59 protein-coding genes (1 of these 59 cut by a window edge) are annotated in these 53,080 nt (G+C 43.1%); 51 read left to right on the forward strand and 8 right to left on the reverse strand.

The window, feature by feature from the left end:
* The 5 genes from meaB to ACIFPW_RS14375 all read left to right on the forward strand — a co-directional run.
* On the forward strand, nt 1-736 hold the 3' portion of the coding sequence (gene meaB, locus ACIFPW_RS14355) for a methylmalonyl Co-A mutase-associated GTPase MeaB (RefSeq protein WP_430245253.1). The gene continues 224 nt to the left of window position 1, outside the view; the window shows 736 of its 960 coding nt (coding positions 225-960); its start codon lies off the left edge, out of view; the stop codon is at nt 734-736.
* A 17-nt stretch (nt 737-753) separates the two neighbouring features.
* Nucleotides 754-1,368: a TetR/AcrR family transcriptional regulator gene (locus ACIFPW_RS14360; RefSeq protein ID WP_430245337.1), complete on the forward strand. Its 615-nt coding sequence runs from the start codon at nt 754-756 to the stop codon at nt 1,366-1,368.
* Between the two features lie 13 nt (nt 1,369-1,381).
* Nucleotides 1,382-4,645 (forward strand): fused isobutyryl-CoA mutase/GTPase IcmF, encoded by a 3,264-nt coding sequence (icmF, locus tag ACIFPW_RS14365; RefSeq protein ID WP_430245256.1) that lies wholly within the window; start codon nt 1,382-1,384, stop codon nt 4,643-4,645.
* A gap of 296 nt (nt 4,646-4,941) precedes the next feature.
* A complete protein-coding gene (gene rpoE / locus ACIFPW_RS14370) occupies nt 4,942-5,433 on the forward strand; it encodes a DNA-directed RNA polymerase subunit delta (RefSeq protein WP_430245258.1) in 492 nt (163 codons plus the stop codon).
* 420 nt (nt 5,434-5,853) lie between these two features.
* Nucleotides 5,854-7,467 carry a CTP synthase gene (locus ACIFPW_RS14375; protein WP_194218360.1) on the forward strand — a complete coding sequence of 538 codons (1,614 nt, stop codon included), beginning with the start codon at nt 5,854-5,856 and terminating at the stop codon, nt 7,465-7,467.
* Nucleotides 7,468-7,522: 55 nt separating this feature from the next.
* On the opposite strand, the gene ACIFPW_RS14380 is transcribed toward ACIFPW_RS14375, so the two are convergent.
* Both ACIFPW_RS14380 and ACIFPW_RS14385 read right to left on the reverse strand, forming a co-directional pair.
* Complete coding sequence (locus ACIFPW_RS14380) at nt 7,523-7,885, reverse strand: DUF2529 family protein (RefSeq protein WP_430245261.1); 363 nt, start codon at nt 7,883-7,885, stop codon at nt 7,523-7,525.
* 25 nt (nt 7,886-7,910) lie between these two features.
* Nucleotides 7,911-8,054 carry a DUF2529 family protein gene (locus ACIFPW_RS14385; RefSeq protein WP_430245263.1) on the reverse strand — a complete coding sequence of 48 codons (144 nt, stop codon included), beginning with the start codon at nt 8,052-8,054 and terminating at the stop codon, nt 7,911-7,913.
* 251 nt (nt 8,055-8,305) lie between these two features.
* Between ACIFPW_RS14385 and ACIFPW_RS14390 the strand changes: the two genes are divergently transcribed.
* The 9 genes from ACIFPW_RS14390 to ACIFPW_RS14430 all read left to right on the forward strand — a co-directional run bounded on the left by ACIFPW_RS14390 (nt 8,306) and on the right by ACIFPW_RS14430 (nt 16,684).
* The gene (locus ACIFPW_RS14390; RefSeq protein ID WP_194218362.1) at nt 8,306-8,674 is read left to right on the forward strand and encodes a response regulator; all 369 of its coding nucleotides are present in this window, start codon (nt 8,306-8,308) and stop codon (nt 8,672-8,674) included.
* Nucleotides 8,675-8,964: 290 nt separating this feature from the next.
* Nucleotides 8,965-9,828 carry a class II fructose-1,6-bisphosphate aldolase gene (fba, locus tag ACIFPW_RS14395; protein WP_159786369.1) on the forward strand — a complete coding sequence of 288 codons (864 nt, stop codon included), beginning with the start codon at nt 8,965-8,967 and terminating at the stop codon, nt 9,826-9,828.
* A 188-nt stretch (nt 9,829-10,016) separates the two neighbouring features.
* On the forward strand, nt 10,017-10,670 hold the full coding sequence (fsa, locus tag ACIFPW_RS14400; RefSeq protein WP_194218363.1) for a fructose-6-phosphate aldolase: 654 nt from the start codon (nt 10,017-10,019) through the stop codon (nt 10,668-10,670).
* 113 nt (nt 10,671-10,783) lie between these two features.
* Nucleotides 10,784-12,073: a UDP-N-acetylglucosamine 1-carboxyvinyltransferase gene (locus ACIFPW_RS14405; RefSeq protein ID WP_194218364.1), complete on the forward strand. Its 1,290-nt coding sequence runs from the start codon at nt 10,784-10,786 to the stop codon at nt 12,071-12,073.
* A 93-nt stretch (nt 12,074-12,166) separates the two neighbouring features.
* Nucleotides 12,167-13,135, forward strand: coding sequence for a class II fructose-bisphosphatase (gene glpX / locus ACIFPW_RS14410; RefSeq protein WP_194218365.1), 969 nt, complete (start codon nt 12,167-12,169; stop codon nt 13,133-13,135).
* A gap of 504 nt (nt 13,136-13,639) precedes the next feature.
* The gene (rho, locus tag ACIFPW_RS14415) at nt 13,640-14,905 is read left to right on the forward strand and encodes a transcription termination factor Rho (protein ID WP_194218366.1); all 1,266 of its coding nucleotides are present in this window, start codon (nt 13,640-13,642) and stop codon (nt 14,903-14,905) included.
* Nucleotides 14,906-15,055: 150 nt separating this feature from the next.
* Complete coding sequence (rpmE, locus tag ACIFPW_RS14420) at nt 15,056-15,262, forward strand: 50S ribosomal protein L31 (protein ID WP_303532428.1); 207 nt, start codon at nt 15,056-15,058, stop codon at nt 15,260-15,262.
* Between the two features lie 309 nt (nt 15,263-15,571).
* Nucleotides 15,572-16,189 carry a thymidine kinase gene (locus tag ACIFPW_RS14425; RefSeq protein ID WP_194218368.1) on the forward strand — a complete coding sequence of 206 codons (618 nt, stop codon included), beginning with the start codon at nt 15,572-15,574 and terminating at the stop codon, nt 16,187-16,189.
* Between the two features lie 120 nt (nt 16,190-16,309).
* Complete coding sequence (locus ACIFPW_RS14430; RefSeq protein WP_430245267.1) at nt 16,310-16,684, forward strand: hypothetical protein; 375 nt, start codon at nt 16,310-16,312, stop codon at nt 16,682-16,684.
* 32 nt (nt 16,685-16,716) lie between these two features.
* On the opposite strand, the gene ACIFPW_RS14435 is transcribed toward ACIFPW_RS14430, so the two are convergent.
* Nucleotides 16,717-18,051: a CoA-disulfide reductase gene (locus tag ACIFPW_RS14435; RefSeq protein WP_194218370.1), complete on the reverse strand. Its 1,335-nt coding sequence runs from the start codon at nt 18,049-18,051 to the stop codon at nt 16,717-16,719.
* Nucleotides 18,052-18,199: 148 nt separating this feature from the next.
* Between ACIFPW_RS14435 and prfA the strand changes: the two genes are divergently transcribed.
* The 5 genes from prfA (at nt 18,200) to ACIFPW_RS14460 (ending at nt 22,567) form a co-directional block, all read left to right on the forward strand.
* Nucleotides 18,200-19,270 carry a peptide chain release factor 1 gene (gene prfA, locus ACIFPW_RS14440; protein ID WP_194218371.1) on the forward strand — a complete coding sequence of 357 codons (1,071 nt, stop codon included), beginning with the start codon at nt 18,200-18,202 and terminating at the stop codon, nt 19,268-19,270.
* Between the two features lie 4 nt (nt 19,271-19,274).
* Nucleotides 19,275-20,123, forward strand: a complete 849-nt coding sequence (prmC, locus tag ACIFPW_RS14445; RefSeq protein WP_430245270.1) for a peptide chain release factor N(5)-glutamine methyltransferase — start codon at nt 19,275-19,277, stop codon at nt 20,121-20,123.
* A 93-nt stretch (nt 20,124-20,216) separates the two neighbouring features.
* Entirely contained in the window at nt 20,217-20,822 is a 606-nt protein-coding gene (spoIIR, locus tag ACIFPW_RS14450; RefSeq protein ID WP_430245272.1) for a stage II sporulation protein R, read from the forward strand.
* A gap of 84 nt (nt 20,823-20,906) precedes the next feature.
* Nucleotides 20,907-21,338, forward strand: coding sequence for a GNAT family N-acetyltransferase (locus ACIFPW_RS14455; protein WP_430245274.1), 432 nt, complete (start codon nt 20,907-20,909; stop codon nt 21,336-21,338).
* 188 nt (nt 21,339-21,526) lie between these two features.
* Nucleotides 21,527-22,567 (forward strand): L-threonylcarbamoyladenylate synthase, encoded by a 1,041-nt coding sequence (locus ACIFPW_RS14460; RefSeq protein ID WP_430245339.1) that lies wholly within the window; start codon nt 21,527-21,529, stop codon nt 22,565-22,567.
* Nucleotides 22,568-22,605: 38 nt separating this feature from the next.
* On the opposite strand, the gene ACIFPW_RS14465 is transcribed toward ACIFPW_RS14460, so the two are convergent.
* On the reverse strand, nt 22,606-22,872 hold the full coding sequence (locus ACIFPW_RS14465) for a DUF2533 family protein (RefSeq protein WP_194218375.1): 267 nt from the start codon (nt 22,870-22,872) through the stop codon (nt 22,606-22,608).
* Between the two features lie 143 nt (nt 22,873-23,015).
* Here ACIFPW_RS14465 and ACIFPW_RS14470 point away from each other — a divergent pair, with 143 nt between their 5' ends.
* On the forward strand, nt 23,016-23,573 hold the full coding sequence (locus ACIFPW_RS14470; protein ID WP_430245277.1) for a manganese efflux pump MntP family protein: 558 nt from the start codon (nt 23,016-23,018) through the stop codon (nt 23,571-23,573).
* 111 nt (nt 23,574-23,684) lie between these two features.
* Here the strand turns inward: ACIFPW_RS14470 and hflC are convergent, their stop codons facing one another.
* Nucleotides 23,685-24,614: a protease modulator HflC gene (gene hflC, locus ACIFPW_RS14475; protein WP_430245279.1), complete on the reverse strand. Its 930-nt coding sequence runs from the start codon at nt 24,612-24,614 to the stop codon at nt 23,685-23,687.
* The gene (hflK, locus tag ACIFPW_RS14480) at nt 24,607-25,572 is read right to left on the reverse strand and encodes an FtsH protease activity modulator HflK (protein ID WP_194218378.1); all 966 of its coding nucleotides are present in this window, start codon (nt 25,570-25,572) and stop codon (nt 24,607-24,609) included. The genes hflC and hflK overlap by 8 nt, the downstream gene beginning before the upstream one ends.
* A gap of 154 nt (nt 25,573-25,726) precedes the next feature.
* Here hflK and ACIFPW_RS14485 point away from each other — a divergent pair, with 154 nt between their 5' ends.
* The 15 genes from ACIFPW_RS14485 (at nt 25,727) to ACIFPW_RS14555 (ending at nt 37,428) form a co-directional block, all read left to right on the forward strand.
* Complete coding sequence (locus ACIFPW_RS14485) at nt 25,727-26,356, forward strand: low molecular weight protein arginine phosphatase (protein ID WP_430245341.1); 630 nt, start codon at nt 25,727-25,729, stop codon at nt 26,354-26,356.
* A 2-nt stretch (nt 26,357-26,358) separates the two neighbouring features.
* Nucleotides 26,359-26,802, forward strand: coding sequence for a ribose 5-phosphate isomerase B (gene rpiB / locus ACIFPW_RS14490; protein ID WP_430245281.1), 444 nt, complete (start codon nt 26,359-26,361; stop codon nt 26,800-26,802).
* A gap of 14 nt (nt 26,803-26,816) precedes the next feature.
* The gene (locus ACIFPW_RS14495) at nt 26,817-27,389 is read left to right on the forward strand and encodes a TIGR01440 family protein (protein ID WP_430245283.1); all 573 of its coding nucleotides are present in this window, start codon (nt 26,817-26,819) and stop codon (nt 27,387-27,389) included.
* A 137-nt stretch (nt 27,390-27,526) separates the two neighbouring features.
* Nucleotides 27,527-28,774 carry a serine hydroxymethyltransferase gene (glyA, locus tag ACIFPW_RS14500; RefSeq protein ID WP_430245285.1) on the forward strand — a complete coding sequence of 416 codons (1,248 nt, stop codon included), beginning with the start codon at nt 27,527-27,529 and terminating at the stop codon, nt 28,772-28,774.
* A 209-nt stretch (nt 28,775-28,983) separates the two neighbouring features.
* Nucleotides 28,984-29,613 (forward strand): uracil phosphoribosyltransferase, encoded by a 630-nt coding sequence (upp, locus tag ACIFPW_RS14505; protein ID WP_430245287.1) that lies wholly within the window; start codon nt 28,984-28,986, stop codon nt 29,611-29,613.
* Between the two features lie 378 nt (nt 29,614-29,991).
* A complete protein-coding gene (locus ACIFPW_RS14510; RefSeq protein WP_303532825.1) occupies nt 29,992-30,222 on the forward strand; it encodes an AtpZ/AtpI family protein in 231 nt (76 codons plus the stop codon).
* Nucleotides 30,223-30,591: an ATP synthase subunit I gene (locus tag ACIFPW_RS14515; RefSeq protein ID WP_430245289.1), complete on the forward strand. Its 369-nt coding sequence runs from the start codon at nt 30,223-30,225 to the stop codon at nt 30,589-30,591.
* Nucleotides 30,592-30,610: 19 nt separating this feature from the next.
* Complete coding sequence (gene atpB, locus ACIFPW_RS14520; RefSeq protein ID WP_430245291.1) at nt 30,611-31,321, forward strand: F0F1 ATP synthase subunit A; 711 nt, start codon at nt 30,611-30,613, stop codon at nt 31,319-31,321.
* Between the two features lie 64 nt (nt 31,322-31,385).
* The gene (gene atpE, locus ACIFPW_RS14525) at nt 31,386-31,598 is read left to right on the forward strand and encodes a F0F1 ATP synthase subunit C (RefSeq protein WP_048311363.1); all 213 of its coding nucleotides are present in this window, start codon (nt 31,386-31,388) and stop codon (nt 31,596-31,598) included.
* A 103-nt stretch (nt 31,599-31,701) separates the two neighbouring features.
* A complete protein-coding gene (atpF, locus tag ACIFPW_RS14530; RefSeq protein WP_430245293.1) occupies nt 31,702-32,211 on the forward strand; it encodes a F0F1 ATP synthase subunit B in 510 nt (169 codons plus the stop codon).
* Nucleotides 32,208-32,762, forward strand: coding sequence for a F0F1 ATP synthase subunit delta (locus ACIFPW_RS14535; RefSeq protein WP_430245295.1), 555 nt, complete (start codon nt 32,208-32,210; stop codon nt 32,760-32,762). Before atpF ends, ACIFPW_RS14535 begins: the two co-directional genes overlap by 4 nt.
* Before the next feature lie 19 nt (nt 32,763-32,781).
* Complete coding sequence (gene atpA, locus ACIFPW_RS14540) at nt 32,782-34,290, forward strand: F0F1 ATP synthase subunit alpha (RefSeq protein ID WP_430245297.1); 1,509 nt, start codon at nt 32,782-32,784, stop codon at nt 34,288-34,290.
* Between the two features lie 49 nt (nt 34,291-34,339).
* Nucleotides 34,340-35,203, forward strand: coding sequence for a F0F1 ATP synthase subunit gamma (locus ACIFPW_RS14545; protein WP_430245299.1), 864 nt, complete (start codon nt 34,340-34,342; stop codon nt 35,201-35,203).
* 311 nt (nt 35,204-35,514) lie between these two features.
* A complete protein-coding gene (gene atpD / locus ACIFPW_RS14550; RefSeq protein WP_430245301.1) occupies nt 35,515-36,924 on the forward strand; it encodes a F0F1 ATP synthase subunit beta in 1,410 nt (469 codons plus the stop codon).
* A 102-nt stretch (nt 36,925-37,026) separates the two neighbouring features.
* Complete coding sequence (locus tag ACIFPW_RS14555) at nt 37,027-37,428, forward strand: F0F1 ATP synthase subunit epsilon (RefSeq protein WP_430245303.1); 402 nt, start codon at nt 37,027-37,029, stop codon at nt 37,426-37,428.
* Between the two features lie 57 nt (nt 37,429-37,485).
* Here the strand turns inward: ACIFPW_RS14555 and ACIFPW_RS14560 are convergent, their stop codons facing one another.
* Together ACIFPW_RS14560 and ACIFPW_RS14565 are read right to left on the reverse strand one after the other, a co-directional pair.
* Nucleotides 37,486-38,046 carry a DUF1697 domain-containing protein gene (locus ACIFPW_RS14560; RefSeq protein WP_430245305.1) on the reverse strand — a complete coding sequence of 187 codons (561 nt, stop codon included), beginning with the start codon at nt 38,044-38,046 and terminating at the stop codon, nt 37,486-37,488.
* A gap of 103 nt (nt 38,047-38,149) precedes the next feature.
* A complete protein-coding gene (locus ACIFPW_RS14565) occupies nt 38,150-38,623 on the reverse strand; it encodes a YbgA family protein (protein ID WP_430245307.1) in 474 nt (157 codons plus the stop codon).
* A 120-nt stretch (nt 38,624-38,743) separates the two neighbouring features.
* Between ACIFPW_RS14565 and ACIFPW_RS14570 the strand changes: the two genes are divergently transcribed.
* From ACIFPW_RS14570 to spoIID, 16 genes are all read left to right on the forward strand, one after another.
* The gene (locus ACIFPW_RS14570) at nt 38,744-39,121 is read left to right on the forward strand and encodes an NADH-quinone oxidoreductase subunit A (protein WP_226615730.1); all 378 of its coding nucleotides are present in this window, start codon (nt 38,744-38,746) and stop codon (nt 39,119-39,121) included.
* Nucleotides 39,112-39,630 carry a NuoB/complex I 20 kDa subunit family protein gene (locus ACIFPW_RS14575; RefSeq protein ID WP_194218394.1) on the forward strand — a complete coding sequence of 173 codons (519 nt, stop codon included), beginning with the start codon at nt 39,112-39,114 and terminating at the stop codon, nt 39,628-39,630. Before ACIFPW_RS14570 ends, ACIFPW_RS14575 begins: the two co-directional genes overlap by 10 nt.
* The gene (locus tag ACIFPW_RS14580; protein WP_430245310.1) at nt 39,627-39,839 is read left to right on the forward strand and encodes a hypothetical protein; all 213 of its coding nucleotides are present in this window, start codon (nt 39,627-39,629) and stop codon (nt 39,837-39,839) included. Before ACIFPW_RS14575 ends, ACIFPW_RS14580 begins: the two co-directional genes overlap by 4 nt.
* Complete coding sequence (locus tag ACIFPW_RS14585; protein ID WP_430245312.1) at nt 39,778-40,653, forward strand: NADH-quinone oxidoreductase subunit C; 876 nt, start codon at nt 39,778-39,780, stop codon at nt 40,651-40,653. The genes ACIFPW_RS14580 and ACIFPW_RS14585 overlap by 62 nt, the downstream gene beginning before the upstream one ends.
* Nucleotides 40,654-40,655: 2 nt before the next feature.
* Nucleotides 40,656-41,756 (forward strand): NADH-quinone oxidoreductase subunit D, encoded by a 1,101-nt coding sequence (locus ACIFPW_RS14590; RefSeq protein ID WP_430245314.1) that lies wholly within the window; start codon nt 40,656-40,658, stop codon nt 41,754-41,756.
* On the forward strand, nt 41,756-42,763 hold the full coding sequence (nuoH, locus tag ACIFPW_RS14595) for an NADH-quinone oxidoreductase subunit NuoH (RefSeq protein WP_430245316.1): 1,008 nt from the start codon (nt 41,756-41,758) through the stop codon (nt 42,761-42,763). The genes ACIFPW_RS14590 and nuoH overlap by 1 nt, the downstream gene beginning before the upstream one ends.
* Nucleotides 42,764-42,782: 19 nt before the next feature.
* Nucleotides 42,783-43,202 carry an NADH-quinone oxidoreductase subunit NuoI gene (gene nuoI / locus ACIFPW_RS14600; RefSeq protein ID WP_430245318.1) on the forward strand — a complete coding sequence of 140 codons (420 nt, stop codon included), beginning with the start codon at nt 42,783-42,785 and terminating at the stop codon, nt 43,200-43,202.
* Nucleotides 43,199-43,717: an NADH-quinone oxidoreductase subunit J gene (locus ACIFPW_RS14605; protein ID WP_430245320.1), complete on the forward strand. Its 519-nt coding sequence runs from the start codon at nt 43,199-43,201 to the stop codon at nt 43,715-43,717. Before nuoI ends, ACIFPW_RS14605 begins: the two co-directional genes overlap by 4 nt.
* Nucleotides 43,714-44,028 (forward strand): NADH-quinone oxidoreductase subunit NuoK, encoded by a 315-nt coding sequence (gene nuoK / locus ACIFPW_RS14610; protein WP_194218400.1) that lies wholly within the window; start codon nt 43,714-43,716, stop codon nt 44,026-44,028. The genes ACIFPW_RS14605 and nuoK overlap by 4 nt, the downstream gene beginning before the upstream one ends.
* Nucleotides 44,029-44,044: 16 nt before the next feature.
* The gene (gene nuoL, locus ACIFPW_RS14615; RefSeq protein ID WP_430245322.1) at nt 44,045-45,886 is read left to right on the forward strand and encodes an NADH-quinone oxidoreductase subunit L; all 1,842 of its coding nucleotides are present in this window, start codon (nt 44,045-44,047) and stop codon (nt 45,884-45,886) included.
* Nucleotides 45,886-47,385 (forward strand): complex I subunit 4 family protein, encoded by a 1,500-nt coding sequence (locus ACIFPW_RS14620; RefSeq protein ID WP_430245324.1) that lies wholly within the window; start codon nt 45,886-45,888, stop codon nt 47,383-47,385. The genes nuoL and ACIFPW_RS14620 overlap by 1 nt, the downstream gene beginning before the upstream one ends.
* Before the next feature lie 3 nt (nt 47,386-47,388).
* Entirely contained in the window at nt 47,389-48,915 is a 1,527-nt protein-coding gene (nuoN, locus tag ACIFPW_RS14625; RefSeq protein ID WP_430245326.1) for an NADH-quinone oxidoreductase subunit NuoN, read from the forward strand.
* Nucleotides 48,916-49,120: 205 nt separating this feature from the next.
* Nucleotides 49,121-49,354 carry a DUF1146 family protein gene (locus ACIFPW_RS14630; protein ID WP_098445370.1) on the forward strand — a complete coding sequence of 78 codons (234 nt, stop codon included), beginning with the start codon at nt 49,121-49,123 and terminating at the stop codon, nt 49,352-49,354.
* A gap of 423 nt (nt 49,355-49,777) precedes the next feature.
* Nucleotides 49,778-50,524, forward strand: coding sequence for a YwmB family TATA-box binding protein (locus ACIFPW_RS14635; RefSeq protein WP_430245329.1), 747 nt, complete (start codon nt 49,778-49,780; stop codon nt 50,522-50,524).
* A 29-nt stretch (nt 50,525-50,553) separates the two neighbouring features.
* The gene (gene murA / locus ACIFPW_RS14640) at nt 50,554-51,882 is read left to right on the forward strand and encodes a UDP-N-acetylglucosamine 1-carboxyvinyltransferase (protein ID WP_430245331.1); all 1,329 of its coding nucleotides are present in this window, start codon (nt 50,554-50,556) and stop codon (nt 51,880-51,882) included.
* A gap of 184 nt (nt 51,883-52,066) precedes the next feature.
* Nucleotides 52,067-53,071, forward strand: coding sequence for a stage II sporulation protein D (spoIID, locus tag ACIFPW_RS14645; RefSeq protein ID WP_430245333.1), 1,005 nt, complete (start codon nt 52,067-52,069; stop codon nt 53,069-53,071).
* Nucleotides 53,072-53,080 lie beyond the last annotated feature (9 nt).

Consider the following 53,080-nt stretch of genomic DNA (forward strand, 5'->3'; position numbering starts at 1 on the left):
TGGTGTTGTGGCCGTTGATCCAACGAGTCCGTTTAGCGGGGGTGCCCTTTTAGGAGATCGTGTCAGGATGGCGGAGCATTTTACCGACCCTGGTGTCTTTATCCGAAGCATGGGAACACGATGGAGCCTTGGGGGGCTTTCTCGAACGACGAAGGAAACGGTTCGCTTAATGGACGCTTTTGGATTCGATGTCATTTTAATTGAAACGGTTGGGGTTGGGCAATCAGAGCTCGATATTATGAGGATCGCGGATACGATTGCCGTAGTGTTGAACCCAGGTAGCGGGGACGTTGTGCAAGTCTTTAAAGCTGGCATTATGGAAATTGCGGATCTTTTTATCGTCAATAAAGCAGATTTACCAGGTGTCCCCAAGCTACTGGCTGAGCTTGAAAGCATGCTCGATCTGGTGAAGCATGATGCGCCTTGGCGTCCACCGATTGTGAAGGCGATCTCTGTTCAAAATCTAGGTCTTGAGAATGTTTGGAAACGAATGCAGGAGCATTTTGAATACAGTAAGGAGTCTGGTGAGCGCGATGCTAGACGCAAAACCTCACTTGAACGAGAAGTGATCGAAGTGGTGCATGATGAAATGATGAAGCAGCTTATGGAGCGCGAAGCAGAAGATAATGGCTGGATTGATGAAGTGAAAAGTGGCGCCATCGACCCTTACTCAGCCGCTGTGAAGCTGCTTCAGGATTATATGGGCAGCCTTGAGAGGAAGGGGATGGGAAGGTGAAGAAAAACGTTCCTTCGATGGTAAAGGATGAAAAACTCATTCAGAAACGACGTGAGCAAATGATCAAAGCAGCGGTCTCCCTTTTTAAGGAAAAAGGGTTCCATCGTACGACAACGCGAGAAATTGCGCGTGTTGCTGGCTTTAGCATTGGTACGCTGTATGAATACATTCGCAAAAAAGAAGATGTGTTATATCTCGTTTGTGACAGCATTTATGATGAAGTGAGAGAGCGTCTAGAAGATCAGCTTAAGCCTGACATAACAGGAATCGAGCGTTTAAGGCAGGCCCTTCATGCGTTTTATCATGTGATGGACGATATGCAGGATGAAGTGCTTGTTATGTACCAGGAAGCAAAGTCCCTTCCTCGGGAAACGCTCCCTTATGTATTGAAAAAAGAGCTAGGCATGGCAGAAATTTTTGAGCGATTGATTGAAGAATGTGTAGCAGAAGGAAAACTTCGGCTTACAGAAGAGGAAATTTACGGAGCTGCTCATAACATTCTCGTGCAGGGACAGATGTGGGTGTTCAGGCGCTGGGCGCTTCGGTCTCATTATTCCATTGAAGAGTATACAAGAATGCAGGAGGCTTTTTTGATTCAAGCTTTAAATCCTGTAGAAACTACGAACCGATAGAGGAGGAACAGCAGTGAGTGTTGTCGAAACGTATAAACCAGTGAACCATGTTCGTTTTGTAACCGCTTCAAGTTTGTTTGATGGTCATGATGCATCTATTAACATTATGCGCCGCATTCTACAGGCGAGCGGTGCAGAAGTTATTCATCTCGGACATAACCGCTCTGTTGAGGAAGTCGTGAACGCTGCCATACAGGAAGATGCGCAGGGAATTGCAATCTCGTCTTATCAAGGCGGTCATATGGAATACTTTAAATATATGTATGACCTTTTAAAAGAAAAAGGCGCTTCACACGTTAAGATTTATGGCGGTGGGGGCGGCGTTATTATTCCTAAGGAAATTAAAGAGCTTCATGCTTACGGAATTTCTCACATTTTTTCACCTGATGATGGAAGTGATCTCGGTCTTCAAGGCATGATCGATATGATGATCAAGGAATGTGATTTTCCGACGTTTAAACAAATTGATAACCAGATTGATCGCTTGCATGAGCGCGATCCGCAGGCTGTTTCAAGTCTCATTACCCTTGCTGAAAGCTATGGAGGAGAACGTACAGAAGAGACGGCGGCCGCTGCTGAGCAAGTGTTTGATAAGCTAAAGAATATGGCAACCGACTCTCCAGTTCTTGGGATTACTGGTACTGGTGGGGCTGGGAAAAGCTCCTTAACTGATGAGCTTGTACGTCGTTTCATTAATGAATTTGATGATAAGACGGTAGCGATCCTTTCCATTGATCCGACAAAACAAAAGACTGGTGGCGCTCTGCTCGGTGACAGAATCCGTATGAACGCTATTCACAATGACCGCGTGTTTATGAGAAGTCTCGCAACGCGAAAATCAAAAACTGAGCTTTCACTTTCAATACGTGAAGCGTTAACCGTTGTGAAAGCGGCTGGATATGACTTGATCATTATTGAAACAAGCGGAATTGGCCAGGGGGATGCCGAGATCGTTGAAATTTCCGATGTTTCGATGTACGTGATGACAAGTGAATTTGGTGCGCCTTCACAGCTTGAGAAAATTGATATGATCGATTTTGCGGATTTGATTGTGATTAATAAATACGAACGTAAAGGCTCTGAAGATGCTCTGCGTGACGTGAAGAAGCAATATCAGCGTAGTCACATGCTGTTTGAGCAAAATCTAGATAACATGCCTGTCTACGGCACAATCGCAAGTCAGTTTAATGATCCGGGCACGAATACGCTTTTTAAAGCATTGGTTGATACGATTCATCGTAAATGCCGAAATGACTGGGCAACAAACATTGAAACAAGTGACATCGTGGAAAAGCTGAATCTCATTATTCCACCGCAGCGTCAGCAATATTTACAGGACATCTCTAGTTCCGTTCGTCGTTACCATGAATATGTCGAAAAGCAGGTTCAGCTTGCAAGAAAAGCCTTCCAGCTTCAAGGGACGATTGAAATGCTAGAGAGTGCGGAAGGCAATGACGACACGATTGCGATGCTCTCTAAGATGAAAGATGAAAACATGGATGATATGCATGGGGAAACGCGTAAGATTATCGAAATCTGGCCTGAAGTGAAAGAGAAATATAGTGGGAAAGAATTCATTTCCGTTATCCGCGAGAAAGAAATTGTAACAGAACTAACGACGAAGAGTCTTTCAGGATTGGATATTCCAAAGGTATCTCTACCGAAGTATGAAGATTGGGGAGAAATTGTGCGCTGGGTATTGAAAGAGAACGTGCCGGGCTCATTCCCGTACACGGCAGGCGTCTTTCCATTTAAACGAAAAGGAGAGGACCCGAAGCGTCAATTTGCAGGCGAAGGAACGCCTGAGCGAACGAATCGACGATTCCATTACCTCTCTGAGAACGAAGATGCGAAGCGTTTAAGCACCGCTTTCGATTCTGTGACGCTTTACGGAGAAGATCCTGACTATCGTCCTGATATTTACGGAAAAGTTGGCGAGAGTGGCGTGAGTATTTGTACACTCGACGATATGAAAAAGCTTTATGCAGGCTTTGATTTATGTGCACCATCGACTTCAGTATCTATGACGATTAATGGCCCTGCGCCGATCATACTCGCAATGTTTATGAACACGGCGATTGAGCAGCAAATTCAAGGGTTTGAAGAAAAAGAAGGTCGTAAAGCAAACGAGCAGGAGCTTGCCGATATTAAGGCAAACACGCTTAGCACGGTTCGTGGTACCGTTCAGGCGGACATTTTAAAAGAAGATCAGGGTCAAAACACATGTATTTTCTCAACAGAATTTGCGCTTCGGATGATGGGGGATATTCAGGAATACTTCATCAATGAGAATGTGCGCAACTATTATTCAGTGTCAATTTCCGGCTACCATATTGCAGAAGCGGGTGCGAATCCTATTTCACAGCTGGCGTTCACGCTTGCGAATGGCTTTACGTATGTCGAGTATTATTTAAGTCGCGGTATGGATATCGATAAGTTTGCACCGAATCTTTCCTTCTTCTTTAGTAATGGACTTGACCCAGAATATACCGTTATTGGAAGAGTGGCGCGCAGAATTTGGGCGACGGTAATGAGAGAGAAGTACGGGGCAAATGCTCGTAGCCAGAAGTTAAAGTATCATGTGCAAACGTCAGGACGTTCATTGCATGCGCAAGAGATGGACTTTAATGATATACGCACAACATTGCAGGGCTTAATGGCGATTCATGACAACTGTAACTCGCTTCATACGAATGCTTACGATGAAGCTGTCACAACACCAACAGAGGAATCCGTTCGTCGAGCTATGGCAATTCAAATGATTATTACGAAAGAGCATGGACTGACGAAGAATGAAAACCCACTACAAGGTTCATTCATTATTGAAGAATTAACAGACCTTGTGGAGGAAGCTGTTCTTAGAGAATTTGAGAAAATTAACGCGCGTGGCGGTGTATTGGGTGCAATGGAGACACAGTACCAGCGCGGTAAAATTCAAGAAGAGTCTATGCATTATGAGATGCTAAAGCATAGCGGTGAGCTTCCGATCGTTGGAGTGAACACGTATAAGAATCCAAATCCACCTGCAGAAGAAGAGTGGAACATGGAGCTTGCAAGAGCGAGTAAGGAAGAAAAGGAACAGCAAATTACAAACTTAAAGCAGTTCCAAGAAACGCATTCGGATACGACAGAAGATGCGCTGAATCGCTTAAAGAAAGCAGCGTTAAGTAAAGGAAATATTTTCGAAGAATTAATGGAGACGGTGAAAGTAGCAAGTCTAGGACAAATTACAACCGCACTCTATGAAGTTGGTGGAAAATACCGTCGAAATATGTAGACCGTTAAGAACTTGTCAAATGCAAGCGTTCATATTATTGTAGGAGGAAGGAGTAGCCTTCCTCCTTTTCGTACGAAAAGGTACATCATTTGAAGGTGAAATCCTTCTATTTCAATAGATTTGTTTGAAAATCGTAGCATAGATTGCGTAATTTTGTTTATAATGAATGGTATGTTTTGTATTAGGATTTACAAGTAGCTTGAAATAAATGCTATCGTTTAAAAATAGTGATAAGCTAGTTTCTCAAATTAGCAGCTATTATTCATAGGAGATAATTGAAAGGGAGTGCCGATATCGTGAATAGCTTAAAGCAGCTGTCTGCTGAAGACATCCAAGAAACATCCATGATTGATATTATGTATTTCATCCTGCAGGACGAGAAAAAACCTGTTTCTTTCTATACGTTAATGGAACGAATTGGAAAGATGAAAGGTCTAACTTCTTCTCAGCTTCAGGACATGCTTGCAGAAGTTTATACAAACTTGAACACAGACGGTCGTTTCGTAACGCTTGGAGATAACCAGTGGGGCCTTAAGGGCTGGTATCCTGTTGAGCAATCTCAAGAAGAGCTTGCAACGACGATTAAACCAAAGAAACGCAAGAAATCAACCGACGATGAGCTTGGTTTCGACGAAGATGATGAAGACGATCTTGAAGATCTAGAAGTAGATGATCTTGACGACTTTGACGATGATGACTTCGATGATGATACAGAAGATTTGGACGATGAAGACATTGATGATGACGATGATGACGACGTGGAAGACGACGAAGAAGAAAAGAAATAATTTCTGTCGCTTCTTGACTTTCGGTAGTGAAATCGGTAGAATCATTTTTGGGCTTCACCAAAATACTAAACTAATTTATAGATACGATATGAAAACAAAAGTGCCCCCTCATTTATGGGACAGGTGCCACTTTTGTTTTTTTTGTTTTTTATACTTTAAGGATTTTAAGCTTTTTAAAGGGCTAAAGTATAAGAAGAACGATGGCTTCTGTTAGAACCTGAGGGCGAGTTCTTCTAATAAGCTCATTGATGAAATGCATTGAGAAGCTGGAATTTAGCCAGTACGAGTGGACCTTCCGATTAAGTTAAGAAAAATGTAACCATCTGCATTGATTTTATTAAAAAACATAAAATCTCTCGTTTCAGATGAATCCCCTTCCTTTCTTGAAGGGCAGAATACAAACCATGAGGGGGCAGAAAGATGACAGCAAAACATAAGAAGTACATCTTTGTAACAGGCGGTGTTGTTTCTTCGCTTGGTAAAGGAATTACAGCAGCTTCATTAGGACGACTTTTGAAAAATCGCGGCGTGAGCGTAACGATTCAAAAGTTCGACCCGTACATTAACGTTGACCCAGGGACAATGAGTCCTTATCAGCACGGTGAAGTATTCGTAACAGATGATGGCGCTGAGACGGATCTTGACCTTGGACACTACGAGCGCTTTATTGACATTAACCTTTCTAAGAATTCAAACGTAACAACAGGTAAAGTCTACTCTACGGTTCTTCGTAAAGAGCGTCGTGGCGACTATCTTGGAGGAACAGTACAGGTAATTCCTCACATTACGAATGAAATCAAAGAGCGCATCTTCCGCGCAGGTAACGAAACAAGCGCTGATGTAGTTATTACTGAAATCGGTGGAACGGTTGGAGACATCGAGAGTCTTCCATTCCTTGAAGCGATTCGTCAGATCAAGAGTGACATTGGCAAGGAGAACGTTATGTACATTCACTGTACGCTTCTTCCTTATCTTAAAGCAGCTGGTGAAATGAAAACAAAGCCAACACAGCATAGTGTGAAAGAGCTTCGAAGCCTTGGTATCCAGCCAAATGTTATTGTTGTTCGTGCGGAACAGCCAGTTCCACAAGAAATGAAAGACAAAATCGCTTTGTTCTGTGATATTGATGAGCATGCGGTCATTGAAGCGCAAGATGCTGATACGCTTTATAAAGTTCCTCTTGCTCTACAAGCACAAAAGCTTGATGAGATCACTTGTCAACATTTGAAATTGAACTGTCAAGAAGCGGATATGACTGAATGGAATGAGCTTGTTGAGAAAGTTCAAAACCTCTCAGGCAAAACAAAAATTGCGCTTGTTGGGAAATATGTCGCTCTTCAAGATGCTTATATTTCCGTTGTAGAGTCGCTTAAGCACGCAGGCTATGCATTTGATGCTGACATTGACATTAAGTGGATTAATTCTGAAACAGTTACGCAGGAAAACGTTGAGGAACTTCTTTCTGACGTAGATGGCATCCTCGTTCCAGGTGGATTCGGCGATCGCGGAATTGAAGGAAAAATTACTGCGATTCAGTATGCGCGTGAAAGCAAAGTACCTTTCTTAGGAATCTGTCTTGGTATGCAGCTTGCTTCTGTTGAATTTGCACGTAACGTTCTTAATCTAGAAGGTGCTCATTCAGCTGAAATTAAACCAACAACGAAATATCCAGTCATTGACCTTCTCCCTGAACAGAAGGATGTTGAAGATCTTGGTGGGACACTCCGTCTCGGTCTTTATCCATGTAAGCTGACGGAAGGTACGAAAGCATATGCGGCTTATAACGATGAAGTAATTTATGAGCGTCACCGTCATCGCTATGAGTTCAGCAATCAGTATCGTACTGAAATGGAAGAAGCAGGCTTCATCTTCTCCGGAACTAGCCCTGATGGCCGTCTTGTAGAAGTCGTAGAAGTGAAGGATCACCCGTGGTTTGTGGCATCACAATTCCACCCTGAATTCACATCACGTCCAACTCGTCCACAGCCGTTATTCAAAGAATTTATTGGCGCTTCTATCGCTAACAGCAAATAATTACAAAAAGCCTCTTCTCCGTTCGGAGAAGAGGCTTTTTTAGGAGAAAGTAGCATTAGAATTCGTAGCCATGCTCTTCTAATATTTCCCTCGTAGTTAAATAAAGAGCATGATAAATGTATAAAGAAGTGAGTAGAGAAGGGTAACCGATTCGTTTCCCATCATCATTTGGCACGAGACCGGAAGTAAGCCCGGTGTTAATGTGAAAATGAACGCTTTGCTCAAGCAGAGGATCAGTTTCTTTCTTTGTTGCTGATATGCCTACAACCTGAGCTCCTGTTGCTTTGAATTTCTCAGCATGCTCAGCCGCTAGTTTGTCATCGTTAAACCGTGAAAATAATATCACGCAGTCATTTTCAGTTAATGTGGCATGGTCATGGAGAATCGCACTTGAAGGAAGCTTCTCAGATCCGTACACTGCTTCAAGAGCAGCACCCTGGAGCTCATGCTCGCCAAAAAAAATAAACCGTCCCGCCTCCTGTTATCGTCTGTGCGAACAATCGGGATATATCTTCAATCACCATCTCATGCTGATCTTGAATAATCTTAAACTTCCCCATCAGCTGAGTCGTAAAAATCTTAAGCATCTTATCACTGCCTTTCAAAGTTTTTATAAAAAAGAGAACTGATTTTTGGTTGTATTTTGATATAAATATATGAATAAATCTCATTATATCTAAAGAGAAGATGAACAATTTTTTTGCTCATTGCAGGTTCCTATTATAACGAAACTACATGACACTTGCGAATTACAGCCCTCGATGTATAATCAGGAAGGGATTCAACAATTTGAAGCGAACATAAACAGTAAGACTAACTGAAAAGAAGGTGCTCTCACATGAATGAAAAAATTTTAATCGTAGATGATCAATATGGAATCCGAATTCTTCTAAATGAAATCTTCCAAAAAGAAGGATATCAAACATTCCAGGCAGCGAATGGCGTTCAAGCACTATCGATCGTAAAAAGTGAGGATCCCGACTTAGTCATTCTCGATATGAAGATACCAGGAATGGACGGACTTGAAATTCTAAAGAGAATCAAAAAAATGGAAGCAAGGGCGCTTGTCATTATTATGACTGCCTACGGTGAACTAGATATGATCCACGAAGCGATGGATCTAGGAGCAATTACCCATTTTGCGAAGCCTTTTGACATTGACGAGATACGAGCAGCAGTAAAAAAAGAATTAGCGTCGCTTTCATAAAGAAAGGTAACGCTTACATAAACAAATCCCATTAAATCAAGCTTTTCCCCTTCTTTTATGAAAGTGATATGCTATAATAGAACCGTGTTTTTGGAGAAATTGTAGAGCAAATGAATTCAGTTTAGCGGGAAGTTCTTGGACGACGGCATACATAAAAACATCGCGTTTGTGCCATCTTGAAGAAGACAGTTTTTCTGGATACATCTGCATGCTTCAATGACAAGTATTCGTTATTAAGATGTTCCAGGTATCATCCTGGCAATTTTAAATTATATTGAGGAGGATTTACCATGCCTTTAGTTTCTATGAAAGAAATGCTCGAAAAAGGTAAAGCAGAAGGCTACGCAGTTGGCCAATTTAACCTTAACAACCTTGAGTTTACTCAAGCTATCCTACAAGCTGCACAAGAAGAACAATCACCAGTTATCCTTGGTGTTTCTGAAGGTGCTGCTCGTTACATGGGCGGATTCAAAACAATTGTTACAATTGTAGAAGCGCTTATGGAAGAGTACAAGGTTACAGTACCAGTTGCTATTCACCTTGACCACGGTTCTAGCTTCGAGAAGTGTATGCAAGCGATCAACGCTGGATTCACTTCTGTTATGATCGACGGTTCTCATTACCCACTAGACGAAAACATCGCTCTAACTACAAAAGTAGTAGAAGCTGCACATGCAGTTGGTGTTTCTGTTGAAGCTGAGCTTGGACGCATTGGCGGACAAGAAGACGATCTTATCGTTGACGATGCTGAAGCTGCATACGCAATCCCTGAAGAGTGTGAGCGCCTTATCAACGAAACTGGTGTAGATTGCTTCGCACCTGCACTTGGTTCTGTTCACGGCCCTTACAAAGGCGAGCCTAACCTAGGATTCGACCGCATGGAAACAATCAGCAAAATGACTGGTGTTCCTCTAGTACTTCACGGTGGTACTGGTATTCCAACTGCTGACGTTAAAAAAGCGATCAAATTTGGACATGCTAAAATCAACGTGAACACTGAGAGCCAACTTTCTTCTGCTAAAGCAGTTCGTTCTGTACTTGAAGAAAAGCCAGATCTTTACGATCCTCGTAAATACATGGGACCAGCACGTGACGCGATTAAAGAAACAGTAATCGGCAAAATGCGTGAGTTTGGTTCTTCTAACAAAGCGTAATAACTTCTTAAAATCGGATCATCAAAACCGCTCTATTATGAGCGGTTTCTGATTTCCGTTTTTTAATCCCCTAACTACTACCTTGCGACTATTTTTCATTTATTTACAATCAAATCAGCTAACTTAAAACAAAATATGTTAAAATCTTTCTCGTAACCGCTTTCTAAAATCAAAGGAGGACGAACATAATGAAAATTTTCATAGATTCTGCAAACCTGAATGATATTAAAGAAGCACACGATATGGGAGTAGTAGCTGGAGTAACTACGAATCCATCTCTTGTTATGAAAGAAAAGGTGAATTTCCATGATCGTCTTCGTGAAATTACAAGCCTAGTATCTGGCTCTGTTAGTGCAGAGGTTGTTTCAACAACTGCTGAAGAAATGATTGAAGAAGGAAAACAACTAGCTGAAATCGCACCAAACATTACCGTAAAGGTTCCAATGAATCGTGAAGGGATGAAGGCGGTCAAAGCATTCTACGAAGCAGGAATTAAAACAAACGTAACGCTTGTTTTCTCTGCTAACCAGGCTTTGCTTGCAGCACGTGCTGGTGCGTCTTACGTTTCGCCATTCCTTGGACGTCTTGATGATATTGGTCAAAATGGTCTTGATCTCATCTCTGAAATCTCCGAACTGTTTGCGGTACATGGAATTGAGACTGAAATTATTGCTGCGTCCATTCGTCACCCAATGCATGTAACAGAAGCGGCTCTTCGTGGCGCTGACATTGGCACAATGCCACTTAAGGTCGTTCTTCAGATGCTAGAACACCCGCTAACTGATAAAGGAATTGATCAATTCCTTTCTGACTGGGAAGAAGCGAAGAAAGCTAATAAATAGTCTTATTAAATTGGCATGAACTTCCTGTTTTTGCCCATACTATTCTTAAGAAGTATCAAAATTCGACAGAAACATGAACAGGAATGAGATGCGGACGAAGAAGGGAGACCGTTATGGAAAAGTTGATGATCGCTGGAGGCCACCGATTAAGCGGTACAGTTCAAGTGAGCGGCGCCAAAAATAGTGCGGTTGCATTAATTCCGGCGGCTATTCTAGCAGATTCCACTGTCACAATTGATCATTTGCCGAACATTTCTGACGTGGGAATTCTCCGTGATTTACTAGAGGAAATCGGAGGACAAGCTGAGCTCGATGGAAATACATTAACTGTGAATCCACAGGACATGATTGCCATGCCACTGCCGAATGGAAAAGTAAAGAAGCTTCGTGCTTCTTATTACTTGATGGGTGCGATGTTGGGTCGTTTTAATAAAGCGGTTATCGGACTTCCAGGCGGTTGTAACCTTGGACCGCGTCCGATTGATCAGCATATTAAAGGCTTTGAAGCTCTTGGTGCAAAAGTAACCAATGAGCAAGGTGCGATTTACCTTCGTGCTGATGAACTGAGAGGGGCCCGTATTTACCTTGACGTTGTAAGTGTAGGAGCTACGATTAATATTATGCTTGCAGCCGTTCGTGCAAAAGGACGGACAGTCATTGAAAATGCAGCGAAAGAACCAGAAATTATTGATGTTGCCACACTGTTATCTAGTATGGGAGCGAAGATCAAAGGAGCAGGGACAGACGTCATTCGTATCGATGGTGTTGACGAGCTAAGTGGCTGTTACCACTCGATCATACCTGACCGCATTGAGGCGGGCACTTACATGATTATGGCAGCGGCGATGGGAGACGAAGTCGTCATCGATAATGTCATCTCGCAACATCTTGAGTCACTTATCGCAAAGTTGCGTGAGATGGGTGTAAAGGTAGAGACGAATGAAGACCAGGTTTATATTCGTTCACCACGCGAAGGCTGGAAAGGCGTTGACCTGAAGACGCTCGTCTATCCTGGTTTCCCAACAGACTTACAGCAGCCGTTTACATCGCTCTTAACAAACGCAGAGGGTAGTAGCATTGTGACCGATACAATTTATGGCGCAAGATTTAAGCACATTGATGAACTTCGCCGAATGGGTGCGAATGTGAAGGTGGAAGGACGTTCTGCCATCATTAATGGAGCTGTTAAGCTTCAAGGTGCGAAGGTACGTGCTTCTGATCTGAGAGCTGGTGCGGCCCTTGTCGTTGCTGGATTAATGGCAGAAGGCGTTACGGAAGTTTCAGGACTTGAGCACATCGATCGTGGGTATGAACGACTTGTAGAAAAGCTGAGCAATCTTGGCGCGAGAGTGTGGCGTGAGAAATTAGATCAAGAAGAGCTTAAAGAAGTGGAAAGCTCTTAAGAATGCAGAACAGGCGGTGAAAACCGCCATTCTGTCATCTTTTCGTGTAAGCGTTTTAAAAATAGAGATCGTGTGAACTTGGGGGGAAGCATGATGGAAAGAAGTTTATCGATGGAACTTGTTAGAGTGACCGAGGCAGCTGCACTTGCTTCAGCGCGTTGGATGGGAAGAGGCAAGAAAGAAGAAGCAGATGATGCTGCAACGACTGCTATGCGTGACGTTTTTGATACGGTTCCGATGAAAGGAACAGTTGTCATCGGGGAAGGCGAGATGGATGAAGCACCAATGCTTTATATCGGTGAAAAGCTTGGAACTGGATATGGTCCGCGTGTCGATGTAGCTGTCGATCCTTTAGAAGGAACAAATATTGTTGCGGCAGGAACATGGAATGCCCTCGCTGTTCTAGCGGTAGCCGATCACGGAAATCTTCTTCATGCTCCTGACATGTATATGGACAAAATCGCAGTTGGACCAAAAGCAGTAGGGAAAATCGATATTAATGCCTCCGTACACGAGAATCTAAAAGCAGTAGCTGAAGCAAAAGGAAAAAATATTGAAGACTGCGTGGCGGTCATATTAGACCGTAAGCGCCACGAAAAGATTATAGAAGAAGTGCGTTCTGCCGGAGCTAGAATTAAGCTTATTTCTGATGGAGATGTAGCAGCAGCAATTAACACAGCGTTTGATGATACGGGCGTCGATATTTTGTTTGGATCTGGTGGAGCACCAGAGGGTGTCCTTGCTGCAGTAGCACTGAAATGCCTTGGTGGAGAAATACAGGGTAAGCTGCTACCGCAAAATGAGGAAGAATTAAACAGGTGTAAAGAAATGGGAATTGAAGACGTCTCCCGCGTTCTTCATATGGAAGATCTTGTGAAGGGCGATGACGCCATTTTTGCAGCGACAGGTGTTACTGATGGTGAATTGTTAAAGGGAGTTAGGTTCCAGGGAACTTCTGGTACAACGCAATCCGTTGTCATGCGTGCAAAGTCAGGAACAGTTCGTTTCATCGACGGAAAACATAGTTTACAAAAGAAGCCTGATCTGGTCATTCGACCTTAAATCACTATAAAGGAAGCGAGATTTCATGCAACATTGGTTTTTACATGTTGAATATTCCTAAGGAATCTGGTAAAACTATAAGGTGCTGTATTATTGTTAGTACGTTTAGTTACCGAAACTATAATGTGAACGAAATAGATAGTAAACTAATCCTGGCTCATTCGATCTGTGGAGAAGAGGTACTTATACTCGCCGTGCTTTCTTTTGCAAGTTGATCATGAGCCAAAGATGACGCTCGAACAAGCCGAGAATTATCAGAGTAACGATTGCTAAGCAACACCTTCGTTGTGCACTTCCTCTACTCTCACTTAAGAGATGCCTGAATGGATAGCCTCTCACAGGATCTCAACAAACTCTTTCTCTCTTTATTTATTTTCTCAACCGTCAAATTGGTCAACTCTATACAACGTACTTACGTTGTGAAAGCAAACCTCTTTGCGCACTCATATCATTTTCCAGCCGTTAGGGTCAAACCTATTATTATATAAAAAGTGTGGTGTCAACATGGCAGTAAATATATCAGAATTAGAACAAATGACGTTAAAAGATCTATACGAACAGGCAAGACTATACAAAGTCTCATATTATAGCAAGTTGAATAAGCGAGAACTTGTATTTGCCATATTGAAAGCGCAGGCTGAACAATCAGGCCTTCTTTTCATGGAAGGTATTCTAGAGATTATTTCCTCTGAAGGATTTGGATTCCTACGACCGATTAACTACTCAGCTAGTGCAGAAGACATTTATATTTCCGCTTCACAAATTCGTCGATTCGATTTACGTAACGGTGATCGCGTATCGGGTAAAGTAAGACCCCCTAAAGAAAATGAGCGCTACTACGGTCTCTTACACGTAGCCGCAGTAAATGGAGAAGACCCTGATTCTTCTAAAGAACGCGTGCATTTCCCAGCGCTTACGCCGCTGTATCCTGAGAAGAGAATGAACTTTGAGAACAAATCAGGCAATCTTTCAACGCGTATCATTGATATGATCTCGCCTGTCGGGTTTGGACAGCGTGGTTTAATCGTAGCTCCCCCAAAAGCAGGGAAAACAATGTTGCTGAAAGAAATTGCTAACAGCATTACAACGAATCATCCTGACACAGAACTTATCGTGCTTCTCATTGATGAGCGTCCTGAGGAAGTAACGGATATCGAGCGTTCTGTTGATGGGGATGTTGTTCATTCAACTTTTGATGAAACACCGGATAATCACATAAAAGTAGCTGAGCTTGTGCTAGAGCGAGCTATGCGTCTTGTTGAGCATAAGAAAGACGTTGTGATTCTTCTTGATAGTATTACACGTCTTGCTCGTGCTTATAACCTTGTTATTCCTCCAAGTGGACGTACACTTTCAGGTGGTATTGATCCTGCTGCTTTCCATCGTCCAAAACGATTCTTTGGTGCGGCAAGAAACATCGAAGAAGGTGGAAGCTTGACGATCTTAGCGACAGCTCTTGTGGAAACAGGCTCTCGTATGGATGACGTTATTTATGAAGAATTCAAAGGAACAGGCAACATGGAATTGCATCTTGATCGACGTCTTGCAGAACGACGTGTTTTCCCAGCGATTGATATTCGTCGCTCTGGCACGCGTAAAGAAGAGCTACTTCTTCCAAAAGAACAGCTTGAAATGCTTTGGACAATCCGTAAGAGCATGGATGACTCATTTGAATTCGTTGATAATTTCTTGAAACGCCTTAAGAAAACAAAGGAAAACAAAGAATTTTTCGATCTATTTGAGAAAGAAAAAAGCGGTTCATCTCGCTAATTAGGGATTGTTTCGTCACAGGATGATCAATTGCATTGTCTCTACCTCCCTGCTATAATACTTCTATGTGTGCAGAAGCTAAAAGGTAATGCCTTTTAGCTTCATTTAACTCTGGTTCCTCAGGAATCAGGGCGGAAGGAGATGAAATTCATGAAACAAGCAATTCATCCTGGTTATGAAAACATCAAAGTTAGATGTGCTTGCGGTAACGAATTCGAAACTGGATCTACAAAACAGGACGGCGTCAGCGTAGAGGTTTGCTCTGAATGTCACCCGTTCTATACTGGACGTCAGAAGTTTAATGACGCTGGTGGACGCGTAGATAAGTTTAGAAGAAAATACAACCTAAAAGGTTAATGATAGAACAGGCAAGTTTTTACTCCTTGCCTGTTTTTTTTACTCAATATTCTTAGTGGAAACAACGCACTTTTTATAAGGTAGGGGAAGATTTTTGACTCACCTCCGCACTTGTAGGAAGAAACGGCTCGAGCAAATAAATTTGCTCACTCGTTTCTTCCTACAAGTGAGTAAGTCAATGAGTGAGATCATACCCGATGAAATTATAAACGTTTAAAATCAATAATTGGATGAAAGTATACGCAAAATAAAGACTGTGCTGATCAGTCATTTTTTAATGCTTATGCTGGAGAAAGGAGAAGCGGTTGAATGCATGTCATGAAGCACAGCGGCTGGATTGAGGTTGTTTGCGGAAGTATGTTTTCCGGAAAGTCGGAAGAATTGATTCGTCGAGTGAAGCGAGCGACTTATGCAAAGCAAAAAGTCCAGGTGTTCAAGCCTAAAATTGATGATAGATACAGCGAAGAATCTGTTGTGTCTCATAATGGAATGTCCGTTATCGCTGTCCCAGTTGATCATTCACAAGCGATCCTGGACCGCGTCTCAGAGGATACAGATATGGTTGCGGTAGATGAAGTACAGTTTTTTGATGAAGAAATCGTAGATGTGGCTCAGCAGCTTGCTGATGAAGGCGTTCGTGTAATCGTCGCAGGACTCGACCAGGATTTTCGCGGCGAAGCATTCGGGCAAGTTCCTAAGCTTCTTACGGTTGCTGAATCAGTTACGAAGCTACAAGCAATCTGTGTTGTATGTGGTTCTCCAGCAAGCCGTACCCAGCGTTTAATTGATGGGAAGCCCGCGCATTATGAGGATCCGATTATCCTTGTTGGTGCGTCAGAATCCTATGAACCACGCTGTCGTCATTGTCACAAAGTACCAGGGAAACCAACGGCGCGAGACAATAAAGAGCAGCAAATATCAAAATAAGTCCGGGAAACCGGGCTTTTTTTAATGCGCGAAAACATCTGGTTTCATTTCCATAGAAGAGGAGAACGAGAATCTAACCAGTCATCTTTGGGCACCTTAAAACGAGGAGGTGACTGACTGATGAGAAAGGTTTCAACTATGATGATTGCATTCCTTTTACTTGTAGCTGCTTGTTCGCCATTAAAGCCACCAGAGGCGGATGGACAAGCGGGAGAAGGCCAGAATTTAAACACAGATATTAACTTAAATCCTCAGTCCTATCGCAATATGAGTGTTGATAAGCCAACAATTAGTGACGATCAAGATAAGATTCGTGAAGTCGTCGAGACAGAAGGTTTCGATGCTGGAGTCGTTTCAATCACAGGAAATCACGCGTGGGTCAATGTGAAATTTAGCAATAAAAATGAAGCGAGTTTAAATGAACAGAAAAAAACCCTCGCTGCTAAAATTTATCAAGCCGTACCGAGGTACAAAATTCATGTACGAGCAAGATAAACCCTCTCATGCGAGAGGGTTGTTTTGTTTTATTAGTGCTGGGCGCGTCGCGCTGCCTGTTGCAATGGATCCCAAACGCTATTGTAAGGGGGAGCATATGCGAGATCAAGATCCTCAATGTCATGAAGCGTCATCTGGTGGTAAAGAGCCGTTGCAAGCACATCAACTCGCTTATCAACGCCGTACTTTCCAATAAACTGTCCACCGATAATTCGTTCGTTATCATCTCGGAAAATAATTTTTACGCAAAGTTCACGAGCTTCTGGGTAGTAACCCGCAATGTCAGTTGCCTCGGTTGAGCAGCTTGAGAATGGTAAATTTAATTCTTTTGCTTCGTTAGTAGAAAGGCCTGTGCGGCCAAGAGTTAATCCGAAAAATTTAATAACAGAAGTGCCGACAATCCCCTTAAATGTATTTGGTTGCCCAATCATGTTAAGGCCAGCAATGCGCCCCTGCTTATTTGCCGTTGTGCCAAGAGGAACAAAGTCATCTCGTTCTTTAATGCGATGATAATGGGTTGCACAGTCCCCGGCAGCATATACGTCCTCTTTACTTGTTTGCATGTAGCGGTTCACCTGAATAGCGCCGTTAGAAGTTGTATGAAGACCGCATTCTTTGAGGAAACCAGTATTCGGTTTGACGCCGACTGAGACGAGAACAAGGTCTGCATCATATTCTCCTTTGTCAGTCACGATTTTTTTGACGCGCTTATCCCCTTTGAAAGACTGAACGCCTTCATTTGTATGAACCGAAACATTGTTTTGCTCGGCTTCTTCGTGTATAAGCTTAGCCATATCGTCATCAAAAATACTGGCAAGGTGCGGTCCTAACTCAATGATGCGTACATTTTTACCGAGTTCACGGAACGTTTCGGCCATTTCGAGTCCAATATATCCACCGCCAATGACCGCCACATTTTGTACGGAATCATCAAGATCTTTTATCACTTTTTCAGCATCGGGAATGGTCTTTAATGTATGTATGCCGTTAAGGTCGATGCCTTCCCAGTTTGGTTTAACAGGACTTACTCCTGTAGCGATCAGGAGCTTATCGTAATTTTCTTCAAAGTGATCATTCGTTTTTAAATTGATTCCTTTTACAATTTTGTTTTCAGTATCAACGTTTGTAACCTCATGGTAGACACGTGCGTCAATTCCATACTTTTCTCGAAATGTATCGACGGATCTTGCAATCAGTTTATCCGTAGATTCAATTTTTCCGCTGATGACATAAGGTAGCCCGCATTGGCCATACGAATAAATATCTCCCTTTTCAAGCGTCACAACTTCCGCTTCCTCATCGTTTCGAATAATTTGCATTGCCGCACTCATACCAGCCGCATCTCCGCCAATAATAACAAACTTCATCTATAAGCAGCCCCTTTCCTAATCGTTCAGTCTAGCCTACTTTCAGTTTACCCTTAAAAAATGATGTTAAAGCTATTTTTGCTTTTGACTGGCGAAATGTCCTATACTATAATTAGAATGTTATGCAACGAAAACGAGGTGAAAGATCTTGTTAGACCGTTTAGAAATTGTAGAAGAACGTTATGATAAGTTAAATCAGTTGTTGAGTGATCCAGAAGTCATTAATGACACGACGAAACTCCGCGAATATTCCAAAGAGCAAGCTAGCCTTGAGGAAACCGTTCAGGTGTATCGTGAATATAAGGAAATTCTCGAAGGCATTCAAGACGCGAAGGCGATGCTTGAGGAAGAAAAAGATGCAGAAATGCGTGAAATGGTGAAGGCAGAGCTTTCAGAGCTTACACCACAAGAAGAAGAGTATGCAGAGCGCTTACGAGTGCTACTTCTTCCTAAAGATCCGAACGATGAGAAGAACGTAATTATCGAAGTTCGAGGAGCAGCGGGTGGAGACGAAGCCGCATTATTTGCTGGTGACTTGTACAAAATGTACAGCCGCTTTGCTGAAATGCAAGGTTGGAAGTCTGAAGTCATCGAATATAGTTCAACGGAGCTAGGTGGTTATAAAGAAATTATCTTTATGATCAACGGTGCCGGCGCATATTCCAAAATGAAGTATGAAAACGGCGCACACCGAGTGCAGCGTGTTCCTTCAACAGAATCAGGTGGACGTATTCACACGTCTACGGCCACAGTAGCCGTGCTTCCTGAAGCGGAAGAAGTGGAAGTTGAAATCCATGACAAAGACATTCGTGTTGATACATTTACTTCAAGTGGACCAGGTGGACAGAGTGTTAATACAACGATGTCAGCTGTTCGCTTAACCCATACGCCAACAGGTGTTGTGGTATCGTGTCAGGATGAGAAGTCACAAATTAAGAACAAAGAAAAAGCGATGAAGGTTCTTCGTGCTCGTGTGTATGATAAGTTCCAACAAGAAGCACAGAAAGAGTATGACGATAACCGTAAATCCGCTGTTGGAACGGGTGACCGTTCTGAACGAATCCGTACGTATAACTTCCCACAAAACCGCGTGACGGATCATAGAATTAACTTAACGATTCAGAAACTTGACCAGATTCTTCAAGGGAAGCTTGATGAGTTCATTGATGCGCTAATTACAGAAGAGCAAACGCGCTTAATGGCAGAAGCTGGAGAGTGACCTTATGAAGACTGTATTCGAAGCCCTTAAATGGGCTTCTTCTTTTTTAGAGAAGCATGGACGTGAAGCGTCAGCAGCTGAGTGGCTGATTAAGCATGAGTTAAATGTAACGAGAACGGAATTGCTCCTTCGAATGCAAGACGAAATGCATGATTATGAAAGTTTTGAAGCAAAAATCCAGGAGCATGCAAGCGGCATTCCTGTTCAGCACATTGTCGAAAAGGAAGAGTTCTATGGTAGAACGTATCGGGTCAACCATCATGTTCTCGTTCCAAGACCTGAAACAGAAGAGCTTGTGGAAGGCATCCTTACAAGAGTGAAGAAGCTATTTCTCGATCCGACAAAGGCAACGATTGCTGACATTGGAACGGGAAGTGGGGCAATTGCAATCAGTCTAGCGCTTGAACTTCAAAATCGAGAAGTCACTGCGGTCGATATTTCTGAAGATGCTCTAGAAGTTGCGAAGGAAAATGCGCGACAGCTTGAGGCGCCAATCTCGTTTCTTCATGGCGATTTACTTCAGCCGTTAGCAGGACGTAAGCTTGATATCGTTGTCTCAAATCCTCCGTATATTTCTGAAGAAGAATACGCAACTCTTGACCCGTTGGTTCGAGATCATGAACCTATTCAGGCACTCGTTGGAGGAGAAGATGGATATGAGCTTTATCGAAGACTTGCGGAAGGTCTCCCTAGTTTGATCTCGTCTCCAGGATTAATTGGATTTGAAGTAGGAGAAAAGCAGGCGAGAACCGTTGTTACAATGCTTGAATCCTCTTTTGGTGAGGACATTGAAGTGGAAGTTGTGAAAGATATTAGTGGGAAAGAACGGATGGTATTTGGTGTTGTAAAATAACCCTGTCGATTCTACTCGCATTCTGGTGAAGAGTTCTACGTTTAAAACGTTCGATTCTGGCCAGAATGAGAGCTAGAAGGGACGGGATACAAGATGAATCAAAGAGGACTTATTAATCTATTAATCTCATTTTTTATTCTTGCTTCAAGTCTCCAGAGTTCGGGAATAATAACAGCAAATCAACAGGTTATTCCAGACGAAGCGATTCGTCTTCGCATTTTAGCCAATAGCAATAGCAATGAAGATCAAACCGTGAAACGCAGCATTCGTGATGAAGTCAATGAATCGATTAATGAATGGGTTGCTGATCTAACTTCTATTGAAGAATCTCGTCATGTGATTAAAAGTCGTCTGGCCGAGATTGAAGCCATCGTAAGCAAGCAATTAGAAATGATCGGTAGTCGTGAATCTTTTTCCGTTACGTTCGGAGAAGTGGCTTTTCCAACGAAGCTTTATGGCGACTTCGTGTATCCAGCAGGTGATTACGAAGCTGTGCTCATTACGATTGGTGAAGGGCTTGGGGATAACTGGTGGTGCGTACTGTTTCCACCGCTTTGCTTTCTTGATTTCTCAAATGGTGATGCCGTCCAAGCTGAAAGTGATGTAGTGGAAGAACCATCTGAAGAAGTAGAAGTTGAATTCTTCCTCGTCAAAATAATTGATACGATTGTTGAATGGATTAAAGGGATTTTCAGTTAAAAGGTCTATTTTCCTCCTTCGAAGCATAAGACCATAACAGAACGGTATTGTGCTCAAAAAAGAATTTGAAGGAGGAAGATTCAATTGTTTCTAGTTAGAAAAGCAACTACTGAAGATGTCGCCGCCGTTTGGGATTTTGTGAAACGCTCTGGACTCGAAGTGGACGGGCTACCTAAGATTGAGTCCTTCCTTATCGCAGAATCAGAAGAGAAGGAGCTATTCGGTGTCATTGCCCTTGAAACGTTTGGTAATGCAGGTTTACTTAGAGCTCTCGTCTTAAACAGCTCCGAATCCACCTCAGAGCGTTTGCTACGTTTCTTTGATCAGGTGATTCAATTGGCGAAGAAAAACCAATTGGAGGAGTTATACCTTACGTCAAAAGAAGAATCCTTTTTCTTTCAAGTTTTCGGTTTCTCGACAATTCCTGTAGAAAATATCCCAACAACGTTGAAGACAAATGAGTTATTTACAAATCATTCAGATCAGCGAGTGATTATGAGAAAACGGTTAACGTAGGGGATCTCATCAACAAGGTTATACACAAAATAAGCATTCCTTATCCACACAATGTGGATATTAGCGTAATAAGACGAAGGAAGCGTTTTTACGAATCGTGTAGAATCCTGTGGAAAGATCACATATCTCCCCGAAATAACCGGGATTATTAGCATTTATGATATAAGAAGGTGTATAACATGGAAGGTATCCACACAAATGTTTGGTATGTGGATGAAAATGTGGATAGCGAAAAAAGTTATCCACAAATTGCGGAAGCAGCAGAATGTTTAAAACAAAATGAAGTCGTTGCTTTTCCTACTGAGACGGTCTATGGGCTTGGTGGGAATGCTTTATCTGAAGAAGCTGTCGCGAAAATTTTCCAAGCGAAGGGACGACCTGCAGATAATCCGCTTATTGTGCACGTTGCCTCTCGTCCACATGTGGAAAAGTTAGTAACGAGTATTCCGAAGCAAGCGGATGATCTGATGAATGCATTTTGGCCGGGACCTCTAACAATTGTTTTACCTGGTGGACAGAGTGTGGCTAGAAATGTAACAGCAGGACTCGATACGGTAGCCATTCGCATGCCAAATCACCCTGTAGCACTGGCCATATTAAAAGCTGCGAACTTACCTCTTGCAGCGCCAAGCGCGAATCTATCAGGCAAACCAAGTCCGACGTCAGCCGATCATGTCATTCATGATTTGAGCGGAAGGATCGCTGGCATTGTGGATGGAGGGTCAACTGGTGTTGGTCTTGAGTCTACTGTTGTGGACTGTTCTGGAGATGTCGTGACAATTCTCCGTCCAGGTGGTGTCACGAAGGAGCAGTTAGAAGAAGTGGTCGGCGAAGTGAAGGTTGATCCAGCATTAAGTGATGATGGCCAAAAGCCAAAGTCTCCTGGTGTAAAGTACAAACACTATGCACCGACAGCTCCTGTTACGCTTGTGGATGGCTCAGAAAAGCATTTGCAAACGATCGTGGACAAGCGTAGAGCAGAAGGATTGAAAATAGGCATCCTGGCAACAGAGGAATCAAAGTCATTATATCAAGCAGATATCATCATTCCATGTGGATCAAGAGATGACCTTATTTCTGTAGCGAATCGTCTTTATGATGTATTGAGGCGGTTCGATGAATCCGATGTGGATGAAATCTATAGCGAAATATTCACACATGAGGGAGTAGGAGCAGCGGTTATGAACCGGCTATCAAAAGCTGCAAACAATCGTGTGATGAAAGAATAGTAAAAACCCGCTCATTTGAGCGGGTTTTTTCATCGAGGCTAATTATTATTGCGTTTCTTTTCCACAAACTCTTCTACCATTTTCGTTGTTACGTAAGTTCGTGTAGGGATACTTCCTTGTTTAGCAAGTTCATTAATTTGAAGTGAAAGTTCATTGATCCGTTCAGTTGTATAAGATTTGTTCGCTTCACATTGTTCAACAGCATGAGCAATCGCTGCTTCTCGCTCTTTATCTAACTGAATAAACAATTTAATTTCACGATTTTTTTCATTAAGCTGATTTGAAATACCTTTGTGAACGCTCATCTAATTAGTTCCTCCATTTCGGCTCATTCCATACTAGAACATTACCCTTAACGAGCCCTTCTTAACCTATTATTCCTCCTTTCCCTTCTATTTTCAAGAGGACGTGCATAAAAGTTGAATAGCACGTCCCGGGAGGAGATGGAATGTTTTCCACTGTATTAATTGGTGAGCTCGCAACGTTAAGTATAATGGCATTTGCTCTCGGCATGGATGCTTTTTCAGTTGGACTAGGCATGGGTATGATCCCGCTCCGGCTTCGCCAAATTGCCAAAATCGGCGTTGTGATCGGACTATTTCATATGGGGATGCCACTTGCCGGTATGATCATCGGGCGCGTGCTTTCCGAGCATTTTGGCACGATTGCAACAATGATCGGCGGCGGTCTATTGCTTTTACTAGGCATTCAAATGGCACTATCATCACTTTCATCGAGCGATAAACCATTTGTCACTCCAGTGGGGTTTGGTTTACTTATTTTTTCTTTAAGCGTTAGTCTTGATAGCTTTTCCGTTGGACTAAGTCTTGGCATTTACGGTGCAAGAGTGGTTATCACGATCTTATTATTTGGGCTTATTAGCATGCTCTTAACGTGGTCAGGCTTAATGATGGGTCGGAAATTTCAGAGCTGGATCGGCTCGTACAGCGAACTTCTCGGCGGTTGCATACTATTTGGGTTTGGGCTGAAGCTTTTGATTTTGTAATGTGCAGTTAAGTGTGTTTGGCCAAATAAATCCAAATTTCGGCCAATAAAAAGCTCCAGGGAAGGCTAAGGTACTTGCGGACACCCTCACTGAAGCTTAAGATAAGCTGAATTACTCCGTTATCCCCTGTAAAAGCCTCGCATAAGGAGAGTTTGCTGGGAGCATGATCACTGTTTCGTCGTTCAAAGTCGTTTTATACGACTCAAGCGTGCGATAAAGCTCGTAGAATTCAGGATCTTTACTAAATGCTTTGTTGTAGATTTTAGCCGCTTCAGATTCTCCCTCTGCGCGAATTTCTTCCGCATCGGCATCTGCTTTAGCAATTATGGTATCGACCTCTTTATCTGTTTCCGCCTTGATTCTATCGGAATCCGCGTCACCTTGAGATAAATACTCCTGTGCTTTCGATTCACGCTCTGAAATCATTCGCTGGAAAACGGACTGTTCGTTTGCGTCAGGGAGGTCGGTGCGCTTCATGCGCACATCTGTTACCTGAATGCCGTACGCATCGCGATCGAGGAGTTCATTTACTCGCTCCCGAACGTTATCGTTGAAGCTACCCCGGTTAGATTTCTCTTCGTTTATGATTTCCTCATATTCAAGCTGACCGAGCTCAGATCGGATGACTGAGAAAATAAATTCACCCATTTTCGCTTCGGCATTTTCAATTGTTCGTGCATTAGTGATCATATCTTGTGGATCGCTGACAGACCAAACGGCGTAGTTATCCACAGTCATCCTCTTTTTATCTTTCGTTGTAATTTCCTCTGGATTGACATCGTAAAGCATTTGATACTTTGGAAGCGTCGTAACTGACTGAATGAACGGTACTTTAAATTTTAGTCCGGGTTCTGTTTCGATTTTAACGACGTCACCAAATTGACGAATGACCTTGTACTCGCCTTCCTTTACAACAAATAGTGTGCTGAAAAGCCCGCCAATCATAATGAGAAGGAGAACGATAAGTACTGCGGTTTTTACAATTTTTCTAGGACTCATCTTACGACGGTGTTCATCCATATTAAAAACGTTCTCACTCATTCTTTTCACTCTCCTTTGGCTTTGGGGTTTCAGCTGTTTTTTCTTTTGCTGGCTGAATCGGTAAGTATTTGACGGTGTCTCCACCTTCGTCGGTAATGTAAATTTTCGTATCAGGAAGAACTTCTTCTAACGTCTCTAACACAAGGCGCTGTCTTGTAATATCAGGATTGGTTTTATATTCATTATAAAGAGCATTGAAGGTAGCAACGTCACCACGGGCTTGCTCGATTCGCTGAGCCTTTTCACCCTCAGCTTTCGAAATACGAGCATCCTTTTGACCTTCTACAACATTGAGCTCCTGGTTTTTGTATTTCTTCGCACCGTAGATTGTCGTTTCTTTTTGTTCACGGGCATCGACGACGTTTGTGAACGCTTTACGTACTTCATCATTTGGCAGTTCAACGTCTTGAAGCTTCACATCAAGAATGGAAATTCCTATTTCGTAACGATCAATTAATTGGGTGAGAATATCGCGAACATTTCCTTCGATTTCCGCTTTACCTGACGTAAGGGCTTCGTCTATTTCTGAGCTACCGATCACACCTCTTAATGAAGCGGATGTAGCATTATAGAGAATTTCTTTCGGTTCATCAGAGTAGTACAAATATTGTTTAGGATTCGTAATTCGCCATTGCACAACCAGGTCGGCGAGTACGATGTTTTCATCTCCAGTTACCATTTTTGTTTCCTCTGGAAAATCCACAATTTCTCCATCTTCCTCATCATATCCAAACGTTAAGCTGAACGTCTCTCTTGGTAAAATATCCACCTGTTGGATCGGCCATGGCAGTTTAAAATGAAGACCAGCCTCGCTTATTTCTTCATCTACTTTCCCAAATGTCATAATGACAGCTTGCTCTGATTCATCCACTGTATACCAGCTTGTAACTAGAATGACCCCCAGGATAAGAAATAGAACAACCGCACCTGACAGGATGACAATTTTTCTTTGTGACATCTAACTTCCCCCCTCGATTTTCTTATAACAAGTATTACGTGCAGATAACAAAAAGGTTTCGTAATTCCCATATTTTTTCACAATAACTGTTGGGCGATAGAGGGTGGATTTATCCCCCTTCATCTCTCATAATAGGAGGAGAAGGGAAGTGGACATGGTGAGAGTTTTATTTGTATGCACAGGTAACACATGCCGCAGTCCAATGGCGGAAGTGATTCTAAAAAATAAAAGCAAAGAAGTTGAAGCGAAATCAGCAGGTATTTTTGCAGCGAACGGTGCTCCTGCGAGTCGTCAGGTTGAAATACTTCTAGAAGAGAAAAATGTTCCATTTGCCCATACGGCAAAAATGCTAGATCGACAGTTAGCAGAATGGAGCGATCTCCTTCTTACGATGACTAGTAGTCACAAAGCACTTGTACTTCGTGATTTTCCGGAGCTAGCTGATAAGGTTTATACATTAAAAGAATATGCAGCAACAGAAGATGAGAAGAAATACGATTCTTATCAAGAGAAAGCGGCTGAGATTGAAATGAAGCGAGCGGCTTTTCATCATGAGATCCAAAGCGTTACAGGAGAAGATGAACAGCAGAAGCGCAATCAATTCGAAGCGGAAATGAAAAAAGATCTTGGAGAATTGCAAGCGCTTGAACAAGGTTTGCCTTCAATGGATATATCCGATCCATTTGGCGGTACAATAGAACAGTATCGAACAACTTATACAGAAATTGAGACAGCGATTGAGCAAATGATGGAACGGATCCGTCAAGAAGACATGGAGGGGTAAGAATGAAGGTAGCCATAGGTGCAGATCATGCGGGCGTTAATATTAAGGGTGACATCATCATAGTAATTCAGGAGCTTGGTATGGAGGTCATCGATCTTGGGTGTGATTGTCACGATTCCGTAGACTACCCTGATTATGCGATTCCTGTTGCAGAAAAAGTAGCTTCAGGAGAAGCGGATCGCGGCATATTGATTTGCGGAACAGGGATTGGAATGTCGATTGCAGCAAATAAAGTCAATGGTATCCGATGTGCGCTCGTACATGATCTTTTTAGTGCGAAAGCGACTAGACTACACAACGATTCCAATGTTCTTGCGATGGGCGAACGTATCATTGGCCCTGGCCTTGCCACGGAGATTGCCAAGGTCTGGCTTGAAACCGACTATGAAGCAGGACGCCATGCTAGAAGAGTCGGCAAAATTACAGAATACGAAGTAAAAGAATAAGGGGGGCGTTACCTGTGGATGAACAAACAGCGCGTCAAATTACTCGGCATACGCTTGAAGCGCTCTCAGACCTTCAGAAAGATGCCCGTCTGACAGATCGTCACTTGCTCGTCATTGGGATGAGCTCTAGCGAAGTGATCGGTCAGCGTATTGGGACTGCTGGGACCGTTTCGGCAGCGGAGGCTATTTACGAAAGTATTGATGTGTTTCAAAAAGAAACAGGTGTTCAGCTTGCTTTTCAATGTTGTGAGCATTTAAATCGAGCGCTTGTCGTTGAGCGAGAAACGGCTTATGACAAGGGTTATGAAATTGTAGCGGCTATCCCGACTGCGAGAGCAGGCGGTTCGATGGCGACGCATGCTTATGCTCAAATGAATGATCCAGTTCTCGTTGAGTTTATTTCAGCGGACGCAGGAATCGATATTGGCGATACGTTTATTGGTATGCACATCAGGCATGTGGCAGTACCAGTTCGAGGTAGGCACACGTCGATAGGTGAAGCTCACGTGACAATGGTTCGCTCAAGACCGAAGCTCATTGGGGGAGAACGCGCCTCATATCTTGGGAAAAATGAGCATTGCTTTTAGCCTCAAAACCGAACAATAAATTAGTTCGTTTAAGTAATATACGGATCCAAACTTCTGTGGTACAATGCAATCGAGATTGCATCACAACTGTTCGTGTTGACGAATGGAAATATGTGTGGGATGGAAAGGGGATATCAATGCAAAACCTAGCAAAGCAGGATCAAGAACTTTTACAGGCAATGAAAGACGAGCTTGGTAGACAGCGCAGCAAGATTGAACTTATCGCATCAGAGAATTTTGTATCAGAAGCCGTTATGGAGGCGCAAGGATCAGTACTAACGAACAAGTACGCGGAAGGCTATCCCGGTCGTCGTTACTATGGTGGCTGTGAATATGTCGATGTCGCTGAAAATATTGCAAGAGACCGTGCGAAGCAGCTCTTTGGCGCGGAGCATGTGAATGTTCAACCTCACTCAGGGGCACAGGCGAACATGGCTGTTTATTTCACGATTCTTGAGCAGGGAGATACTGTTCTCGGAATGAACCTTTCTCATGGTGGCCATCTTACACACGGAAGCCCTGTTAATTTCAGTGGCGTGCAATATAACTTCGTCGAGTATGGTGTAGATAAAGAATCACAGCGTATTGACTATGATGACGTTCTTGAGAAAGCCAAAACCCATCGTCCGAAATTAATTGTAGCAGGTGCAAGTGCTTATCCACGCGAAATTGATTTCAAGCGTTTTCGTGAAATTGCGGATGAAGTGGATGCTTACCTTATGGTCGACATGGCTCATATCGCTGGTCTTGTGGCGACAGGTCATCATCCAAACCCTGTACCACATGCTCATTTCGTTACAACAACAACACATAAAACCCTTCGTGGACCTCGTGGAGGAATGATTCTCTGTAAAGAAGAATTCGCGAAGAAAATTGATAAGTCTATTTTCCCAGGAATTCAAGGCGGTCCGTTGATGCATGTGATTGCAGCGAAAGCCGTAGCATTTGGTGAAGCACTTTCTGAAGAGTTTAAAACTTACTCCGAAAAAGTGATTGCGAATGCGAAGAAACTCGCTTCAGCACTTGAAAAAGAGGGCATTAATCTTGTTTCTAATGGTACCGATAATCACCTTGTTCTTCTAGATCTACAGAGTCTTGATATGACAGGGAAAGTAGCTGAAAAAGCACTTGATGATATCGGGATTACAACAAACAAGAATACAATTCCTTTTGATCCACAAAGTCCTTTCGTAACGAGCGGTCTCCGTATTGGGACAGCAGCTGTTACCTCACGCGGCTTTGGTGAAGCAGAGATGGAAGAAATCGCTAGTATTATTGGTGACGTATTGAAGCATCATGAGAACGAAGACGAGCTTCAAAAAGCAGTGAAACGTGTTCAGGAACTTACGGATAAATTTCCAATGTACGAAAGTATTTCCTACTAATATAGATGTACACGCCGGGAGCCTATGAACTTCCGGCGTTTTTATAGAGAAAAAACGACGAATCCACATCAAGAAAGAGTTTTGCTAACTAAATAGGAAGAGCGTGAATATTTCATCATCTTATAAAGCCTTGAATCAAACCGTGTTTTTATGTAGAATTGCGAAGAAGATTTAGGAACGAAACCAAAACGAAAAGGGGAGTGCATACGATGGGTAAAGTATACGTGTTCGATCATCCGTTGATTCAGCATAAGCTTACATACATTCGTGATGAGAAAACAGGAACGAAGGAGTTCCGTGAACTTGTAGACGAAGTGGCAGCACTTATGGCTTATGAAATTACAAGAGAACTTCCGACTGAAGAAGTGATGGTGAAAACACCTGTAACAGAAGCGAAATCAAAAGTTCTCTCTGGTAAGAAGCTTGGACTTGTTCCAATTCTAAGAGCCGGTCTTGGCATGACAGACGGCATTCTGAAACTAATCCCAGCTGCAAAAGTTGGACACGTAGGGCTATATCGCGACCCTGAAACGCTTCAGCCTGTAGAATACTACGTGAAACTTCCTGCTGACATTGAAGAGTGCGAATTTATCGTGATCGACCCAATGCTTGCAACAGGCGGTTCAGCTGTTGAAGCCATCAACTCCCTTAAAAAGCGCGGAGCTAAAAACATCAAAATGATGTGTCTCATCGCAGCACCTGAAGGCGTGGAACTTCTGAACGAAGCTCACCCTGACGTTGATATTTACATTGCTGGTCTTGATGAGAAGTTAAACGAAAAAGGATACATTGTTCCAGGTCTTGGTGATGCAGGAGACCGCTTATACGGAACGAGATAAAGGATTCCAAAACCTCTTCCCTAAACGGAAGGGGTTTTTTGATTGGAAGTAAGAACACACGATTTAAGAGGGGGATCTGATTGATCAAGAATGGTTCAATGATTCGGTGAAATAATGTACGGATGCCGACAAATGTGAAAAAAAAGTGACAAATTCCGCTGTATTTAATAGGGAATGATTCCCTGTTTCATCTAAATAACACATCTCTGCTCGTGTAAGCGTTACTATCCTTGGTATTACTGGGTTTTTTGAGTGTTTTTCTATTTGTGAATTTGATCACACCATTTCCCCTAAACGCATTGACATCAAGTACACCCTATTGTAGACTTACAAAGGGTATAGTGATAAGGTTTTCATTTGCTCAAATTATGCTTTTCAATGACTCACCTTTACAGCAAAGGGGCGCTTGATTTGAAGGCGATGGCACTCTATACAACAATCTTATCTTATCTAGTTGGATCAATCCTAACGGGGATATTCCTAGGCAGATGGATGGATAGCCTATTCGACACCTTTCCACTTTTTCTTATCATTGGCCTCCTGCTTGGTTTGGGCGGAGGGATTTATGGATTGGTTCGTCTTCTACATAAGTTTACAGGGGAAGATTAGATGACAGAATACACTCAAAGTTTTCGCCGCTACATGCAATTCACCCTGTATTTGCTCGCCATTTTTGTAATGGGTTGGGGGATTACCTCATATAAAGCATTATTCCTCGGGTTAATTCTTGGCACCATTTTCAGTATTTACAACCTATTCAACATGTTCCGTAAAATCGATCGTCTTGGTGAAGCTACAGTAAAAGGGACAAAGGCTAGATCACTTGGTTTGTTAACAAGACAGGCTGTTGCTGGACTCAGCGTACTGGTTGCATTAAGGTATCCAGAGTATTTTAATTTGCTAGGTGTGGTAATTGGGTTAATGACCACCTACATTATCATTCTCATAGATTCAATATCCAAAATACGCTTTAAGTAGGAAGAGAGGTGAAAAGCTGTTGGAACATCATGCACCTACAACTGAATTTTTAGGAATGACGTTCAATCTATCTAATATTTTGATGATCACTATTGCTTCTGCCATTGTATTCATTCTTGCAGTAGTAACAACGCGCTCTTTAGCGATGCGCCCTACGGGATTGCAGAACTTCATTGAGTGGGTAATGGATTTTGTAAAAGGTCTTATTGGTTCAACGATGGATTGGAAGACCGGGGGACGTTTCTTGTTTCTAGGGATGACGCTACTCATGTATATTTTTGTATCGAATATGCTTGGGCTACCATTTGCCATTGCAATCGATTCGGAGCTTTGGTGGAAGTCTCCAACTGCAGATCCGACAATCACGCTAACTTTAGCAACGATGGTCGTGGTGTTAACACATTATTACGGTATTAAGATGAAAGGTGCGAAGGAGTATGGAAGAGGATTTGTTAGTCCACTGAAATTCCTATTTCCTTTCAAAATTATTGAAGAATTCTCGAACACCTTGACGCTTGGCCTTCGTCTTTATGGTAATATCTACGCTGGTGAAATTCTGCTTGGACTTCTCGCGGGTCTCGGTGGCGCAGGAATTGCTGGAGCGCTTGGAGCCTTTCTTCCTATGCTGTTATGGCAAGGGTTTAGTATCTTTGTCGGTACAATTCAGGCGTTTATCTTTACAATGCTAACGATGGTTTACATGGCGCATAAAGTGGCAGATGACCATTAAAACAAGGTATCAATGAGTTTTTATTATATAAAAATATTTATGAATTATAAGGAGGAAATTTAGCATGGGTTTATTAGCAGCTGCAATTGCAGTAGGTTTAGCGGCAGTAGGTGCCGGTATTGGTAACGGTCTTATCGTAAAGAGTACAGTTGAGGGAATTGCTCGTCAGCCAGAACTTCGTGGTACGCTTCAAACAACAATGTTTATCGGTATTGCACTAGTTGAGGCACTTCCAATTATTGCCGTCGTTATTGCATTTATCGTAATGGGTCAATAATTCAATTAGATAAAGATACGGATTTGTTTCATGATGGCGGAGAAAGTTTCGAAATGAAACCTTCGCCATTCGTTTTGTATGACCTCTGAAGGGAGTGAACACGGTGTTCAATAGTTTAATTCTAGGAGCAGGATTTGCTGCAGGCGATATTCTTTTCCAACTTGTCGCATTTATTGTTCTTCTTGCACTACTTAAGAAGTTTGCATGGGGTCCACTCATGGGCATCATGAAAGAACGTGAGCAGCACATTGCGAACGAAATTGAATCAGCTGAGAAGAACCGTAAAGAAGCTGAAGCATTCTTGAATGAGCAGCGCGATGAAATGAAGCGTGTTCGTCAGGAAGCGAAAGCTATGCTTGAGAATCAAAAACAAATGGCTGACCAACAAGGTCAAGAAATGATTGAAGCGGCTCGTCTTGAATCCGAGCGTTTGAAAGAAGCGGCTACTGCTGAAATCAAACGCGAACGTGAAAGTGCAGTTGCCTCTCTACGTGAACAGGTAGCTTCTTTATCTGTCATGATTGCTTCAAAAGTTGTTGAGAAGGAACTTGATGAGCGCGCACAAAAGCAGCTGATCGATGAGTATCTTGACCAGGCAGGCGATCAGAAATGAGTAGAGAACATGCAGTAATCGCAAAACGTTATGCCGGTGCTCTTTTTGACATCGCTCGTGAGAAGGATAACGTCGAGCAAATCAAGAATGAGCTAACTGTTGTTAAAGATGTCTTTCATCAAACGCCAGATTTAATGAATGTGTTGAAACATCCAAAATTCACAACAGCTGAGAAGAAGAACATGATCCAGACTAGTTTTGGGTCGTCTCTCTCCACTCACGTGATGAATATGCTTTTTACACTGATCGAACGTAAGCGTACAGCAATCGTTTTCGAACTTGTTGATCAATATGAAACACTCGCTTATGAACAAAAGCAAACAGCAGTAGCGAAAGTTTATTCTGTGAAGCCTCTAACGGAAGAGGAGCAGATGAAGGTCTCTGCAGTATTTGCGAAACAAGTAGGCAAAACAACGCTTCTGATCGAGAATGTGATCGATCCTACTTTAATCGGTGGTATTAAAGTACGTATTGGTAATCGCATTTTTGACGGTAGCATTAGCGGAAAACTTAAACGCATGGAACGAGAATTAGTTTCAGCGAAGAGCTAGAAGATAGGGGTGAATATGCATGAGCATCAATGCTGAAGAAATCAGTGCGCTGATCAAGCAGCAAATCGCAAATTATCAAACTGATATTAAAGTTGATGATGTTGGTACCGTTATCCAAATTGGTGATGGTATTGCTCGTGCCCGCGGTCTCGATAACGTGATGGCAGGAGAGCTTGTTGAATTTTCAAACGGTGTTATGGGTATGGCTCAGAACCTAGAGGAGAGCAACGTTGGTATCATTATCCTTGGACCATACACTGAAATTCGTGAAGGCGATGAAGTACGTCGTACTGGACGCATCATGGAAGTTCCAGTCGGTGAAGAACTTCTTGGCCGTGTTGTAAACCCTCTTGGACAACCTGTTGATGGACAGGGCCCACTAGGTACAACAAAAACTCGTCCGATCGAAAGCCCAGCACCAGGGGTTATGGATCGTAAATCAGTACATGAGCCACTTCAAACAGGAATCAAAGCAATTGACTCACTTATTCCAATCGGACGCGGACAGCGTGAGCTAATCATCGGTGACCGTCAGACTGGTAAGACTTCTATTGCAATCGATACAATCCTAAACCAAAAAGACGAAGATATGATCTGTATCTACGTTGCAATTGGTCAGAAAGAATCTACGGTACGTGGCGTTGTTGAAACGCTTCGTAAGCAGGGTGCCCTTGATTACACAATCGTTGTAACGGCAGGAGCATCTCAGCCTTCTCCGCTTCTTTTCCTTGCACCATATGCTGGTGTAACAATGGGTGAAGAATTCATGTATAACGGCAAGCACGTTCTTGTTGTATACGATGATTTAACAAAGCAGGCTTCTGCATACCGTGAACTTTCCCTACTACTTCGTCGTCCTCCAGGTCGTGAAGCATATCCAGGGGATGTATTCTATCTTCACTCACGCCTTCTTGAGCGTGCAGCGAAGCTTAGTGATGCAAAAGGAGCAGGTTCACTAACTGCCCTTCCGTTTATCGAAACTCAAGCTGGCGACGTATCAGCTTATATCCCAACTAACGTTATCTCCATCACTGATGGACAGATCTTCCTTCAATCTGATCTCTTCTTCTCGGGTGTGCGTCCAGCGGTTAACGCCGGTCTTTCCGTATCCCGTGTAGGTGGTTCCGCTCAGATTAAAGCGATGAAGAAAGTTGCCGGTACACTCCGTCTTGACCTTGCATCATACCGTGAGCTAGAAGCATTTGCTCAGTTCGGATCTGATCTTGATAAAGCAACACAAGCGAAGCTGAACCGCGGTGCTCGTACGGTTGAAGTTCTTAAGCAGGGGCTAAACAAGCCACTTGCTGTTGAGAAGCAGGTTGCGATTCTTTACGCTCTAACTCGTGGATTCCTTGACGATATCCCGGTTAACGATATTACGCGTTTTGAAACTGAAATGATGACATGGATCGAACACAATAAGAAAGATATTTTCAATACAATTCGTGAAACAAAAGCTCTTCCTGATGAAAAAGAATTCAACGGTGCAATCGAAGAATTCAAAAAGAGCTTCGCAGTATCTGAATAAGAGGGGTGCGGCGGAATCGCCGCGGCCAGCTTAAAAGGTGGTGAAATGAATGGCATCTTTACGCGATATTAAGTCGAGAATTACGTCGACGAAGAAAACAAAGCAGATTACAAAAGCAATGCAGATGGTTTCGGCTGCGAAATTGAACCGTGCTGAAATGAATGCCAAGTCATTCGTTCCATACATGGAGAAAATTCAAGAAGTTGTTGGAAGCATTGCAAATGGATCGAGCGGCGGAAGTCATCCGATGTTAGAAAGCCGTGAAGTGAAGAAAACGGGCTATGTGGTTATCACATCAGATCGTGGACTTGCTGGAGCGTACAATAGCTCGGTACTACGTCATGTGTATAGAACAATTAATGAGCGGCACAACTCTACAGATGAGTATGCAATTATCGTAGCTGGTAAAGTAGGACTTTCCTTCTTTAAAAAGCGCGGAATGCCTGTCGTAGAAAGCATTGTTGGTCTTTCAGATCAGCCTGCCTTCGCAGACATTAAGGATATTGCATCTCGAACAGTAGGTATGTTTGAAGACGGAGCTTTCGATGAGCTTTATCTTTATTACAACCACTATGTAAGTGCCATTCAGCAGGATTTAACGGAGAAGAAACTTCTTCCGTTAACGGATATTGAGACAGGCGAAGGCAAATCACTTGCAAGCTATGAGTATGAGCCATCTGAAGAAGAAATTCTTGAAGTACTCCTGCCTCAATATGCTGAAAGCTTGATCTACGGAGCGCTTCTCGATGCGAAAGCAGCCGAGCATGCATCCCGTATGACAGCGATGAGAAGTGCGACAGACAACGCGGACGATCTTATCGGCGACCTTACACTTTCTTACAACCGCGCTCGCCAGGCTTCAATCACTCAGGAACTTACTGAGATTGTAAGTGGAGCGGCAGCGTTAGAATAGCGGAAGTGGCCGTTTAGGCCCGACAAGCGCTGGAGGCTTTTGGAATGAACACGCACTTTGTGTTCAATCGAAAAGGTGAAGCGACTCGAGGGCCTGGCCACTGTAGCTGGACAGACGAAAAGCGGAACGAGCCCGTTTAAATCCGCAGGTTGTTGGAAGCCATGAGAATGAGACGGTTTATGTCTCAATCGAATGGGTGAAACAGCCGGAGGATTTGGCTCGTGTAGCTGGACAATACTACGATAAACCATAAATGCTATTTGAAAGACTTACTTTCAAAGGCAGCTTAAAGCAAGTTAGGAGGGAACAGGATGAACAAGGGATACATTACCCAGGTTATGGGTCCGGTTGTAGACGTTAAGTTTGAGAGCGGAAAGCTTCCAGAAATCTACAACGCCCTTAAAGTTAACTATATCGCTCAAACTGGTGCCGAAGAGAGCATCGAATTGACGCTTGAAGTCGCGCTTCACCTTGGCGATAACTCTGTTCGTACCGTAGCAATGGGTTCAACAGACGGTCTTGTACGTGGAGTTGATGCTCTAGATACAGGTGCACCAATCTCCGTTCCAGTTGGGGATATTACACTAGGACGTGTATTTAACGTACTAGGTGAGAAAATTGACCTTAATGAAGAACTTGGCGAAGTTCGCCGCGATCCGATTCATCGTCTAGCACCAGTATTTGATGAACTTTCAACAACTACTGATATCCTTGAAACAGGAATCAAAGTAGTAGATCTTCTTGCACCATACGTTAAAGGTGGTAAGATCGGTCTATTTGGTGGTGCCGGTGTAGGTAAAACGGTACTTATCCAGGAACTGATCAACAACATCGCCCAAGAGCACGGCGGTATCTCGGTATTCGCAGGTGTTGGTGAACGTACGCGTGAAGGTAATGACCTTTACTACGAGATGACTGATTCTGGCGTTATTAAGAAAACAGCAATGGTATTCGGTCAGATGAACGAACCACCAGGTGCACGTATGCGTGTTGCCCTGTCTGGTCTTACAATGGCAGAGTACTTCCGTGATGAGCAAGGACAAGACGTTCTTCTCTTTATCGATAACATCTACCGCTTTACACAAGCTGGTTCAGAGGTATCGGCATTGCTTGGACGTATGCCATCAGCAGTAGGTTACCAGCCTACACTTGCTACTGAGATGGGTCAACTTCAAGAGCGTATTACTTCAACTAACAAAGGTTCTGTTACTTCAATTCAGGCAATATACGTACCAGCCGATGACTATACTGACCCGGCTCCGGCAACGACGTTTGCTCACCTTGATGCAACAACTAACCTTGAGCGTAAACTTTCTGAGCAAGGTATCTACCCAGCGGTGGATCCACTTGCTTCAACTTCCCGTGCGCTTTCTCCGGAAATTGTTGGGGATGAGCACTACAATATTGCGCGTGAAGTACAGCAAACACTTCAGCGCTACAAAGAGCTTCAAGATATCATCGCAATTCTTGGTATGGATGAGCTTTCTGACGAAGATAAGCTAACTGTTTCTCGCGCTCGTCGCATTCAGTTCTTCCTTTCTCAGAACTTCCACGTAGCTGAACAGTTTACTGGACAAAAAGGCTCTTACGTACCAGTTAAAGAAACAATCAAAGGATTCAAAGAAATCCTTGATGGTAAACACGATGATATTCCAGAGGACGCATTCCGTCTTGTTGGAACAATTGAAGAAGTAGTTGAGAAAGCGAAACAAATGGCGTAAATAAAAAGTAGGGTGGAGACCCATGGGCCTTCGCTCCCACTTTTGGCTATTTGGGCGATAAGCCAGCTTTTCTAATTACGATCACACCCAGGGAGGGGTACGATGAATACATTGAAAGTCAGTGTAGTCACCCCTGACGGCCCGGTATACGAAGGGGAAGCTGAACTAGTCAGCGTAAAAGCAAAGAGCGGTGAGCTCGGTATTTTACCAGGACACATTCCGCTTGTTGCCCCTCTTACAATTAATGCGGTTCGTTTCAAGAATGGAGCGGATACACTATTACTGGCCGTTAGCGGTGGGTTTGTTGAAGTAAGACCAAAGCAGGTAACGATCCTTGCTGAGTCTGCAGAGCTACCTTCCGATATTGACGTGGAACGTGCACGTGCTGCGAAGGAACGAGCGGAACAACGCTTGGATCAAGCGAAGCAGGATAATGTTGATTTCAAACGTGCTGAGCTAGCGCTTAAGCGTGCAATCAACCGCCTGGATTTGGCAGGTAAATAAGAAAAAAGCACCGGAGGAGACGTTCCTCTGGTGCTTTTTTTCGCGGAAATATAGGTGTTAAGTTACATCATTAGGGAGCATGTCAGCTATCTTATTAATGGTTTTCCAATTTCGAATTGTTGCATACTCATTGACTCGAGTTAAGTAGGTCGCAAGCTTTGAATTTCGAATACTATCATGAAACAGAAGGAAAACGTCTCTTCCGATCAGCTCACATTCTTCTTTCTCAGAAGCATATGAAACAAGTTTTTCTTTAACATCTGCCCGGAGTGGTTCCGCTAACATAGCTACATAAAGGCTTTCTCCAACAGCCTTTTCTTGCGCTTTTGCAATTTGTTCCTCGTGAAACGGACAACTCTCGATCATGCTTTGCCACTCTGTTGCCGATCTTATTACTACAGGCACCTTCAATTCGAACTCGGTGCTGATGATTTGTTCCATTCTTCTCCTTGAACCCTCTTCCGGTTCTTCTGAATCAAAAAAGACATTTCCACTTTGTATATACGTTTTCACATGTAGAAAGCCTTCCTTTGTCAGGGAATCTCGTAACTCAGCCATCTTTAGTTTGTTTTTTCCACCAACGTTAACCCCTCTTAATAATCCAATATAGCTCGTCATTCTTGTCCCACCCTTTATTCACTTTGATATGCTTCGGATTTGAAACTAGTCATGATTTAATTACGATGTGCTAAAGCGATAATCCTCCACAATTTCGATTATTTCATTCAGAATAATCATTTCTAGAAATTGTTTTTAGTTGTTTCTGATCATATACTTCATTCCACTTCCTGCTCGTTTGCACAAAGCTGCTTTGTAACAAGTAATCGGATGGATACTTTTTAAGTAATACGGCAAGATGGCTACGAATGCTTTCAATGTCTTGATCGGTTAGGGGCGATGATGGAGTGATTCGTAGATTAAACGTTATAAAAAAATCTTCTTTTTCCTCACTTGTTGCCTGTTTTTTGAAATAGCCCCACATATGTTGGAGTGTTGTCCGCATACCTTTTTTAGTATAGGGGAGAGTTAAGCTTTCACTGATGAGATCATAAACATCAACTAGCTCTTCATGAGACTGAGCGTTTTTTAATGCTTCTCCCACCTTTTGATAATGTTCATATCCCTTTGCCATCACGGTATATTTGTTTTTTGCCCACAGTTTCTCTGTAAGCGTTCTGATTCTTTTGTCTGGCATATGATCACCTCTGTTCGAAATTTTAAAAAAACTTATAAATAAAAGCAAGAATAAGAGTTGGGATGTTGAATTAGTATACAAGACTAGCAACTTTACAGCACGATGAGAGGAGAGACCTGAATGGGTGAATCGCTTAACGTGTACCAAAATAGTTATCTCTTCGTAATGATGTTTCTTTTCCTTGGCCTTCTCCTTCCAGCTGTTGCTCTAACAGCTGGAAGATTCCTTCGTCCTTCAAAACCAACACCGGAGAAACAAACAACCTATGAAAGCGGCATAGAGCCGTTTCACCAGAGCTGGATTCAGTATAACGTTCGCTATTATTTATTCGGACTGCTTTTTGTGATATTTGATGTCGAAACCGTTTTCTTATATCCGTGGGCGGTTGCTTATCAAAAGCTTGGTTTCTTTGCGTTCATCGAAATGATGATCTTTATTGTCATGCTCTTAATTGGCTTACTATACGCATGGAAAAAGAAGGTGCTGAAATGGATATAAATTTAGAGAATATTACACCGGAAGAATATGAAGAAATGAAGCAGAATGTCTTCCTGGCAACGCTTGAAAACGTAAAGGCCTGGGCCAGGAGTAATTCGCTTTGGCCGCTTACTTTTGGTCTCGCATGCTGTGCAATTGAAATGATGGGTTCAGGGGCTTCCCATTACGACCTTGATCGCTTTGGAACATTTTTTCGAACATCGCCAAGACAGTCTGATGTCATGATTGTATCAGGAACCGTAACGAAGAAAATGGCTCCTGTGCTAAAGCGTCTCTATGACCAAATGCCTGAACCTAAATGGGTTATCGCCATGGGTTCGTGTGCCACAGCTGGTGGCCCTTATATTCATTCCTACGCGGTCGTCAAAGGGGTCGATCAAATCGTACCTGTCGACGTATATATACCTGGATGTCCACCTAATCCAGCAGCACTTATCTATGGAATTAATAAATTACAGGAAAAAATTCGCTATGAAGCTCGAACCGGAAAGCGGGTGACCAACCGATGACAGATGGCAAAACACCTGAAGAGCTAGCAGAAGAAAAGCGGATAGCGGTCGAAGAGGCAAAACGGAAAGCCGCTGAGTTACGACAAAAGAAGGCTGCTGAAGCTGAGAAACCTGCAGACGACCTAGAGCTTCAGAAGAAAAAAAGCAGTGGCTGCTGCAAAGGCCAAAGCAGCTGCCCTCAAGAAGAAAAAAGAACTGGAAAAAAATGAATCAGTAAGTGAAGAGTCAGACGACCTAGCGTTAGCGAAAAAGAAGGCTGTCGCAGCAGCAAAAGCCAAAGCAGCGGCTCTCAAGAAGCAAAAAGAAATGCAGCAGAATGAAGCAATAAGCAAGGATGGGGATACCGATGCCGATCTAGTAAAAAAGAAAGCAGTAGCGGCTGCAAAGGCCAAAGCTGCAGCACTTAAAAAGCAGAAAAAGGATGGAGCGTCTGATATTTCAGATGAGAAAGCAAAAGCGGTAGCTGCCGCAAAAGCAAAGGCGGCTGCAAAGGCGAAAGCAAAAGCATCTGAAGAAAACGAAGAGCCTGTAGAAGAGACCCCTTCACCGAATCAACCTGTCCTTGACCGCTATCTTCACATCATTCAACAAAATCTTAGTGACGATCTTTTAGAAGACGCTTATATTAATCGTCTTGCAAAAGACGTTCCGACGCTCGTTGCTAAAAAACACACGTACTTGAAGCTCGCCCAATTTCTTAAACACAATGAGCTTCTTGCTTTTGACTATCTTTCAGAAACACATGGAACAGATTTTGAATCGCATATGGAAATTTACAATCATCTTTACTCCTATCAGAACAGCCAGAGCGTAGCGCTCAAGGTGAAGATAGATCGAGACGAACCAGTTATTGATTCCCTCACGTCCCTCTGGGTAGGGGCGGACTGGCCCGAACGTGAGGGATTTGATTTACTTGGCATCGTGTTTAAAGGGCATCCCAATTTAACACGAATTATGATGCCTGATGACTGGGTAGGGCATCCCCTTCGAAAAGATTATGAGCCGTATGATGTGGAGGTGTAGCAATGATACGGACAGAGGAAATGCTTTTGAATGTAGGACCTCAGCATCCGAGCACTCATGGTGTCTTTCGCATTGTTCTCAAAATTGATGGAGAAATCATTAAGGAAGCTAAGCCGGTTATTGGTTATCTGCACAGGGGAACAGAAAAAATTGCGGAGAACCTTCAATATACGCAGATCATCCCATATACCGACCGGATGGACTATTTGGCTGCGATGACGAATAATTACATCCTCTGTCATGCCGTTGAGACGATGATGGCAATGGAGCTTCCAGAGCGGGCAGATTATCTTCGCATTATTGTCATGGAGCTTGGACGAGTAGCGAGTCATCTCGTTTGGTTCGGAACATACCTTCTCGATATTGGTGCGATGAGCCCATTTCTATATGCGTTCAGAGAGAGAGAAGTCATCATTAACCTACTAACCGAAATTTCAGGTGGTCGTCTTACCTTTAATTATATGCGCGTAGGCGGAGTGAAGTGGGATGCGCCAGATGGATGGCTTGATAAAGTTCGTGCTTTTGTTCCTTATATGAGAGAACAGTTTGCTGGCTATCACGATCTTGTGACGGGGAATGAAATTTTTATGGCAAGAATCAAAGGAGTAGGTGCTTATTCGAAAGAAAAAGCACTTTCGTATTCCTTGAGTGGGGCGAACCTTCGGTGTACGGGTGTGAAATGGGACCTTAGAAAAAACGAATCGTATTCGCTTTATAACCGCTTTGAATTTGATGTTCCAGTCTTCCGTGAAGGCGATGCGCTAGCGCGTTACCATTGTCGCATGGCTGAGATCGAAGAAGCATTGAAGATTGTAGAACAAGCGGTAGAGCAAATTCCAACTGAAGGTCCTGTTATGGCAAAAGTACCGCGGATTATTAAACCGCCTGCAGGAGAGACTTACGTTCGAATTGAATCACCACGTGGCGAAATCGGGTGCTATATCGCATCAAAAGGAAAGAAGGAGCCTTATCGACTAAAGTTCCGCCGTCCCTCCTTTTATAACTTACAAATACTACCTGAGTTGTTAGAAGGGGAAAACATCTCGAACTTGATTGCGATCCTCGGGGGCATTGATATTGTGCTCGGGGAGGTGGATGGGTAATGATCAACGACATGCTTGGATCTACACCGAGCTACTGGCAGACACTTGGATTTTTCCTTGTAGGTGCTGCGATGTTGATGGTCGTACTCGGTTTTGTAACGTACGCTATTTTGGCAGAGCGAAAAGTACTTGGCTTCATGCAGCTCCGCCATGGTCCAAACAGAGTAGGGGGAAGGTTCGGTTTACTGCAAACGGTAGCGGATGTGCTGAAGCTGTTACTTAAAGAAGATACCATCCCGAGGGATGCAGATCGTCCATTGTTTATCATTGCACCGGTTGTCGCGTTTGCCCCAGCCTTCATTGTGATTGCCGCCCTTCCATTAACAGAACGGGTTTCGTTTGCGAACATTGGCGTTGGCTTGCTTTATTATATTGCGATTTCTGGCATTTCTACGATCGGAATCCTGGCAGGTGGATGGGCATCAAACAATAAGTACGCTCTTCTTGGTAGCATGCGCTCAGCGGCTCAAATGATTTCCTATGAAATTCCACTTGTCATGAGTGTGATCGGCATCGTGCTTTTGACAGGTTCGCTTAATTTAAACACGATTATTGCCGAGCAGGAGAGTGTGGCATTTCTTTTTAAGCAACCGCTCGCCTTTGTGATTTTTCTAATCGCTTTTGTTGCTGAATTGAACCGTACGCCATTTGATTTACCCGAGGCGGAATCCGAGCTCGTAGCCGGATATCATGTTGAATATTCTGGCTTCCGCTGGGCGTTCTTCATGCTTGCAGAATACGTATATTTATTCGCTATGGCTTCGCTAACGACGATTCTATTTCTTGGCGGCTGGCAGGCGATTCCTTACTTATCTTTTATTCCAGGACCAGTCTGGTTTGCACTGAAATTTATCCTAGTCGTCTTCGTGATGATCTGGATTCGCGGTACATTCCCTCGACTAAGAGCGGATCAACTCATGTCCTTTGGCTGGAAAGTACTATTGCCACTCGCACTATTGAACATTTTTCTAACGACCGTTGTCATTGAAATCATTCGTTCATTCTAGATAAGGGAGGAAGCCCAACATGCGAGGACTTGCAAAAGGTTTAGCTTACACCCTCAAAAATATGACGAAAGAGAAAGTAACCTATAACTATCCGGATCAGCCACTAGCCTTACCAGATCGATTTCGTGGCATTCAGAAATTTTATCCTGAGAAGTGTATTGTCTGTAATCAATGCGTTGCCATATGCCCAACTGACTGCATCACCTTAACAGGTAAGAAGCATCCAGATCCAAGCAAGAAAGGAAAAATCATCGACACGTATGATATTAACTTCGAAATTTGCATTCTTTGTGACCTTTGCACAGAGGTATGCCCGACCGAAGCGATCATTATGACGAATAATTTCGAGCTTGCCGAATATAGCCGGGATGATCTTTTTAAGAATTTAGAATGGCTCGATGAAAATGACACGAACCTTCGAAAGGAAAATAAAGTATGACCGGAGAGCTGCTCGTCTTTCTTTTCCTATTTCTTGTGACGATTACTGGCGGCTTGCTGATGATTAATCTAACGAAAGTGATTCATATGATGATGGCGTTAGTGCTAACTTTTCTCGGCATTGCTGGACTTTACGTGATGCTTTCAGCAGAATTCGTGGCTGTTGTGCAAGTTCTGATTTATTCTGGCGCTATTACGATCATCATGTTATTTGGCATCATGCTGACGAAACATTCTGAAGAAGAAACGAAAACAAGCTGGGCAAAGAAAGGGCTCGTTTTAACTGGGATCACCGTATTCTTTCTGATCGTCTTTAAAGGCATTCGTACTGTTTCTCTCGGGCCACAAGCAGAGAGCTTGCACGAAAATAATACGGAGCAAATAGGTATGATGTTGTTCACAGATTACGTTATTCCATTTGAACTTGTATCTGTGCTCCTACTCGTCGCTCTTGTCGGAGCAATCATTATTGCAAAGAAAGATGATCCCGATGATAAAGAAGGTGAGCAGTCATGAGCTCAATCCCACTTTCGGCTTTTCTATTAACGGCGTTGATTCTTTTTTGTATCGGTCTCTACGGGGCATTAACGAAGCGGAACGCCGTCATCGTCCTTATCTCGATCGAGTTAATGCTGAATGCAGTGAACTTAAATCTTGTAGCTTTTGCAAAATATGGTGTAGGTGCTTCGATTCGGGGGCAGGTATTTTCTCTTTTTACCATTACAGTCGCTGCAGCGGAAGCCGCTGTCGGCCTTGCCATTCTTATGGCGCTTTATCGGAACAGGGCTACCGTCAATGTAGATGAAATGAATACACTCAAAAAGTAGCGAAGGGGGTATAAAAGTGGACTATGTCTGGCTTATACCAATGTTGCCGCTTCTATCGTTTCTCATCATTCTTTTCACTAGGCCGATTCTTTATCGAAAAGCCGGCGTTGTGGGCACCGTTCTCGCTGGTGCTGCCTTTATTTGTTCCCTTCTCGTGCTTTACAGTCATTTCGTTAAAGGGAACTATCTCGTAGAACACAACTGGCTCTCCATCGATTTAGTGGTGATTACGGTGGGCCTTGAAGTGAATCCGCTAAATGCTTTGATGCTCGTGATCGTCACGCTTGTCAGCTTTCTCGTACATATGTATTCGATCGGTTATATGGCGAATGACGAGCGCTATGCAACGTTCTTTAGTTATCTTGGTCTGTTCACTTTTGCGATGACGGCTCTCGTTCTCTCACCAAACCTCCTTCAACTTTATGTTTTCTGGGAGCTTGTTGGTGTTTGTTCCTTTCTACTAGTAGGTTTTTATTTCTATAAACCAGAAGCAAAGGCAGCTGCAAAAAAAGCTTTTATCGTCACAAGGATTGGAGATATTGGTCTGCTTATTGCGATTTTCCTTCTCTTTTGGCAAACAGGAAGCTTTGAACTCGATGTCATTTTTGAAGCGGCTCAAGCAGGCGATATTGCCCCTTCAATGGTCACGCTAATAGCGATTCTTATTTTCGTAGGGGCGATAGGAAAATCTGGTCAGTTCCCGCTCCACACATGGCTTCCTGATGCGATGGAAGGTCCAACCCCAGTCTCGGCTTTAATCCATGCAGCGACAATGGTTGCTGCGGGTGTTTATCTCGTTGCTGTCATGTACCCACTCTTCGCAAGTTCAGAAACGGCTATGACAACCGTTGCCATAACAGGTGGATTCACCGCCATTTTTGCAGCGACAATCGCCCTTGTCCAGAAAGACATTAAACGCATACTTGCCTACTCAACCATTAGTCAACTAGGGTATATGATGCTTGCCCTAGGTGCAGCGGGCTATACAGCAGGGATTTTCCACCTGACAACTCATGCGTTCTTTAAAGCCTTACTCTTTCTTGCTGCAGGAAGTGTGATCCATGCGGTCCATGAACAAAACATTCATAAAATGGGGGGGCTTCGAAAAAAACTGCCTATCACAGCAGTTCTCTTCTTAATAGGTTGCTTATCCATTTCTGGATTTCCGCTATTTGCAGGTTTTTTTAGTAAGGATGAGATACTTGTCGCGACTTATGCGGATGGGCGCTACATTTTATTTGCGATTGCTTTAGCAACCGCTTTTCTGACAGCGTTTTATATGTTTCGCCTTTACTTCCTCGTCTTTTCTGGCACGGGTTCGAGTGAAGCGAAAGAGTCTTCTAGGGTGATGCTGATTCCAATGATTGTCCTTTCGGCTTTAGCTATTGTTGCGGGGTATATTCAGACAACGTGGTTCGGTTCGTTTCTTGGTGACTGGCTAGAAACGAGCCCGTATCCGATATTAGCCAATCATCATTCAGGACCCTCGTGGATTCCGGTCAGTGCGAGTTTGTTAGCCATTGCAGGAATTGGACTCGCCTGGTTCATGTATGTAAGAAAAGGCATGGCTCCAGTTGGAGGGAGCGAAGTGCATAAGCTGTTAACGCATCAATATTATATCGACGAAATATACGAAGCTACCTTTATAAAAGGAACCCGTGTGATCGGTTACTTCTGGTTGTATTTTGATCGCTTTATTATTGAAGGAGGCGCTCAGGGCATAACGGGAATTGTAAAGCACTTAGGAAAAGTGGGAGCAAGAATTCAATCCGGTCAAGTTCAAACATACGGCACCGTAGCATTCTCTGGTTTAGTGGTCGTGCTCCTATTAATTGCAGTATTTGGGGGGTATTTCTAATGGATGAGTCTTACTTGCTAACGATCTTGATTTTCTCCCCACTACTTGGTGTCATCGTTCTTGCTATGATGCCCTCACAGCATCAATCAATCAAAACAGTTGGTATTCTTGGCACAGTGCTACCACTAACGTTAACGATTTTTGTATTTAGCTTATACGATCGAACATTATCAGGCGTTCAATTTGCGGAAACACATCAATGGTTTGAGTTAATGACCGCGATTAGTCCCAACGAGCCTTATCCAGTGACTTATGATCTTGGGGTGACAGGGCTATCGCTTCTTTTTCTAATGCTATCTTCATTGATTACGTTTCTCGCCTCACTTGCGGCCCTTCGCATTCAAGAAGGTGTGAAAGGATTTTATATCCTCTTTTTGATACTGGAACTTGGCATTCTCGGCGTTTTTTCAAGCGAAAACTTGTTTTTGTTTTTCTTATTCTTTGAAATGACTCTTGTTGCGATGTTTCTACTTGTAGGGAAATGGGGCGGATATGAGCGGGAAAAAGCAGCCTTCTCTTTCTTAGTTTACAACGGGATAGGCTCGATCCTATTGTTAATTGTCATTATCGTTCTCTTTGTTGAGACGAGAACGACAAATATTAGTGAGCTAACCTCTCTCTTACAAGAGACAGAGTCCTATGAAATTATATCTGGAAACACTAGAATGTGGCTGTTTGCCCTGCTGTTACTGGCATTTGGTACAAAGCTTCCAATCGTACCGCTACATACGTGGATGGTACGAGTACACGTGGAGGCTCCAATCGCCATTGTGATGATTCACGCCGGTGTATTACTTAAAATAGGCGCATATGGGCTCATACGTTTCGGAGCGGGATTCTTTCCAGAGCAGCTAAAAGAAACGGCAGTTCTTCTAGCTATTCTTGGCGTCATTAATTTGCTGTATGGTGCTTTTATTGCCTTAGTTCAAACAGAACTTCGCGCTATTCTAGCCTATTCCTCGATTTCGCATATGGGAATCGTCATTCTGGGCGTTGCTTCATTTAATACCGCGGGTCTTCAAGGGGCAGTGTTCCAAACAATTTCTCATGGTCTTATCGCAGCGCTGCTGTTCCTGCTTGTTGGTGTACTGATCGACCGTTTTCACACCACAAAGCTTGGAGAATTAGGTGGTATTGCAAGTCAGACGCCCCTTTTTGCAGGTTTTTTCCTGGCAGCCGGGCTGGCATCACTTGGATTACCTGGAATGAGCGGTTTCATCAGTGAATTTCTAGCTTTTTTAGGCTTATTTGAAACGATGCCTGTAATCGGAAGCATTGGCGTGATTGGTCTCATTTTAACAGCGGTTTATATGCTTCGCGCCGTTCTTGCGGTTACCTTTGGTGAAAGACGCCCAACGTTTGATAAGGAAAGAGATCTATCTGCTGTTGAGCTTGTTCCATCAGCTATTCTACTCAGTATGATTATTTGGATTGGTGTCTATCCTGCAGTGTTATCTAACACACTTCAAATCGCTCGTACACTCGGGATCGGAGGTTAACGAATGGATATCGATACGTTGCTAGCGTACCAATGGAGCAGTATGATGCCGGAATTCACTATACTAGTAACAGCAGTTGCACTCTCGTTGATCGATCTCTTTATGGATAAAAAGCGAGATAGGTCTATTCTCGTTTGGCTCGCAATCGTCGGCATCGCACTGGCCATTGTCTTTCTTATTTTTCAGTTTGATAATGGAGTTGTCACGATTCTAAATCAAACTTATCGACTGGATTCTTTTGCGAAAGCGTTTAAGCTTCTTATGTTAATTGGAACTGGTTTCGTTATGCTTCTAGGCTTGAAAACGAATGATCTAAGCGAAGTGAAAGGTGAGTACCACTACCTTCTTCTAACGGGTTTACTAGGTGGTATGATGATGGCTTCGAGTGCAGATCTGATTACGCTTTTTGTAGGTCTAGAATTATTAAGCCTATCTTCATATGTTCTAGTGGGAATTCGAAAGAAAGATAAGCTCGCAAATGAAGCGGCGTTTAAATATGTCGTTAATGGCGGTATAGCGACTGCGATCACGCTGTTTGGGATGAGCTATTTATTTGGACTTACTGGAGAAACGAATATATATGAAATTCAAGCGCTAATGGGAAGCGAAGTAGTAACGGAAAATCGTTATCTTGCCGTTTTTGCTTTTCTCATGATATTCGTTGGTCTAGCCTTTAAAATTACGGCTGCTCCGTTTCATATGTGGGCACCAGATGTATACCAGGGAGCCGAAACACCGATTACAGCTTATCTTAGTGTTGTTTCTAAAATAGCTGGATTTGCAATCACACTTAGACTGCTAATGGTACCGTTTGTCTTTGCACCTGGTACAGGAAAAGTAATTACACCAGAGGGAATCAGCTATGAAACGCTACTTGTATCTGTTCGACCTTATCTTGTTCTATTAGCTGTTCTAACGATTCTTATAGGAAATGTGATGGCACTCAGACAGCTGAACGCAAAACGACTTTTGGCTTATTCCAGCATTGCGCACGCAGGGTATCTTCTCGTACCGTTAGCCGCTCTTTCTGAGTTAGTCTTTGATGCTGTGTGGTTTTATCTCGCCGCCTATCTGTTGATGAATCTGGGGGCTTTCGCTGTCATCCATGCCTTGGCGGAAAATGACGAGGAGGTTACGGTGGCTTCGTTTGCAGGACTATTTCAGCGAGCGCCGTATGTAACCATTGCTATGACGATCTATCTTCTATCTCTCGCTGGTATCCCGCTCACAGCTGGTTTCATCGGTAAGTTTGAGATTTTCATGAGTGCTCTTGGTACCGAACCGAAGCGATATTTTTTAGTAGTCGCTATGCTAGCGGGCACAGTGCTTTCCTATGTTTATTATTTTGGGCTGTTTATTCAAATGTACTTTAGACCTTCCCAAACAAAAAGGCCGGTTTTGGCATCAAATGGCATCGTCACCGTGCTAGCCATAACGGCAGCTGGAACCGTTTTGCTTGGGGTTTTCCCTTCCATTGCGTTATCCTTTATACATGATCATTTTCAATTTCTAGAGATTTTTAATCCTTAGAACAGCAGATCATTCTGCTGTTTTTTTCATGAATGAGTGCATTCCTACCAGATTATGACGAAAATGACTTATTTTGAATTGAAATAATCCCTTTTATAGTGGGAAAGTAGGGTATTCATTTGAGTGGAAATCTTTTATAATAGGCTCTTAGATGGAAAAATGTACGTTTGTCGAATGGTGCACTTGCAGATGGGGGGTAGAGAAGATGACAGAAGCACTGGCGCAACAATCGATTTTAACGATTGTCATTAACCTGGTTTTCATTATGATCACCTGGTGGGCGCTACAAACCGTTCGGTTCGATGTATTCTTTAAAAAGCCGAACAGTCCACAGGCGAAAGTCCTCATGATTTTACTAACCCTAAGCATCGGCTCCCTCGCAAGCAGTTTCTTCCTAGATTACTACAACTGGTCACTCCGTCTACAATATTTCTTTTGAAAAATGAAAAGCGAAAACGCCCGTTTAAACCCGACAAGCGCTGGAGCCTTCCAGAATGAACACGGTCTTTGTGTTCATTCTGGAAGGTGAAGCGATCGAGGGTTTGGGCGTTGTAGCTAGACAATGAAAAGCGAAAACCCCCGTTTAGGCCCGACAAGCGCTGGAGCCATTTAGAATGAACACGGTCTTTGTGTTCAATCTAAATGGTGAAGCGATCGAGGGACTGGGGGTTGCAGCTAGACAATGAAAAGCGAATGCGCCCGTTTAAACCCGACAAGCGTTGTAGCTAAACAAACACACCAGCGTTAACATACAGAAGCTTCGTACGGAATTTGTCGGGAACTGACTACAACTTCCATGTATGCACTCCCTCCTCGTGGTCACACTGAAAGATAAGAAGACCTGAACGGGGAGAGGGTTAAGATGAAGCTTCTAATCGGAGTATTATCTATTTTACTTTTAGCGAGTTTTTCAAATGGTACATCGGTCTCAATTGAAGATGACACGGAAGTAAAAGTAACCGAAATGGCGAATGTTTTATTAACCCACAATTATTCAATTGAGGGCTGGTCTCTTTACACACGAGAAAAAGTGAGTTTCATCAAGGAGTCCTTAGGGTACAAAGGTATTACGTCTAAGCTTACAGAAAGAGCACCCGGTTTTTCATGGGGTGATCTGGTAAAAAATGATGGAAATGTAAAAGTAAGTGGGACAAGAATTGATTCTAAGCTAGGTACGAAAGAAACACTGACACTCGTGTCTTATCCAGAAAACAATCGCATTAGCTCTTATCTTATTTACAAAATGGAAATAACAGGATTTTCTCAGGAGGAATGGCGAACAACGTACGAACGTTTTAAGGCACAAAAGACACAATTATATCCGCAAGAATCACCAGTTTTCACTTGTTTTGTAGGCGAGAAAAATGATACAATGAACATTGTTTTGTACAATGAAGCAGACAAGCTGTTAGGAGCTTTTTCCGCTTCAAAAGTAGAAGAAATCAATGAAGAGACGTTTGTATCTCTTTCCGCATACCATGAAGAGTGGGAAGAAGATCTTGTAACGAACAACAAGAGAATGAACATACAAATAGCATTACGCAATACAGGAATAGGCGGCGGAATAACCGCAACAATTGGCACACCAATAATTACGACTGAATATTAATATACAAATAGGACGCGGAGGGGAATACGTTGGAAAAAATCATCGTCCGAGGTGGCAGGAGATTGTCTGGCTCTGTGAAAGTTGAAGGAGCTAAAAATGCAGTCTTGCCCGTCATCACAGCATCTATTTTAGCAGGAGAAGGCACGAGCACGTTAAAAGATGTGCCTGCCCTTTCAGATGTACACACGATAAGTGAAGTATTAAGCTATCTTAATGTTGAGACGCAAATAGAAGGCAACACGATTAAAGTAGACGCAACAAAACCTTTGGAAACAGAGGCACCATTTGAAGCAGTTCGTAAAATGCGAGCTTCGTTTCTTGTAATGGGACCACTTTTGGCCCGTGTGGGTCATGCTCGTATTGCACTACCTGGAGGTTGCGCAATTGGTTCAAGACCAATTGATCAACACCTTAAAGGGTTTGAAGCGATGGGTGCAGAAGTTACGATTGGTAACGGCTTTATTGAAGCAGGCATCAAAGGAAGACTTCAAGGAGCAAAGATTTATCTTGATTTCCCAAGTGTAGGCGCCACTGAGAACATTATGATGGCTGCTGTACTTGCTGAAGGTACAACAGTAATGGAAAACGTTGCTCAAGAGCCTGAGATCGTTTGTCTTGCAAATTATTTGAACGCTATGGGTGCGAAAGTTCGCGGTGCAGGTACTGCTACAATCCGCATTGAAGGCGTTGAGAAACTAGTTGGAGCAGAGCATGCTGTCATTCCAGACCGTATTGAAGCAGGAACATTCATGGTAGCTGCTGCAATTACTGGTGGTAACGTTCTGATCGAGAATGCTGTATCTGAACATCTTCGTCCACTTATCGCGAAAATGGAAGAAATGGGCGTAGAAATTACAGAAGAAGGTCAGGGACTTCGTATTGTTGGACCTGAAACGCTTAAGCCTGTTGATTTAAAAACAATGCCTCACCCTGGATTCCCGACGGATATGCAATCCCAGATGATGGCGTTGCTACTTCAAGCGAAGGGTACAAGTGTGATTACTGAAACAGTATTTGAAAATCGGTTCATGCACGTGGAAGAATTCCGCCGCATGAATGGTAACATTAAGATTGAAGGACGCGCTGCTATTATCGAAGGGCCTTCTACACTTCAAGGTGCAGAAGTATCCGCTACTGATTTGCGCGCTGGAGCTGCTTTGATTCTTGCTGGCCTTGTAGCTGATGGCTACACTCGCGTTGATGAGCTTAAGCACTTGGATCGCGGTTACGTGAACTTCTCCGGAAAGCTTGCAAGCCTTGGAGCTGACGTTGAACGCGTAACAGTTGATGAAGATGCAAAGCCTGCAACAGAAACAACTGAAGAGCAATCAGTTAACATGAAACCAAAATTTGCATAATCTAATAATAAAGAAAAAAAGGAGGCCACTGGCCTCCTTTTTTGTATGCAACCAAAATAAATACTATATTTAATGACTGACAGATTATTGGTAAAAAACGTTTTGGCTGCTAGCATTTCTGTTCTAAATGGTTGTCCAACTCCATACGATGATAGGGGTAAACAATCGAGAAGGAGGCATGCGGATGAAGCGAATGGTAGGTTCACTTATTCTATTTGCAGCGATTCTAATCCTTCTTCCATCTATCCTGGTTTTACCTTTTGGAACAACGGAGATGAAGCAACCAGTAAGTGAAGGAAATCAGATGGCTGAGAAGAAGGTGGCAGAAGTGGTGGAAGTGGAAGTCCCGGTCTATCGTTCAGCAAAGACTGTGACGACGAGCATACCGATCGAAGATTATGTAAAAGGCGTTGTTGCTGCTGAGATGCCTACAGATTTCAATATGGAAGCTTTAAAGGCTCAAGCTCTCACAGCGAGAACGTTTGTCGTAACAAAGCTCACAAACCCTCCTGCGGACCTTCCCGATCAAGCGGTTGTAACGGATACGGTTCAGGATCAGGTATATAGAGATGAAGCCGAGCTTAAGAAAGCATGGGGCAAAGACTTTGAAGAGAAATATGCAAGAATAGAAGAAGCAGTTCAAGCCACGGCAGGGCAAATTTTAACGTATGATGGGAATCCGATTTATGCTTCCTTTTTCTCAACAAGCAACGGCTATACCGAGAATTCGGAAGATTATTGGGAAAATAAAGCTCCGTACTTAAGAAGTGTCGAAAGTCCTTGGGACGTTGATTCTCCAAAGTATGAAGACAAAGCGACGTTTACAGTAGCCGACTTCGAAAAGAAGTTAGGAGTCACGCTCACTAATGACCAATCGATTGGAACGATCAAAAACTTGACGGAAGGTAAAAGAGTTGCGGAAGTTTCAATAAATGGGAAGCAGTTTACAGGAAGAGAAGTCAGGGACCTTCTTGGCCTTCGTTCTTCTGACTTCACATGGGACCGGAGCGGCGATACGATTACTGTTTCCACGAAAGGATTTGGGCACGGCGTAGGCATGAGTCAATATGGAGCTAATGGAATGGCTGAGGACGGCAGTGCTTACTCTGATATCGTTAAATATTATTATCAAGGTGTTGCCATTAGTGAAATGGAAAAATACGTGACGAATTTTACAGCCCAAAGATAAAAGGCCGCA

The sequence above is a fragment of the Pseudalkalibacillus sp. NRS-1564 genome (assembly GCF_050467905.1).
GTDB lineage: Bacteria > Bacillota > Bacilli > Bacillales > Guptibacillaceae > Guptibacillus > Guptibacillus hwajinpoensis_B.

What these genes read in the sequence shown, in the direction of transcription:
- ACIFPW_RS14360 (WP_430245337.1), top strand. Translation starts at nt 754, where the DNA reads ATGGTAAAGGATGAAAAACTCATTCAGAAACGACGTGAGCAAATGATC.
- ACIFPW_RS14375 (WP_194218360.1), top strand. Translation starts at nt 5,854, where the DNA reads ATGACAGCAAAACATAAGAAGTACATCTTTGTAACAGGCGGTGTTGTT.
- ACIFPW_RS14385 (WP_430245263.1), bottom strand. Translation starts at nt 8,054, where the DNA reads ATGCTTAAGATTTTTACGACTCAGCTGATGGGGAAGTTTAAGATTATT.
- ACIFPW_RS14390 (WP_194218362.1), top strand. Translation starts at nt 8,306, where the DNA reads ATGAATGAAAAAATTTTAATCGTAGATGATCAATATGGAATCCGAATT.
- fba (WP_159786369.1), top strand. Translation starts at nt 8,965, where the DNA reads ATGCCTTTAGTTTCTATGAAAGAAATGCTCGAAAAAGGTAAAGCAGAA.
- fsa (WP_194218363.1), top strand. Translation starts at nt 10,017, where the DNA reads ATGAAAATTTTCATAGATTCTGCAAACCTGAATGATATTAAAGAAGCA.
- ACIFPW_RS14405 (WP_194218364.1), top strand. Translation starts at nt 10,784, where the DNA reads ATGGAAAAGTTGATGATCGCTGGAGGCCACCGATTAAGCGGTACAGTT.
- glpX (WP_194218365.1), top strand. Translation starts at nt 12,167, where the DNA reads ATGGAAAGAAGTTTATCGATGGAACTTGTTAGAGTGACCGAGGCAGCT.
- rho (WP_194218366.1), top strand. Translation starts at nt 13,640, where the DNA reads ATGGCAGTAAATATATCAGAATTAGAACAAATGACGTTAAAAGATCTA.
- rpmE (WP_303532428.1), top strand. Translation starts at nt 15,056, where the DNA reads ATGAAACAAGCAATTCATCCTGGTTATGAAAACATCAAAGTTAGATGT.
- ACIFPW_RS14425 (WP_194218368.1), top strand. Translation starts at nt 15,572, where the DNA reads ATGCATGTCATGAAGCACAGCGGCTGGATTGAGGTTGTTTGCGGAAGT.
- ACIFPW_RS14430 (WP_430245267.1), top strand. Translation starts at nt 16,310, where the DNA reads ATGAGAAAGGTTTCAACTATGATGATTGCATTCCTTTTACTTGTAGCT.
- ACIFPW_RS14435 (WP_194218370.1), bottom strand. Translation starts at nt 18,051, where the DNA reads ATGAAGTTTGTTATTATTGGCGGAGATGCGGCTGGTATGAGTGCGGCA.
- prmC (WP_430245270.1), top strand. Translation starts at nt 19,275, where the DNA reads ATGAAGACTGTATTCGAAGCCCTTAAATGGGCTTCTTCTTTTTTAGAG.
- spoIIR (WP_430245272.1), top strand. Translation starts at nt 20,217, where the DNA reads ATGAATCAAAGAGGACTTATTAATCTATTAATCTCATTTTTTATTCTT.
- ACIFPW_RS14465 (WP_194218375.1), bottom strand. Translation starts at nt 22,872, where the DNA reads ATGAGCGTTCACAAAGGTATTTCAAATCAGCTTAATGAAAAAAATCGT.
- ACIFPW_RS14470 (WP_430245277.1), top strand. Translation starts at nt 23,016, where the DNA reads ATGTTTTCCACTGTATTAATTGGTGAGCTCGCAACGTTAAGTATAATG.
- hflC (WP_430245279.1), bottom strand. Translation starts at nt 24,614, where the DNA reads ATGAGTGAGAACGTTTTTAATATGGATGAACACCGTCGTAAGATGAGT.
- hflK (WP_194218378.1), bottom strand. Translation starts at nt 25,572, where the DNA reads ATGTCACAAAGAAAAATTGTCATCCTGTCAGGTGCGGTTGTTCTATTT.
- ACIFPW_RS14485 (WP_430245341.1), top strand. Translation starts at nt 25,727, where the DNA reads ATGGTGAGAGTTTTATTTGTATGCACAGGTAACACATGCCGCAGTCCA.
- rpiB (WP_430245281.1), top strand. Translation starts at nt 26,359, where the DNA reads ATGAAGGTAGCCATAGGTGCAGATCATGCGGGCGTTAATATTAAGGGT.
- glyA (WP_430245285.1), top strand. Translation starts at nt 27,527, where the DNA reads ATGCAAAACCTAGCAAAGCAGGATCAAGAACTTTTACAGGCAATGAAA.
- upp (WP_430245287.1), top strand. Translation starts at nt 28,984, where the DNA reads ATGGGTAAAGTATACGTGTTCGATCATCCGTTGATTCAGCATAAGCTT.
- ACIFPW_RS14510 (WP_303532825.1), top strand. Translation starts at nt 29,992, where the DNA reads ATGACTCACCTTTACAGCAAAGGGGCGCTTGATTTGAAGGCGATGGCA.
- ACIFPW_RS14515 (WP_430245289.1), top strand. Translation starts at nt 30,223, where the DNA reads ATGACAGAATACACTCAAAGTTTTCGCCGCTACATGCAATTCACCCTG.
- atpE (WP_048311363.1), top strand. Translation starts at nt 31,386, where the DNA reads ATGGGTTTATTAGCAGCTGCAATTGCAGTAGGTTTAGCGGCAGTAGGT.
- ACIFPW_RS14535 (WP_430245295.1), top strand. Translation starts at nt 32,208, where the DNA reads ATGAGTAGAGAACATGCAGTAATCGCAAAACGTTATGCCGGTGCTCTT.
- atpA (WP_430245297.1), top strand. Translation starts at nt 32,782, where the DNA reads ATGAGCATCAATGCTGAAGAAATCAGTGCGCTGATCAAGCAGCAAATC.
- ACIFPW_RS14545 (WP_430245299.1), top strand. Translation starts at nt 34,340, where the DNA reads ATGGCATCTTTACGCGATATTAAGTCGAGAATTACGTCGACGAAGAAA.
- atpD (WP_430245301.1), top strand. Translation starts at nt 35,515, where the DNA reads ATGAACAAGGGATACATTACCCAGGTTATGGGTCCGGTTGTAGACGTT.
- ACIFPW_RS14555 (WP_430245303.1), top strand. Translation starts at nt 37,027, where the DNA reads ATGAATACATTGAAAGTCAGTGTAGTCACCCCTGACGGCCCGGTATAC.
- ACIFPW_RS14560 (WP_430245305.1), bottom strand. Translation starts at nt 38,046, where the DNA reads ATGACGAGCTATATTGGATTATTAAGAGGGGTTAACGTTGGTGGAAAA.
- ACIFPW_RS14565 (WP_430245307.1), bottom strand. Translation starts at nt 38,623, where the DNA reads ATGCCAGACAAAAGAATCAGAACGCTTACAGAGAAACTGTGGGCAAAA.
- ACIFPW_RS14570 (WP_226615730.1), top strand. Translation starts at nt 38,744, where the DNA reads ATGGGTGAATCGCTTAACGTGTACCAAAATAGTTATCTCTTCGTAATG.
- ACIFPW_RS14575 (WP_194218394.1), top strand. Translation starts at nt 39,112, where the DNA reads ATGGATATAAATTTAGAGAATATTACACCGGAAGAATATGAAGAAATG.
- ACIFPW_RS14580 (WP_430245310.1), top strand. Translation starts at nt 39,627, where the DNA reads ATGACAGATGGCAAAACACCTGAAGAGCTAGCAGAAGAAAAGCGGATA.
- ACIFPW_RS14590 (WP_430245314.1), top strand. Translation starts at nt 40,656, where the DNA reads ATGATACGGACAGAGGAAATGCTTTTGAATGTAGGACCTCAGCATCCG.
- nuoH (WP_430245316.1), top strand. Translation starts at nt 41,756, where the DNA reads ATGATCAACGACATGCTTGGATCTACACCGAGCTACTGGCAGACACTT.
- nuoI (WP_430245318.1), top strand. Translation starts at nt 42,783, where the DNA reads ATGCGAGGACTTGCAAAAGGTTTAGCTTACACCCTCAAAAATATGACG.
- ACIFPW_RS14605 (WP_430245320.1), top strand. Translation starts at nt 43,199, where the DNA reads ATGACCGGAGAGCTGCTCGTCTTTCTTTTCCTATTTCTTGTGACGATT.
- nuoK (WP_194218400.1), top strand. Translation starts at nt 43,714, where the DNA reads ATGAGCTCAATCCCACTTTCGGCTTTTCTATTAACGGCGTTGATTCTT.
- ACIFPW_RS14620 (WP_430245324.1), top strand. Translation starts at nt 45,886, where the DNA reads ATGGATGAGTCTTACTTGCTAACGATCTTGATTTTCTCCCCACTACTT.
- nuoN (WP_430245326.1), top strand. Translation starts at nt 47,389, where the DNA reads ATGGATATCGATACGTTGCTAGCGTACCAATGGAGCAGTATGATGCCG.
- ACIFPW_RS14630 (WP_098445370.1), top strand. Translation starts at nt 49,121, where the DNA reads ATGACAGAAGCACTGGCGCAACAATCGATTTTAACGATTGTCATTAAC.
- ACIFPW_RS14635 (WP_430245329.1), top strand. Translation starts at nt 49,778, where the DNA reads ATGAAGCTTCTAATCGGAGTATTATCTATTTTACTTTTAGCGAGTTTT.
- spoIID (WP_430245333.1), top strand. Translation starts at nt 52,067, where the DNA reads ATGAAGCGAATGGTAGGTTCACTTATTCTATTTGCAGCGATTCTAATC.